This is a genomic window from Tolypothrix tenuis PCC 7101, assembly GCF_963874875.1.
Lineage (GTDB): Bacteria > Cyanobacteriota > Cyanobacteriia > Cyanobacteriales > Nostocaceae > Aulosira > Aulosira tenue.
In genome coordinates, this window is record NZ_CAWNJS010000001.1 from 7753682 (window position 1) to 7811352 (window position 57671).

Annotated in this window: 49 protein-coding genes and 1 tRNA gene (2 of these 50 running past the window's edge); 20 read left to right on the top strand and 30 right to left on the bottom strand. The window is 38.8% G+C overall.

The window, feature by feature from the left end:
• The 5 genes from AACU25_RS30525 to AACU25_RS30545 form a co-directional block, all read right to left on the bottom strand.
• On the bottom strand, positions 1-1304 hold the 5' portion of the coding sequence (locus tag AACU25_RS30525) for an isopeptide-forming domain-containing fimbrial protein (protein WP_190445644.1). 235 nt of this gene lie to the left of the window's left edge; the window shows 1304 of its 1539 coding nt (coding positions 1-1304); its start codon is at positions 1302-1304; its stop codon lies off the left edge, out of view.
• Positions 1305-1439: 135 nt separating this feature from the next.
• Positions 1440-2009: a DUF11 domain-containing protein gene (locus AACU25_RS30530; protein WP_096582090.1), complete on the bottom strand. Its 570-nt coding sequence runs from the start codon at positions 2007-2009 to the stop codon at positions 1440-1442.
• Between the two features lie 164 nt (positions 2010-2173).
• The gene (locus AACU25_RS30535) at positions 2174-4795 is read right to left on the bottom strand and encodes a beta strand repeat-containing protein (RefSeq protein ID WP_096582092.1); all 2622 of its coding nucleotides are present in this window, start codon (positions 4793-4795) and stop codon (positions 2174-2176) included.
• A 1436-nt stretch (positions 4796-6231) separates the two neighbouring features.
• Positions 6232-6927 carry a potassium channel family protein gene (locus tag AACU25_RS30540; protein ID WP_045868075.1) on the bottom strand — a complete coding sequence of 232 codons (696 nt, stop codon included), beginning with the start codon at positions 6925-6927 and terminating at the stop codon, positions 6232-6234.
• A 247-nt stretch (positions 6928-7174) separates the two neighbouring features.
• Positions 7175-8509, bottom strand: coding sequence for a TrkH family potassium uptake protein (locus tag AACU25_RS30545; RefSeq protein ID WP_096582094.1), 1335 nt, complete (start codon positions 8507-8509; stop codon positions 7175-7177).
• Between the two features lie 243 nt (positions 8510-8752).
• Between AACU25_RS30545 and AACU25_RS30550 the strand changes: the two genes are divergently transcribed.
• The 7 genes from AACU25_RS30550 to AACU25_RS30580 all read left to right on the top strand — a co-directional run bounded on the left by AACU25_RS30550 (position 8753) and on the right by AACU25_RS30580 (position 16207).
• Positions 8753-9595 (top strand): methyltransferase domain-containing protein, encoded by an 843-nt coding sequence (locus AACU25_RS30550; RefSeq protein WP_096582096.1) that lies wholly within the window; start codon positions 8753-8755, stop codon positions 9593-9595.
• A gap of 155 nt (positions 9596-9750) precedes the next feature.
• Positions 9751-10683 (top strand): homogentisate phytyltransferase, encoded by a 933-nt coding sequence (locus tag AACU25_RS30555; RefSeq protein WP_096582098.1) that lies wholly within the window; start codon positions 9751-9753, stop codon positions 10681-10683.
• A 4-nt stretch (positions 10684-10687) separates the two neighbouring features.
• Positions 10688-11155 (top strand): tetratricopeptide repeat protein, encoded by a 468-nt coding sequence (locus tag AACU25_RS30560; protein ID WP_096582100.1) that lies wholly within the window; start codon positions 10688-10690, stop codon positions 11153-11155.
• 650 nt (positions 11156-11805) lie between these two features.
• Positions 11806-12831 carry a tetratricopeptide repeat protein gene (locus AACU25_RS30565; protein ID WP_096582102.1) on the top strand — a complete coding sequence of 342 codons (1026 nt, stop codon included), beginning with the start codon at positions 11806-11808 and terminating at the stop codon, positions 12829-12831.
• Positions 12832-12933: 102 nt separating this feature from the next.
• Positions 12934-14514 carry a uroporphyrinogen-III C-methyltransferase gene (gene cobA / locus AACU25_RS30570; protein ID WP_096582104.1) on the top strand — a complete coding sequence of 527 codons (1581 nt, stop codon included), beginning with the start codon at positions 12934-12936 and terminating at the stop codon, positions 14512-14514.
• A 121-nt stretch (positions 14515-14635) separates the two neighbouring features.
• A complete protein-coding gene (gene coaE, locus AACU25_RS30575) occupies positions 14636-15232 on the top strand; it encodes a dephospho-CoA kinase (RefSeq protein WP_096582106.1) in 597 nt (198 codons plus the stop codon).
• Positions 15233-15880: 648 nt separating this feature from the next.
• Positions 15881-16207, top strand: a complete 327-nt coding sequence (locus tag AACU25_RS30580) for a hypothetical protein (protein WP_096582108.1) — start codon at positions 15881-15883, stop codon at positions 16205-16207.
• Between the two features lie 87 nt (positions 16208-16294).
• Here AACU25_RS30580 and AACU25_RS30585 read toward each other — a convergent pair whose 3' ends face one another.
• The 8 genes from AACU25_RS30585 to AACU25_RS30620 form a co-directional block, all read right to left on the bottom strand.
• Positions 16295-17698 carry a hypothetical protein gene (locus AACU25_RS30585; RefSeq protein WP_096582110.1) on the bottom strand — a complete coding sequence of 468 codons (1404 nt, stop codon included), beginning with the start codon at positions 17696-17698 and terminating at the stop codon, positions 16295-16297.
• A gap of 348 nt (positions 17699-18046) precedes the next feature.
• The gene (locus AACU25_RS30590) at positions 18047-19441 is read right to left on the bottom strand and encodes a TldD/PmbA family protein (protein WP_096582112.1); all 1395 of its coding nucleotides are present in this window, start codon (positions 19439-19441) and stop codon (positions 18047-18049) included.
• Between the two features lie 169 nt (positions 19442-19610).
• A complete protein-coding gene (locus AACU25_RS30595) occupies positions 19611-19856 on the bottom strand; it encodes a DUF1902 domain-containing protein (RefSeq protein WP_096582114.1) in 246 nt (81 codons plus the stop codon).
• A gap of 62 nt (positions 19857-19918) precedes the next feature.
• Positions 19919-20341, bottom strand: a complete 423-nt coding sequence (locus AACU25_RS30600; protein ID WP_096582116.1) for a hypothetical protein — start codon at positions 20339-20341, stop codon at positions 19919-19921.
• An 84-nt stretch (positions 20342-20425) separates the two neighbouring features.
• Positions 20426-20686, bottom strand: a complete 261-nt coding sequence (locus AACU25_RS30605; RefSeq protein WP_096582118.1) for a MoaD/ThiS family protein — start codon at positions 20684-20686, stop codon at positions 20426-20428.
• A gap of 440 nt (positions 20687-21126) precedes the next feature.
• Positions 21127-21765, bottom strand: a complete 639-nt coding sequence (locus AACU25_RS30610) for a J domain-containing protein (RefSeq protein ID WP_096582120.1) — start codon at positions 21763-21765, stop codon at positions 21127-21129.
• Between the two features lie 214 nt (positions 21766-21979).
• Positions 21980-22573, bottom strand: a complete 594-nt coding sequence (locus AACU25_RS30615) for an ATP-dependent Clp protease proteolytic subunit (RefSeq protein ID WP_045868061.1) — start codon at positions 22571-22573, stop codon at positions 21980-21982.
• A 99-nt stretch (positions 22574-22672) separates the two neighbouring features.
• Positions 22673-23335: an ATP-dependent Clp protease proteolytic subunit gene (locus AACU25_RS30620; RefSeq protein WP_045868060.1), complete on the bottom strand. Its 663-nt coding sequence runs from the start codon at positions 23333-23335 to the stop codon at positions 22673-22675.
• Between the two features lie 340 nt (positions 23336-23675).
• On the opposite strand from AACU25_RS30620, the gene AACU25_RS30625 reads away from it, so the two are divergent.
• The 4 genes from AACU25_RS30625 to AACU25_RS30640 all read left to right on the top strand — a co-directional run bounded on the left by AACU25_RS30625 (position 23676) and on the right by AACU25_RS30640 (position 28865).
• Positions 23676-24932 carry a vWA domain-containing protein gene (locus tag AACU25_RS30625; protein WP_096582122.1) on the top strand — a complete coding sequence of 419 codons (1257 nt, stop codon included), beginning with the start codon at positions 23676-23678 and terminating at the stop codon, positions 24930-24932.
• Positions 24929-26209, top strand: coding sequence for a vWA domain-containing protein (locus AACU25_RS30630; protein WP_096582124.1), 1281 nt, complete (start codon positions 24929-24931; stop codon positions 26207-26209). Before AACU25_RS30625 ends, AACU25_RS30630 begins: the two co-directional genes overlap by 4 nt.
• A gap of 42 nt (positions 26210-26251) precedes the next feature.
• A complete protein-coding gene (gene gloA2 / locus AACU25_RS30635; RefSeq protein WP_096582126.1) occupies positions 26252-26638 on the top strand; it encodes an SMU1112c/YaeR family gloxylase I-like metalloprotein in 387 nt (128 codons plus the stop codon).
• Between the two features lie 403 nt (positions 26639-27041).
• A complete protein-coding gene (locus tag AACU25_RS30640; protein ID WP_096582128.1) occupies positions 27042-28865 on the top strand; it encodes an ATP-binding protein in 1824 nt (607 codons plus the stop codon).
• 254 nt (positions 28866-29119) lie between these two features.
• Here AACU25_RS30640 and AACU25_RS30645 read toward each other — a convergent pair whose 3' ends face one another.
• Positions 29120-30196 carry a PIN/TRAM domain-containing protein gene (locus AACU25_RS30645; protein ID WP_045868056.1) on the bottom strand — a complete coding sequence of 359 codons (1077 nt, stop codon included), beginning with the start codon at positions 30194-30196 and terminating at the stop codon, positions 29120-29122.
• A gap of 250 nt (positions 30197-30446) precedes the next feature.
• On the opposite strand from AACU25_RS30645, the gene hemW reads away from it, so the two are divergent.
• The 5 genes from hemW to AACU25_RS30670 all read left to right on the top strand — a co-directional run bounded on the left by hemW (position 30447) and on the right by AACU25_RS30670 (position 34270).
• A complete protein-coding gene (gene hemW, locus AACU25_RS30650) occupies positions 30447-31631 on the top strand; it encodes a radical SAM family heme chaperone HemW (RefSeq protein ID WP_096582130.1) in 1185 nt (394 codons plus the stop codon).
• Between the two features lie 100 nt (positions 31632-31731).
• Positions 31732-31998 (top strand): ribbon-helix-helix domain-containing protein, encoded by a 267-nt coding sequence (locus AACU25_RS30655; protein WP_096582132.1) that lies wholly within the window; start codon positions 31732-31734, stop codon positions 31996-31998.
• Positions 31995-32300, top strand: a complete 306-nt coding sequence (locus tag AACU25_RS30660; protein WP_096582134.1) for a type II toxin-antitoxin system RelE/ParE family toxin — start codon at positions 31995-31997, stop codon at positions 32298-32300. The genes AACU25_RS30655 and AACU25_RS30660 overlap by 4 nt, the downstream gene beginning before the upstream one ends.
• 88 nt (positions 32301-32388) lie before the next feature.
• Positions 32389-33423, top strand: coding sequence for a threonine aldolase family protein (locus AACU25_RS30665; RefSeq protein ID WP_096582136.1), 1035 nt, complete (start codon positions 32389-32391; stop codon positions 33421-33423).
• Between the two features lie 241 nt (positions 33424-33664).
• Positions 33665-34270, top strand: a complete 606-nt coding sequence (locus AACU25_RS30670; protein ID WP_096582138.1) for a DUF2996 domain-containing protein — start codon at positions 33665-33667, stop codon at positions 34268-34270.
• A gap of 156 nt (positions 34271-34426) precedes the next feature.
• Here the strand turns inward: AACU25_RS30670 and AACU25_RS30675 are convergent, their stop codons facing one another.
• The gene (locus tag AACU25_RS30675; RefSeq protein WP_096582140.1) at positions 34427-34921 is read right to left on the bottom strand and encodes a TM2 domain-containing protein; all 495 of its coding nucleotides are present in this window, start codon (positions 34919-34921) and stop codon (positions 34427-34429) included.
• A gap of 635 nt (positions 34922-35556) precedes the next feature.
• Between AACU25_RS30675 and acsF the strand changes: the two genes are divergently transcribed.
• From acsF to AACU25_RS30690, 3 genes are all read left to right on the top strand, one after another.
• A complete protein-coding gene (acsF, locus tag AACU25_RS30680; protein ID WP_096582142.1) occupies positions 35557-36633 on the top strand; it encodes a magnesium-protoporphyrin IX monomethyl ester (oxidative) cyclase in 1077 nt (358 codons plus the stop codon).
• A gap of 138 nt (positions 36634-36771) precedes the next feature.
• Complete coding sequence (locus tag AACU25_RS30685; RefSeq protein ID WP_096582144.1) at positions 36772-37149, top strand: sensory rhodopsin transducer; 378 nt, start codon at positions 36772-36774, stop codon at positions 37147-37149.
• Positions 37150-37736: 587 nt separating this feature from the next.
• Positions 37737-39077, top strand: a complete 1341-nt coding sequence (locus AACU25_RS30690; RefSeq protein WP_096582146.1) for an esterase/lipase family protein — start codon at positions 37737-37739, stop codon at positions 39075-39077.
• Between the two features lie 260 nt (positions 39078-39337).
• Here the strand turns inward: AACU25_RS30690 and AACU25_RS30695 are convergent, their stop codons facing one another.
• Entirely contained in the window at positions 39338-40636 is a 1299-nt protein-coding gene (locus AACU25_RS30695) for a hypothetical protein (protein ID WP_096582148.1), read from the bottom strand.
• A 206-nt stretch (positions 40637-40842) separates the two neighbouring features.
• On the opposite strand from AACU25_RS30695, the gene AACU25_RS30700 reads away from it, so the two are divergent.
• A complete protein-coding gene (locus AACU25_RS30700; RefSeq protein ID WP_096584303.1) occupies positions 40843-41322 on the top strand; it encodes a hypothetical protein in 480 nt (159 codons plus the stop codon).
• Positions 41323-41407: 85 nt separating this feature from the next.
• Here the strand turns inward: AACU25_RS30700 and AACU25_RS30705 are convergent, their stop codons facing one another.
• The 14 genes from AACU25_RS30705 to AACU25_RS30770 all read right to left on the bottom strand — a co-directional run.
• Positions 41408-43621 carry a GumC family protein gene (locus tag AACU25_RS30705; protein WP_096582150.1) on the bottom strand — a complete coding sequence of 738 codons (2214 nt, stop codon included), beginning with the start codon at positions 43619-43621 and terminating at the stop codon, positions 41408-41410.
• Positions 43622-44334: 713 nt separating this feature from the next.
• Positions 44335-44406 (bottom strand) — tRNA-Gln (locus AACU25_RS30710).
• 143 nt (positions 44407-44549) lie between these two features.
• A complete protein-coding gene (locus AACU25_RS30715; protein ID WP_096582152.1) occupies positions 44550-45956 on the bottom strand; it encodes a hypothetical protein in 1407 nt (468 codons plus the stop codon).
• Positions 45957-46060: 104 nt separating this feature from the next.
• Positions 46061-47176: a glycosyltransferase family 4 protein gene (locus tag AACU25_RS30720; protein WP_096582154.1), complete on the bottom strand. Its 1116-nt coding sequence runs from the start codon at positions 47174-47176 to the stop codon at positions 46061-46063.
• Between the two features lie 60 nt (positions 47177-47236).
• A complete protein-coding gene (locus AACU25_RS30725) occupies positions 47237-48343 on the bottom strand; it encodes an acyltransferase family protein (protein ID WP_096582156.1) in 1107 nt (368 codons plus the stop codon).
• A gap of 142 nt (positions 48344-48485) precedes the next feature.
• Positions 48486-49733, bottom strand: coding sequence for a glycosyltransferase family 4 protein (locus AACU25_RS30730; protein ID WP_096582158.1), 1248 nt, complete (start codon positions 49731-49733; stop codon positions 48486-48488).
• Positions 49734-49816: 83 nt separating this feature from the next.
• Positions 49817-50932, bottom strand: coding sequence for a glycosyltransferase family 4 protein (locus AACU25_RS30735; RefSeq protein ID WP_096582160.1), 1116 nt, complete (start codon positions 50930-50932; stop codon positions 49817-49819).
• Positions 50933-50974: 42 nt separating this feature from the next.
• Entirely contained in the window at positions 50975-52156 is a 1182-nt protein-coding gene (locus AACU25_RS30740; protein ID WP_096582162.1) for a glycosyltransferase, read from the bottom strand.
• A 44-nt stretch (positions 52157-52200) separates the two neighbouring features.
• Positions 52201-52941: a class I SAM-dependent methyltransferase gene (locus AACU25_RS30745; protein ID WP_096582164.1), complete on the bottom strand. Its 741-nt coding sequence runs from the start codon at positions 52939-52941 to the stop codon at positions 52201-52203.
• Between the two features lie 256 nt (positions 52942-53197).
• Positions 53198-54307, bottom strand: a complete 1110-nt coding sequence (locus tag AACU25_RS30750) for a glycosyltransferase family 2 protein (protein ID WP_096582166.1) — start codon at positions 54305-54307, stop codon at positions 53198-53200.
• Positions 54308-54353: 46 nt separating this feature from the next.
• Positions 54354-55481, bottom strand: coding sequence for a UDP-galactopyranose mutase (glf, locus tag AACU25_RS30755; RefSeq protein ID WP_096582168.1), 1128 nt, complete (start codon positions 55479-55481; stop codon positions 54354-54356).
• 84 nt (positions 55482-55565) lie between these two features.
• A complete protein-coding gene (locus AACU25_RS30760) occupies positions 55566-56531 on the bottom strand; it encodes a glycosyltransferase family 2 protein (protein WP_096582170.1) in 966 nt (321 codons plus the stop codon).
• Positions 56532-56652: 121 nt separating this feature from the next.
• Positions 56653-57447: a glycosyltransferase family 2 protein gene (locus AACU25_RS30765; protein ID WP_096582172.1), complete on the bottom strand. Its 795-nt coding sequence runs from the start codon at positions 57445-57447 to the stop codon at positions 56653-56655.
• A 46-nt stretch (positions 57448-57493) separates the two neighbouring features.
• A protein-coding gene (locus tag AACU25_RS30770; RefSeq protein WP_096582174.1) for a glycosyltransferase family 4 protein crosses the window boundary here: on the bottom strand, positions 57494-57671 show its end. It continues 1037 nt past the right edge of the window; only the last 178 of its 1215 coding nucleotides appear in the window; its start codon lies off the right edge, out of view — the gene reads right to left on this strand; the stop codon is at positions 57494-57496.

Genomic DNA, 57671 nt, shown 5'->3' on the forward strand with positions numbered 1-57671 from the left:
TCCAAGAAAATCACAGCATTAGGGATTCCTCGCTCACCTGGTTGTTGTTCACCGTCAAAGTTTCTATCAACAAACACGCGACCGATGATTGTCCCACAATCCGAGACAATTCCGGGACGAATTTTTAATTGGTAAGTGGCTGGCCCATCCTTAGTGCTGAAACCGTTATCAGTTCTTTGTGCATTCACAATTGCACTGTTGCGACCCGTCCCGCGCACCGCATCACTGGTAAGTTGCACCGCATAAACAATATTCAGTGTTTTTCCGGTACTAGCAGTAACATCTGCACTTAATGTAATAATGTTGCCATTGGTTTGTGAAGTTATGGCGACTGGTTGAGAGTCTATTTCACCACGGATTGATTGTGGTAAAAATTTGAATCCTAGGGGTAAGTTATCGGTAATTACCAGATTATTTAAACCAGCATCCGATAAATTCTTGATTGTCAGGCGATAAATAACTGTATCCCCAGGTTCAGCAGTAGCGCGATCGCCTGTTTTGATGATCTGTATTTGATTGGGTTGACACATTCCTGTCGTGAATCGAAATGCTAATAAGTCCAGTCCTACGGTTTCTGCGTTGGGGACAAGGGCTACTGTGTCTGTAAAATTAGTACCGCCTGTAGTGGTGATTGGTTGACCATCCAGGGAAGTAGCAACATACTTAATGATGCTGTTATTGTCATCCCCGTTGTTTTCCACAATTTGAATCTTGATGCGTCTTTGTTGGTAAATTGAGTTTGCAGGTGGATTGATGACTAAAATATAGGTGCTACCTGTATTTGTTTGTCCTTGATTTGGATCTAATAAAAAGTTATAAGTACCTCTTGGTTCGCTATTAGTCAGAAAGTAGGGATTACTATTTTCAGTATTTGGTTTTAATCCACCAGGTATTTGATTGTCAGGAATATCAGGAACTTCTGTCCGAGTTAATGGTAATAATTGCCCTAATTCTGTTCCTGTGGGATCGTTGGGATTGGGTTCATAGACAGCAATAGAAAAGCCTGTATAATCAGGTAATAATTGCCCACTACAGCCTAAAATTCTACCTAATGGGTCAACTAATTTATCAGATCCAAGGTTAATCTGAGAAGAAGTTGCTTCATATTTTTCATTAGTAGCTGTATCTGTATAAGTATATTGAGCTTGATTAATAAATGCTGGACGCACAGTTTGGTTTTCAGCTTCTTGTGCTCTTAGTGGTAGAGAACCATGCAAGATATTGCTAACAAGAAGCGTTGCAGTTAATTTCTGCAACCATCTACTATTAGGAGTGAAATGCTTTTGGATTTGGGGAAATAGCACTTAACATTTCTCCTATGAAATACCAAGTCTGTGAATGAGTTTGGGGAATGGGGAATGGGGATGAGGGAGATGAGGAAGACATAATTAATGACTTTTGACTTACTCGGTAGCGGTACTAGTCCCTCATCCCTTTTATTAACGTACTTGCACTTGATAAGATGCTTTGACTATTGACTTTGCACCTACGGATGGTAGTTTTAAACGGATATGAGTGTAAGCATTGGCTGGAGCAGATTGCGTTTCCACTTTGCCATTGGGTAGGGTAATTTTGACAGTGGGATTTTCTACAAAGCTGCGTCCATCATCAATGCTGTAAGTAATTTTGGCTTCTGGATTAGCATCCACACTTGCAGATTTCAGCACATAAACCATTCCTTTGGGAATGGGTTGATTGAGAGTGAGATTCTTCACGGGATGAGCATTTTTATTTTCGCTACTCAACGTGTAGCGCAGTACATCTCCTGGTTGGACTACAGCTTGACCTTTTAAAGCTTGCCATTTTTTGGTTTGCTTACCCTGCTGATCCTTCTCAATTACTTGCTTTTCTGCATCTAGGCGCAACTGCACTTGACCTTGATATTTGGTATTTTGTGCGATCGCACTTCCCGATTGCCAAATATTTGCTACTCCTGGTATTTGGTTTACAAAGGGAATTGTCGCAATTAAAGCGATCGCTCCCACACCTGCAATAGAAATACGCTTCATGTCAATAAACCTCAGAATATTTTCAGATGTTGATAAGTGATTTATTTTTCCCTACTGATGCTAGAAAATTGTTCTAGTGGTCTATTTCATTAATTTTTCTAAGTCCGTAGTCATGACTACGGACTTGTTAACCCCTCTTCCTTAGAAAAGAGGGGTGAAAGGTTCTAGTTAACCCGACGTTGGAAGGTAAATGTTCTTTGCTCTTGCGGTATAACATTACCGTTAGCAGTATCTACATACTTGGTAACATCTGTCGCTTGAGTGCTTCCAGTTTGGTTACCAGATGGGAAGAATTGGATGGTTCCACTCGCAGAATCCACAGCCTGCGGGTTAGTTATATTACTAGTATCAATGATACCGTTACCATCATTGTCTACTGCCCAATTATTGGGAGATGCTGTACCATCTTCAGTAATTACGACGTTGCCAGCATTCAAGACCACATTACCAGCACCAGCTTGGACATTGGAAATATTTGTGTATCGAATCTGATATTCAATAATATTTCCAGGTGCAGGATTTCTGGGTACATCAGCAACGTTAGAATTTGGATCGATATCTACACCGTTGGCATTTGTGTACTTCGGTGTACTTTCAAAGTCATCCTGACCTGCACCTACTGCTGGCCCACTTCCTTGTAAGATTCGTGAAACTTTGACTAATTTGAGGAAGCCAGTATATACCCGGTCAATAGTGACGTTAGTGGATGTATTTGCACCAACAGTAATAGTGGCTTGAATCGGTACAGGGTAACCAAATTCTGCATCATTTGCATAATCTGTCAAAGTATCAGTTGACAGCTTGGTACCGGTTGGTAGATTAACTTCTAAACCATAGCTAGTAGATGCACCCGGTGCAACGTTGGAGATTGTAATTGCCGTACCACTAGTCAGGGTAAAACCAGAACCTTGAGTATAAGTATAAACTGCAGAATTACTACCAAAGGTAACAGTTGCTGTTGTACCAGTCGGTAAGTCTAAAGGATTGGCTGGTGTGATTGGTGTAAGCGTGATGTTACCTGTTCCTGTACCAGTGTTCTGTAATGTGTTGGTGAAACCTACTGGTGAGGGGTCAATTTTACTACCAGGTAATGTGTTGGCAGGAATTAAAGAAGATTTATTGGTAAAGTCAGTTGCAGTTGTACCATCTGGCCCAGTTGCACCAGGTGCATTTAAAGGCCCATTCAGTACAGATGCAGCTGTAGCAGCTTGAATTTGGAAGGTATTAACTTCACCACCAGGGCCAGCACCAGTGTTGTCATTACTTGCATCAACACCTTGTGTAGTCGGGTCAGCAACACCATTAGTAACGGTATTATTCACTGCTGTGGCGCTATCAGGTAGGCCATCATTATTGAGATCTGTACCAGCAGGAGGTGTCATACTACCTACAGGCCCGTCGTAGTTACTGGGATTTTGGTCACCAGATTCATCGTACACAGGTAAACCACCATTAGGTGTTTGACCAAATACTTGCGCGATGTTGTTGATAGATAAAGTTGCTGGTGTACCGACAACACCTAATTTAATTGAGAAACCTGTCAAAGTAGTATTTACAGGAATATTATCAGCAGCTACTAAAGTCTCTTTGACAAAACCCACACGTGTTACAGATGCTAAGGTATCAGCACCTTGTAAAGTACCGCCTGCTTGGAAGGTTTTCCACTGTACTGATGTACCATCATTCGCCTTAGTTGAACCAATAGCTGTAGTGCTGTAAACTGCTTTCCAACCTGCAGGCGCTGTTGGTGCTGCTTTTAAGACTGTACCTGCAGGAATATCATCAGAAATTAAGATGTAATTTTTGGTGGTATTGCCATCTACGCTGATACCTGTAGTACCTGCTAGCGGATTTGGAGTAATACCTAAACCAGTTACATCATTGCCTTCAACCCTGACGCTCAAATTATAGGTAACACTATCATCTGAGAGATTGGCAGGTGTTGGTGTTCCAGGGGCTGCATCATTATCTACGTAAGCGCCACGAGTTTTCAATAATGTTGCTAAGGCTAGATTCTTCTGGACAGCACCAACTTTAATTTCTTGGATGTCGCTAGCTTCACGAGTTCCATTGACTGGTGCGCCAGAGATTTCACCAGGAGTACCATCTGCGTTATCTACGGTGTAAACGTCACCACCGTTAATATTACTGCCTATGCGTTCTACGTTCTGAGCATTACCTGGTGTGTTACCTAGGGTAACTGTAATCAGGTCACCTGTATTGGCACCGGCTTGGACGGTAACTGGTACACGTACTAATACAGTACCGTTAACTGGAACTGAAGGTGTGACGACCTCAGCAGCATTGAAGTTAAGCCAGGTTGTACCACCATCAGTACTATATTGCAGTTCTCCACTAGTGGTACTACCAGGAAGCGTGCCAGAAACAGTACCAGGCCCAGTTGTGGTTGCTAAATTAGGAATCCGGAATCTGGTGGGATCGTTACCTACGTTCTTGACTTCGTATGTGTAAATAATTAAATCACCGACCTTAACAGGATCAGCAGGAGTCTGATCTTCTGGTACGCCCTTAGGTGCTAAGGTAATACCTGCAACTTCTGCCACTGTCACAGTTACAGTGTTAGAGGTTGCATTAATAGTTGTTCCTGGATTGTTGGGATCTTCGTAAGTTGCGGTTGCTGTGTTGCTGATTGATTGACCAGCAGCTGTCCCTTCAGCTAATACAGGTGTAACAAACTGGAAAATGCCGTTAGCCAATAATACTGTTGCTACCAAAGAACGGTAGAACTTTGAAGGCTGTTTGATAAATCTCTTGGTTTTTGGCATGATAGAGGTGTATATATTCAATCGAATTCTTTCCTGCTGAAACACGCAGGATTTTTTTTAGCCATTCATCTGGCAATTGCCAAGTTAAATTAGCCTAAAACTTTACAGTCTTAGGAAGCTTATTTGCTCAGTTCAATTACTCATCGAACTCCAAAATTTTTCCAGTATAGGTTTAAAGACATCTTTTTCATCTTAAGCAGTATTAATTCTTGAACGCCAAGACTTTTATGCATCAGAAAGACTTCTTATTTGTTTGCACTGCTTAACTCATTGGGTAATTAGAAATCTAGCTTGTTTTGTGGAAAAAAAACTTCCGTATAAATAAGGAATTATTACTTTTAATCGACGAAATTATCAATTGTTTTTTGTTTTTATTTCTTCAAATAAAAATACTATATTTAAATACTTTAGTAGCATATATAAAGTTCTGTCAGTGGTAATTTAATGCTGCATACACTGTTAGTCTAAATATTTGTAATATCAATAAATTGCTGGTTATTCAGTAACCGTAACAATAACTTTAAAAAACCATGAATATTGTTAAGTTATCTTATGTTCATGCGAGAAATTAAAATTTCAACTAGAAAAGGTTTGGCTTGTATCATATAGTTGGAGAACTTAAAAAGTAAGTTGTTATAGCATCACAGACTGATTATTAGCTTTAAAAATTAACGATTTTAAGAAATAAATTAGGTAATTTCAAGATTAATTCGGTTAAATATCTATAATCTGCGTTTATTTCTCATTTAATCGCTATTTGCTGTTATAAAAGTCATATTTACTACATATTAGGGTATCCAAATTAAGAAATCAGCAAGTATAAATTTACAGGTTATTTTGTTATTTACTAACTTAAACCTGAAAAATGAGGAAAATCTGAGGCTGATGGAAATAAGCTACAGGAGTTTGCTTTGATTGCTGAAATGACTCTCGTATAAAAGGAACAGGTACAACAGTGAATGGTAAGCAGAAGGTTTCCACGCTACTTACTACAACCGGGGAACATATCCCCATGTGCAACTGCTGTAATTTACAGGAGAACTCGCAGAGTATCCGGGGGGTGATAGAGAAGAAGGTATAAAGATATACCGAGTTTTTCAAAAACTTGTGCAAGTTAAGAAAACTTTCCAGATGGAATTTTACCCTGTGGATTTTGCGTACTGCTACGTATGAAGTTGTCTACAACAATTGCAATTAGGCTTTTTAACTAAAGATAACATGATTGTGGAGCAATAAGCATTTATGAAAATTTTTTACCCACTAAAATATTACTAATTTACTAAATAGCAATTAATTAAATTACTATTTGGCAATGCAGTTTTAATATTCAATAAGTTAAATTCTCATTTGCAGCCAACTTGATATTTGCTTGCTAATACGCTGATATTGTAGAGTAACTATTCAAGTCCAGTCTGCTGAAATATTTGATAGTTTACTCAAATTGGCAAGCGATTGATATCTTTGTTGTGACCAATTACTACCATCGCAGAACCACGTTCTAAACGTTTGGTGGGTTCTGGATTAATGATAAATTTACCATCTTGGCTGACTGCAATTAAATTTAAGCCATAGCGATTACGCAATTGCAACTCTGTGATGGTTTTGGCATGAAATTCGTCAGGTACAATCAATTCGACAATACTGTTGTCTGGATCGAGGTCAAAGCGTTCTAGGATTGATGGTTTAGTAAGTGTACGTGCAAGGGCGCATCCTGCTTCGTATTCTGGAAATACTACATGATCTGCTCCCACTCGTTTTAATAGCTTTTGGTGAACTTCGCTAGAAGCTTTGGCTACTACATGAGGTACGCCCCCTTCTTTGACATTTAAGGTAGTAATAATACTTTCTTGAATATAATTACCGATGGCTACGATTACAGTATCAAATTCAAAAATGCCGGCTTCTTTAAGTGCTGCTGGTTCTGTGGAGTCTAGCTGTAATGCATGACCAACTATACGCTCTGTAAGTGCTTCAGATACTCGCTTTTCATCTATATCTGTTGCCAATACTTCATAACCTAATCTATGCAATGTAGAGGATACAGAGCGACCAAAGCGACCTAAACCAATGACTGCAAATTGGTGGTTGTCTTTACGTAAACTGCGAAAAAAGTTTAAGGCTGAAAGATTCACAATTACTATCCTTTATTAGTACACCCTTTGTTGATGGCGAAAAATTTATACTGGCTTAAGTAAGTCAGTATATTTTGAAGTTGTTTTATGAGGACAGACAAGATGCCCACCTAATAATGTTCTTGTTGCTCAACGATAAATTTAATTGGTCACAGATTCAAGCATCGATTTTTAATTGGTAGTGTAAATTGTAGCAGTTTGTGTAGTAGCTACTAGGATGAAATATTGACCTATCTATTGACTTCAATTATCCCACTAGTAGATTTTCTTCAGGGTAGTGAATTCTGGTAGGGCGAGGGTCTCCCAGGATAGCAGACATGAGGAGCAATACACCAACTCTTCCAATATACATTGTGGCAATTAAGACTAGTTTGGCGGCGGTGGAAACAGTTGCAGTAATACCTGTTGAAAGCCCGACTGTTGCAAATGCAGATACTACTTCAAATAAAATTTGAATGAAATCTAACTTTGGATCTGTGAGGGAAATTAAAACGGTCGATAAAATTACAGTAGCTACAGAGCCAACTAACACACCTACAGCTTTGAGAATTAGAGAGATAGCTATCTTGCGCTCATATAATAAAACTTCTTCTTTGCCTTGGAGAATCGATTGAGTGCAACTGGTGAGAACTCTTAAAGTTGTAGTTTTGATACCGCCACCTGTACCACCAGGGCTAGCACCAATAAACATCAGTGCAATTGTGATAAATAAACCAGCAGTGGTCATTTTGCCAATATCGATGGTATTAAAGCCAGCTGTTCTAGGTGTTACCGATTGGAACCAAGCTAATAAAAATTTGTCACGTAAATTCATGCCTCCAAAGGTTTCTGGATTTCTGAACTCGATAGCTAAAAAGGCAATAGTCCCGATAAATAATAGTATTAAAGTTGTACTAGTGGCAACTTTAAAGTCGAGAGAAAATATTTGGTTTTTTGTTTTCTTTTGGATGCGATCACGTAACCAAAAGTACATTTCTAAAATTACCTGGTAGCCAATCCCACCAAAGATAATTAAGCCTGAAACGGTAAATACTACTAGAGCTGATGTCTGATAGCCAATTAAGTTATCTTTGAAAAGGCTAAAACCTGCATTATTCCAAGAATTTATACTATGGAAAATTGCTAACCATAGTCCTTGATCTAAACCGTAAGTAGGGACAAATGCTGGTAGTAGTAAGAATACACCCGTGAGTTCAAAAATTAAGGTAGTGGCAATAATAGAGCGAATGACTTGGTTACTACCACTCATTCCTGGTCGGTCTAAAGCTTGTTGAATTGCGATTTTGTCTCTTAAGTCAAATTTGCGCCCAATGAGCAAAATTAAAAAGGTGGTGGTTGTCATGTAGCCCAAACCACCAATCTGAACCAATAGCAAAATAAAGAATTGACCCCAAAAGGAAAAATAAGTCCCAGGATCAACTACCGATAAACCAGTTACACAAACTGCGGATGTTGAGGTGAACAGCGCCACAATTGGATCGTTCCAATTACCACTAGCAGTGGAAAAAGGCATCATCAGTAGGAGAGTACCTACTGTAATGACTGCCAAAAATCCTAAGCAAATTGTTCGGGCAACAGTCATAAATAATTTACAATTCCAAATTCCAAATGAAAAAATCCTCAATTACTGAGAATTCTGGTGGCTGACTGTATCAATTCCCATATCTTACAGCCGTTCACGGTGCATTTAATTATTTGTACTCACAGGTATAAATGGGCTTCCCCCTCCTTGGAACCAAAAATACCCTTCTTTAATTAAAAACACACATGGTAGCCTACGAGTAGGTTTATTTCAGTTCTGCTTTTTCATAACACTGCTTTCTTCATGAGCACAACACTGTACCAACAAATTCAGCAATTTTACGATGCTTCCTCTGGTCTTTGGGAAGAGATTTGGGGCGAACATATGCATCATGGCTATTACGGGCCAGACGGTACTGAGAAAAAAGACCGTCGTCAGGCGCAAATTGATTTAATTGAGGAATTACTCCATTGGGCAGAAGTAGAAACAGCAGAGAATATTTTGGATGTAGGCTGTGGTATTGGTGGGAGTTCGCTATACCTGGCAGAAAAGTTTGATGCTAAGGCGACAGGAATCACTCTCAGTCCAGTACAGGCGAATAGGGCTACCGAACGCGCCCAAAAGCTAAATTTGAGTGATAGAAGTCAATTTTTGGTCGCAGATGCTCAAGAAATGCCTTTTGCTGACAATAGCTTTGACTTAGTTTGGTCTTTGGAAAGTGGCGAACATATGCCCAATAAAATCAAGTTTCTACAAGAGTGCTACCGAGTGCTGAAACCTGGTGGAAAGTTGATTATGGTGACTTGGTGTCATCGCCCAATTGATAATGCACCACTGACCGACGATGAACGTAAGCACTTACATGATATTTATCAAGTGTATTGTTTACCCTACGTAATTTCACTGCCAGAATATGCTGCGATCGCTAATCAAATTTCCTTAAAAAATATTCGCACGGCTGATTGGTCACAAGCTGTAGCCCCATTTTGGGATTTTGTGATTGATTCAGCATTTACGCCTAAAGCGATTTGGGGGTTATTAACTGCGGGTTGGACTACGATTGTTGGGGCGCTGTCTCTAGGTTTGATGAGTCGAGGCTATCAGCGTGGTTTGATTCGGTTTGGGTTACTGTGCGGGGATAAGTGAGGGAATGGGGGAATGGGGAAATCAGGGGGAAGCAATGACTTTTGAGTGTAGACGCGATTAATCGCGTCTATACAAGTTTTGATTTCCGCATTGCGGTACTAGTTGTTTGTTCACCCAAGATTCTATATTGAAGATTTGGCATCGAAAAATTATTTATGAATCAGTATTCTGGGCAAAAGCCTTTTGGTGTTTGGGGTCGTTGGCTTGATGCTTTTTGGCAATTTTCTCGTCCACACACAATTATTGGTACGAGTTTGAGTGTGTTGGCTTTGTATTTAATTGCTGTGGCTGTGGGAAATAGCAATTATGCTTTTTCTGCTGTTTTAGCAACTTGGTTTGCTTGTTTGTGCGGCAATGTTTATATTGTGGGGTTGAATCAACTAGAAGATATTGAAATAGATAAGATTAATAAGCCGCATTTACCACTAGCATCAGGGGATTTTTCTAAAAAACAGGGACAGATAATTGTGGCGATTACTGGTATTTTGGCGCTAGTCATTGCTGCACTATCTGGGCCATTTCTGCTTGGCATGGTGGCTATTAGTTTGGCAATTGGTACTGCTTATTCTTTACCACCAATTCGCTTGAAGCGGTTTCCCTTTTGGGCTGCTTTCTGTATTTTTTCGGTGCGGGGAACAATTGTTAATTTAGGGCTATTTTTGCACTTTAGTTGGTTAGCACACAAGAATACCTCAATTCCCGCTACAGTCTGGGTGCTAACAGTATTTATTTTGGTGTTTACATTTGCGATCGCAATTTTTAAAGATGTGCCCGATATGGAAGGTGATCGCTTGTACAATATCAGAACTTTGACTATCCATCTAGGGCCGCAAACCGTATTTAATATAGCGCTTGGGGTACTCACTATCTGTTATGTGGGTATGATTTTAGTGGGTGTGTTGCGTTTAGCCTCGGTTAATATACTATTTTTGGTAATTACCCATCTAGTAGTGCTGTGTGTTCTGTGGGTGCGGAGTTTAGGAGTGGACTTGCAAGAAAAAAGTGCGATCGCTCAATTTTACCAATTTATCTGGAAACTGTTTTTTATCGAATATTTGATTTTCCCGATCGCCTGTCTTTTGGCTTAAAAAAATGCTCAATAATTTTCATACCATTGATATCTTTGCTATTGTTTTAGTAGCTTCTAGCATTGCTCTACTAATTTATTTTGCTGTCAAAACTTTGATTACATCGAATTTATTTCAAAAAGGTGTCAATCTTTATCAGCAGCAAGACTATCAAGGCGCAGAAGCTGCTTTTCGCCAAGTAATTGCTCGTAATACCACTAATGATATGGTGCGCTTACTGTTAGGAGATACCTTAAATCAGCAAGGTAAAATTGTAGAATCAAAAGAATGGTTTGAAGATGTAATTCTTCGCAGTCCGAAAAATCCCCAAGCTTACTTGCGTCTAGCAAATGTGTTGATGCAGCAAGAACAACGAGAAGCAGCTAAGGCTAATTTGCAAATAGCGCAAGATTTATTGCAAAAACAACGTCAACCAGAAAAGGCTGAGAAAGTTGCTCAGGTTTTAGAAAAAATGAATGCTAAATCCAAGTAGTAATTACTAATTCGTAATTCGTAATTCGTAATTCGTAATTCGTAATTCGTAATTCGTAGTTAGTAATTCGTAATGCTTGCGTGGGGTGAGAAGTAAGCTAAGTAATTTTTCGGTTTAATTTACAGCGTATTTCAGGTAAATGAAGTACATCGTTAGGGGCACAAAATTTTGTGCCTCTATTATTATCTATTTATAGGAAAAAGCTAGGTTCAAAACCTCACCCCTGCTGGGCGAAAAAATCCTTATTTCTTAAGGTAAGTAGAAACCCCACCTCCTTGTGGGTGGCTGTATTTAATTTTGAATTTTGAATTGATTCTTAGGGGGTATAACCCATCAGACTAATCTATTTTTCATCCATACAATATATATACGTGCAGCAATTTTTCCTAGGATAGGAAATCGTACCAATTCAACAATATTTGGCATACATTAATTATCTTTAGGGGCGCACATCTGTACGCCCCTAATCATTTATTTGTCAAATTCATTTTTTATATTGGGTAAGATACTAAAAACATCGACTTAAAAGTATAAAAATCTATATTTAGTGAAAGATATACAAAATTAAATTTATATAAAGTTTTTATGGGAAAAATTGTTTGTGAGATACACAGGATAAGCTGAACTAGAATGTAGGTAAAGTAGTAAAAATGTTAAATATCAAAACTTTGCTGCCTGCGGTAATTATAGGCTTATGTTTTACCCAGACAACTGTTGTATTAGCAACGGATTTAGATAGGAGTTTAGCAAAATTGCAGAACTCATATCAAACAAAAGCAATTAAGAATAAAGCCGCGATCGCTAGCTTAGAAAAGGCAATTAATCTCTATATTCAAGGAGATTTACAAGGTGCAGAAACGGCTTTTCGGAAAGTGATTGAACTGGAACCCAACTATGCCAAAGCCTATATTGGATTAGGAAATGTTCTCGACGATCGCGGTAAAACTAAAGAAGCGATCGCTAGTTATCAAACAGCTATTAGTATTGATGCTAACGACGCTGAAGCTTATTTAAATCTGGGTTTGACGTTGACAAAGCTTGATCGTTTAGATGAAGCGATCGCAGAATATCAACAAGCGATTCGGCTTGCGCCTGATGACGCTGAGGCTCATTATCGGCTAGGCAATGCTCTATATAATCAAGGAAAATTGGCAGCAGCATCAGCCCATTATCAAGAAACTATTCGCTTGGAACCGAAAAACCCGGCAGGTTATGCAGCTTTGGGAAATGCTTTGTACGATCAAGGTAAAACGCAAGCAGCGATCGCCCAATATCAACAAGCGCTTAAAATCGATCCGCAATATGCAGCAGCACACTATTATTTAGGTAGTGCTTTCCAAGATCAAGGTAAGCTGGAAGAGGCTGTGGTGGAATATACAGCAGCTATAAACCTCAAGCCGCAAAATTCTTTTGGATACAGCCTTTTAGGAAATGCTCTGTCTGATCAAGGTAAGATTCCAGAAGCGATCGCTCAGTACAAAAAGGCGCTGAGTTTAGATCCGAACTCTGCATTCGCTTATTATAATTTGGGTGTGTCTCTCAGCAGACAAGACCAACGAGATGAAGCGGTTGCTAATCTACAAAAAGCTAGAGAGTTATTTCAATCTCAGCATAATCAAGAAATGGTTGAGCGTATTGAGCAATTGCTGCAAAAGATTAACTCTCAAATTAATTGATTTCAATTTTACACACCAGATTTTTGGTATTGCGGCGTTGATTTAGCTGCAAAATCTGTAAGAGTAATTTAAAGGAAATCATATCAGTAAAAAATCTCAGCCATGATTGATGCAATGGGTAAAGTTTACCTTGTCGGTGCTGGGCCAGGAGATGTGGCATACCTCACGGTAAAAGCTTACAATCTTTTGCAGCAAGCTCAGGTATTGGTATACGATGCCCTAGTAGATGAGCAACTGTTGCAATGTGTACCGCCTGATTGTTTAAAGGTAGATGTCGGTAAACGTGGTGGTAAACCCAGCACCAGCCAAGCTGAGATTAACAAGTTATTAGTTAACTACTGTCAGCAAGGGAAACGAGTTGTCAGACTCAAGTCAGGCGATCCGTTTATTTTTGGACGCTGTACTGCGGAAATTGAAGCTTTGAAAGCTGCTGGTTGTGCATTTGCAGTGGTACCAGGAATTTCTTCGGCTTTAGCTGCGCCTTTACTTGCAGCTATTCCCTTGACAGATCCAGTTTTAAGCCGTTGTTTTGCGGTGTTAACAGCCCATGAACCAGAGGCTTTAGATTGGGAAGCACTGTCACGGCTGGAAACTTTAGTTATATTGATGGGTGGACAGCATCTTGCAGAGATTGTACATCGGCTAATCAAGCAAGGGCGATCGCGTCTGACACCAATTGCGATTATTCGCTGGGCTGGTACTCCCAATCAAGAAATTTGGGTAGCCCAACTGGGTAATATTCTCGAACAGACGGCTGGCTTATCTCTTTCGCCTGTGGTGATAGTAATTGGTGAGGTGGTGGGGCTACGCAATTACTTACAACCTGAGACAATATCTTCAGAGAATTTAACTTTAGCCCAAACTTTCAGCCCTTCTCCTATGTCAGGCAACTCTCAGCTTCCTCTTTGTGGTAAAACAATTTTAGTCACCCGTGCAGTTGGACAGTCAAGCCAATTTTGCGATCGCCTCACCGCCGTAGGTGCTACTGTAATTGAAATGCCTACTTTAGAAATTGGCCCCCCTTCGAGTTGGGAAGCTTTAGATCATGCGATCGCTAATTTACCTCAATTCGACTGGTTAATTCTCACATCTACCAATGGTGTAGACTACTTTTTTGATAGATTAACCGCACAAGGCAAAGATGCACGTACTTTAGCCAATACCAAAATAGCTGTCGTTGGCGAAAAAACTGCCCAAAGTCTCAAACAACGCGGTTTGCAACCCGATTTTATTCCCCCTAATTTTGTTGCAGATTCTTTAGTAGAAAACTTCCCGGAGAATCTAGCGGGGAAAAAGGTGTTATTTCCTAGAGTGGAAAGCGGCGGTAGAGAAGTTTTAGTGAAGGAATTAACTGCTAAAAATGCAGAAGTCATAGAAGTTGCAGCATATCAGTCTTGCTGTCCTAGTACTATTCCCCAAGCAGCCGAATTAGCTCTGCAAAATCACTCAGTAGATATAATTACTTTTGCCAGTTCTAAAACTGTACAGTTTTTCTGCCAACTAATTAATAGTAGATTCACCAATCACTCAGATATCTTAGCAGGTGTTTGTATTGCTTCCATTGGCCCTCAAACCTCAAAAACTTGTCATGCTTTAATCGGACGAGTAGATGTAGAAGCAGAAGAATATACTTTAGATGGCTTAACTCAAGCTTTAATTAATTGGGCAAAAAATAGGGATTAGGGATTGGGGACTAGGTAATCGGTAATTGGTAATTGGTAATGGGAAGATATAGAATACCAATCCTAAACACCAAATACCAAACCACACGATAAAACGACAAAACAACATGAATAAATGACAAATGAACAAACGGATTATTGGCTTAACTGGAGGTATTGCTACAGGTAAAAGTACTGTCGCTAATTACTTAGCTAGTGCTTACAATCTACCAATATTAGATGCAGATATTTATGCTAGAGATGCGGTGTCTGTCGGTTCACCGATTTTGAGTGCGATCGCTCAACGTTATGGCTCAGAGATTTTACTACCAGATGGTAACTTGAACCGCCAAAAGCTAGGCGAAATTATTTTTCATCGTCCAGAGGAACGTCATTGGGTAGAGAGTTTGATTCATCCGTATGTAGGCGATCGCTTCCTCCAAGAAATTGCGGAATCCTCTGCACCAACAATAGTATTAGTCATACCTCTGCTGTTTGAAGCGAACATGACTAATTTAGTTACAGAAATTTGGGTAGTGTATTGTTCAGAGTCACAGCAAATGCAAAGATTAATACAAAGAAATCATTTAAGTGAGGAACAGGCACAAGCCAGAATACTTAGTCAAATGTCAATTCAAGAAAAAAGGACTTTCGCGGATTACGTATTAGATAATTCATATTCTGTAGAATTATTACTTAAGCACGTAGATGAGGCACTGAAAGCAAATAGCTCCAAATAGAAGATTTTTGTTGTTTAAAATACATGCGATCGCTAGTGCAAAAATATTAGATACTGGCCGATTAATTAATCGGCCAATATCCTACATAAGAAACTTAAATATCAATCAAATCCACACAATATTTTCGTAATTTTACAGTAGACGGCGAGATTACTATTAATGTAGACTATTTATTAAGAGCGCATTCTATATTAAGGGTAGATAATTAACTAGTTACAGATTGGCTACTTCTGGTTTCCATAATTTATGGAGCATTAGTATCACAATAGTGTATATTGTGACACGTTAAAATATATGCCCTGATTTACTTTTGAGAAAAATAATTCTAAATAATAATATAGAATTATTTTTTGCCTTGTTAAAAAATGCTAATTGTTTTTTAGTTTACATTTTTATAGGGTGCAGATAAAACTTGGGTTAGATATTCCTTGGCTTAATTAGAGGTTAAGGTTTATCCAAAAAAATAAACAAGACTAACTAAACTATATGGGGTAATTTCTGCCACTTATAGGATATTGTTTTGTTTGTAATTCGAGAAATTTCAAGGTTATTCCCTAATTAGATTTCACACACAATCTTCTCTCGGCTTAGTGTTCTAAAACCTTGTTACGACCCTCGTTATCAAAGTAACCTTGCGGAGAACTCACTATGTCTCTTATTAAAACAGGTCTTAATTTCAGCTTCAGTTTAGTAAGTGGGTTCTTACCAATGCTTGTTATATTAAATGAATCAAAACAAAAGCATAAAATACACGATTATAGTAAATTAGTCCGTGGTAGAGACTATGTCTTTGATCAATTACACGGAGGCTTAGGGGGCTACATGACTGGTACAGGAAAAGGTATTAAACCCAGTGATTACATTCTGTTGCAATCTGGCTCTAACCCTTATCAATATCAAGTTGAAGAAATTGATTATTACTCAAATCCATCTGATATGTGGATAGCTTTAGTGAAGCAAGTTAAATTGGACTGAAATTTGAGTTAATTAAGAATTTTTTATAAAATTCAGTAGATAGCCGAATTATTTCATAATTCGGCTATCTTATTAGTTATGCATCATTTATTCCAGATTTACGAGAAAGTGTGCAATTAAGGTATTCCTTTCATAGGAAAGTAAATAAAGATGCAAAAGATTGGGGTTATCTTTATCTAGATGCATAATTGAACCATCAACCCCTAATTGATGATGATTAATCCATCTATTTTGAGCATCAACCAAAAAGCTAAAAAAGGGACTTTCATCTGGATGATTCTTTTGTAAATCTTCGTAGCTTTGGAAAAATGGAGGTAAGCTAATACCCAATGGCATAGATAAGCCTTTGGTATAATCCGATATTGCCAACTTCGGCAAATCTTTGAGATTTATACCGCCAATAAACAATCTGTTTTTTTCACCTGTCTTGGTATCCCTAAACAGTAACTCGATTTCTTGTACAGTTGACTGACTATTAGTCGGCTTAATATTCCGCAAGGTTGCTTTTTCAAATTTACCGATTCTCCAGTACTGGGTATTCCAAGGTTGTTCGGGATGATAAAATCCTGGGCTACGGAAAGTAGCAAATTGAATTTCTTGCTGATTGCTATAAAAATCTCTCCAAGTTGTGAGGTTTTTTGTGAGTGTGGTGCGTACTTTTCTACTCTGTTCTCCCGATGATATGATCTTTTCATCAAGCGGGAAATTAGTTAAGACTACCTTTTCATCAATTACATTTCTAAGTAGATTATTCTTAATAATTGCACCGCTTGGTTCTTGCCAATGTTCTAATCTCCACCAATAATCCCAATAAGAAATTTTATTGGCATTTTCAAATATATTTTTATAATGCCCTATGGGAAAATCAAACCAACCTTGATAGTAAAGGGTTTTATTGCTATCTTCTTTAGTGAAAAGGGCAATCTCCCAAAAACCAGCATTTAAGCAATTGTTGGTTAAGGCGATTTCAGTAAGATTTTGTTGTTCAAAACCATCACCACCACTGATTTCGATATTTTCTGAGTTAGCAGGAAAAGTTACCTGTTGTCGGTTCCATTCACGCTCAATCAAAGTAATTAATGCTAAATCTTTATCTTTTTTGAGCCATTCTGGTGTCTTGGGTACTAAGAGTTTTAGGTCAATATTTTTAATGACTATCTTCGCTGTGGTTTCGTTTTTTGGTTCTAGTACAAAATCAAAGTGAGTATCATCTCTCTTGATAATAGTTAACTGGCGGTTAGAATATCTTTGATAGTTTTTGCTCAATAATGCTGGATTTGCTGGATACTCAGCATTAGATAATTCTTGGAGTTTGGCTACCATTTTATTGGCAACTTTATATCTGTTGTAAAACCAGAAACTACCTAAACTTATAGAAACCAAAAACAAAATTAAGCTAGTAAATACAATTCTTTTTTTTGTAACTCTTAAACTTAATCTGCTCAGTAGGGTAATACTGGCGTTGCTTTGCGTCTTGGAAGCGTTATCCACGATGAAATACCTCTCAAGCTAAATCCTGTTTAACAGCAGAGTAAAACCGTTTTAATTGCCAAATTCCCCTCTGCTAGCTAATGCCAATCAAAACTCAACAGGATTTACGCAAAGCATGACCAATGTCAATAAATTTTCATGAACACAATGTCATGAAAATCATGCTCACTGTTCTTAATGGTACGAACAGCTAAAAATGAGATGTGTTTACCCTATGCTTAAAAGCATAGCTTACAGCTTGCTAATTGGTGCAAGCAAAAATGCTTGTAATGGGTAATTAGTAATTCCTAATTCGTAATTAAAAAGGTACATTTTGAACTGAATTATTAATTACAAATTATGAATTTTTTAAGCTTCACCGCCAACTACTACATCCCGAATTCGCAAACTTGGGCCACCACAACCTACAGGTAAGCCATTTTGTCCACCTTTACCACAACCTCCAGATTCATCCCAGTAAAAATCATCACCAATAGCTTCAATATCAGCTAAAGTTTGGAAAACGTTACCTGAAAGTGTGACATCACGCACAGGTTCAGCAATTTTGCCGTTTCTAATCATCCATGCTTCGCCGGCGCTAAAGGTAAACATTTCGCCATTTGTCATGCCACCTAGCCAATTACGAGCATATACTCCTTCTTTAATGTGGCTAAATAAGTCTGCAACTGGTGTTTTACCCCGTTCAATCCAGGTGTTTGTCATCCGCACAATAGGCATGAAGTGATAATTAAGACAACGTGCATTGCCTGTAGGTGGTTCCTCTAATTTGCCTGCGGTTTCACGAGAATGTAATCTTCCTACCAATACTCCATCTTTAATGAGTTGAGTGGTGGTGGCTGGTGTCCCTTCATCATCGTAAAAATAACTACCACGGTGTCCTGGAGGTGCAGCACCATCAAAAATTTGCAGTTCTTCTGGGCCAAATCGCCGTCCGATGGTCATGACTTCTAACAAATCGGGGTTTTCGTAAGCCATGTCTGCTTCTGAAAGATGCCCAAAAGCTTCATGAACAAACAACCCTGTTAGGATGGGGTCAATGACTACAGTATAAGTATTGCCTTTAACTGAAGGTAGAGATAACGCTGCGATCGCTCTTTGCGCTGCATTCTTAACTTGTGCGTCTAAATGAGTTAAGTCTTCATAGCCTTTGCGAGAACCTGTAGTTTCTCTTCCTGTTTGTACAGTTTCGCCGTTTCTCGCAGTAGCGGCGAAGCGCATTTCCATATCTACCCAAGATTGCTCAATAAATGTTCCTTCTGAGGTAGCCAGGATGATTTTTTGAGAACTATCACCGTAGCGTACCGAAGTAGTACTAATTCGAGGATCAACGCTTTTGAGTAACTCAGAATAGCGATCGCACAATTCCTTTTTCTGAATCAGAGAAATTTTTCGCGGGTCTGTTCCTGTTAGGGGTAGGCTGCATATGGCTTGTATCGGTTCAATGGGGGCTAGTATGGTTTCTTCATCTCCCACCATGCGTGCAGCTGCGATCGCTTCTTCAATCCGTGCTGTAATTGTCGAAAGCTGATTAAAGCAGCTTAGACCCCACCCACCTTTATAACAAGCGCGAATATGTCCACCAATGGAGATACCCTCGCTTAGTGTTTCTACTTTATCACCACGCAATAAGATGTCTGTACCTTCTGCTTCTTCTAGGCGGATCATCAAATAATCTACTTGAGATGAGTAGCGGGCGATTAGGTCAGAAAGCAAATTTTGTGCATCAGCAAGTTTAGTCGGCATTTCCAGGTAGTAAGCATGACGAACTGCATTTATTTTCTAATTATTCGCGCAATTTCTGCTAGTGAGTTCCAAAATTAGTAGTTGTACAAAATTACAGTCTTGGACGCACAGATAAGTACTAACGCAAAATTAAATATACATTTGTCACAGGAGTAAATGACACACTCATCTATGAAGCTACCTCTATCAACTCTTGGCGATGACTGGTTAATTCAAAGGTGATAGAACCTACATAGTCTTGAGGAACAATTTTGTTGAGAATGATCAGTTCTGGAATTATTTCTCGTAACTTTTGCGTCAGAACTTCAATCGTAGAAGCTTCTGTGACTAATCCAGACACATCATCACTAGTTGCAACCCAGACTTGTGCATCTGAGTCCCAAAATGCTTCTACCTTAAATGTGATTTGTGTCATCATTGATTGTTTACAACTTAGTTTCAGTTTAGAACACAGCTAGTTGTCTTAGCTCGCTAGTCTCAAACATACTTCTGGGCTACTTTCCAGTAGCGTGAGAAGCGCTTCAGGTCAATATAGCCGTCGTAATCAAAAAATGGTTCTATCTCTAGCACTTCTATCGCTAAAGAAGATTTCACTGCGTTGCAGATATTAGCAAAGCGGGGACTGGGACTAGTGACTGTCACAACTAAATTGGCATTATGCTCTTGGGCGAAGGTTAAAATTTCTTGAGCAACATTACCACGACGAATTTCTAGAGGTAACTCTAGCAAGCATTCGTAGATAAAGGTGAGGCGTTTGAGGCTGAGTTGCCATTCTTCTATTAAAGCGTCGTCCCAAACCCAAATAGCTGGCACATCAGGGTATTTTTGCAGTGCAGGATTGTAGGGGCTCAGACAGTCTCCATGCACCCAAACAATTGGTTTGTTTTGGTTATTTGTCATTTGTCATTTGTCATTTGTCATTTGGTAATGGGTAATTGGTAATGGGAATTTCTGCCCTTGTCCCCAGTCCCCAATCCCAATCATTTAACCGCCGCTAACTGGAGGAATTAAGACTACTTCATCACCATTTTGCAGAGGGGTATCTGGTTCCACAAATATAAGATTAATCCCATAGCGGGTGATATCTCGAAATTGTTTTAGTTCTGGACGATCGCTAATTAAGCGATCGCATACTGCTTTCACTGGTGTACCGTTGGGAAATTCTAATACTAGTTCTGATGTCCCATACGCTTCTTGATAAGCAGCAAATAGCTTGACGGTTATACTGATTGAAGGATTTGACATAAATAAAATTTATTATTCCCTGGCTATTACATTCAGGGATTATTTACCCAAAGCAACTTTTACCTATTAGGGTGATTGTGTTGGAGGTTACTGTAATTTAAAAACAAAAAATTTGCCTAAAAATATAATACTACAGACTTATGTAAAAATTTCAAATAATCAATGAATAACTGCCAATAAACGCTGATAAACGCCGATAGTATGCAGATAATCCAGGTGAGTATCTAAATAGAACTACCATAATAGGGAAAATCATATATTGCATTAATTAAGTGTGTTAATACAATTTATATAATATCTGAAAAAATCTGATTTTATGACTATAAATCTCATTTTAATAATTACAAAAAGTATGATGCGTTAAGCATTTAGCCTAACGCATCACTAATAATATAAAGATAGTAGATAATTGATTTTTTTGTATTGCTTACCCTAATATCTTAAAAAATCTGATCTAAGCGTTGGAAATCGCGTTGCACCTCATTCCATAAAGCTTTATTATTGGGGTCAGTCTTCAAAGCTTTTTTCAGATAAATTTTGGCTTTTAACACTTGATGTTGATCGATGAGTACTCGTCCCCAAAGTTGATAAGCTATAGCTTGCCACTGGCGAACTTCTGCATCATCTGGTAAACGATCTGCTAAAGCTTCTGCGAGTGCGATCGCTTGGGGAAATCTTTTTTCTTTTAAAAAGCGCTGCAACTGCTCATAAGTCTTCCATTTGAGTCGCTGTTCTATGGCAGTCACGCTGGGTGGCTTTGGCGCAGGTGGTGGCTTTGGCGTTTTTACTGAAGTGGCTGTGGCTTTCTCTTCCTGCTGAGAAGCCGTCTTTGCTGCTGCCTCAGCCTTAGATACTGGCTGTTGACTCGACTTTTGGCCAAAAGTGTCTTCTGGTATTACTACCGTCAACAGGAATTTGTAAGCCTCGGTTAAGGCAATAAACTTTTCTTTAGCTTGGTTGTCATCTGGATTGATATCAGGATGATATTGCTGCGCCAATCGTCTGTAAGACGTTTTGATGTCGGCAAAAGAGGCTCCTGTTCTTAAACCCAATAAACGGTAGCAATCTCCAAGATCCATCTTGAGCTATGAGCTAGCGAATATTCAGCTTAAAGCAAAAAGCTTTAAGTTGAGTTTTTAATAATAAAAAGTAATTTTCTAAGTGTAAGTTCAGTTTTAACAATTTGTCTTGGGTATGGGGCATGGGGCATTGGGCATTGGGGACTGGGTAATGGGTAATTTCCCCTCATCTCCCTCATCTCCCTGCTCCCTGCCCCCTTGCCCCCTGCCTCTATTACGGGCGTTCTTCAATCACGCGGTCAATTAAACCGTATTCTTTCGCTTCGGCGGCAGACATGAAAAAGTCACGATCCATGTCTTTTTCAATTTTGGCTAGAGTCTGACCTGTGTTGTTGGCATAAATCTGATTGAGCTGGTTACGAATCCGCAGAATCTCTCTAGCTTCAATTTCGATATCAGTTGCTTGTCCACGGGTGCCACCAGAAGGTTGGTGAATCATAATCCGTGAATGAGGTAATGCCATGCGTTTGCCCTTGGTTCCAGCTGCCAATAGGAAAGAACCCATAGAAGCAGCTAAACCGACGCAAATTGTTACCACATCAGATTTGATGTGTTGCATGGTATCATATATCGCCAAGCCTGAGGTGACCATACCACCAGGGGAATTGATGTACAAATAAATATCCTTACCTGGATCTTCGGAATCCAGGTATAGCATAACGGCAATAATTTGGTTGGCTATTTCGTCATCAATGTCACGCCCTAAGAAAATAATTCTTTCCCGATACAGGCGATCGTAAATACTGATCCAATCAGTAAACTGACCACCGGGCATCCGGTAAGGAACTTTAGGAACACCTATAGGCATTTTCGCTACTCCGTTTGTAATTAAGTATTTAGTCCAAAGTCCAAAGTCCAAAGTCAAATAATAATGTCTTTTGACCATTGACTCTTGACTCTTGACCCATTAAAGAATGCTTGCAGGTAGAGGTGGATTTGCCAGTTCTTCTTTTTCAAAGACTCGGTCAATCAAACCATATTCCTTGGCTTGATAGGGAGTCATGTAGAAGAGGCGATCCATATCTTTGGTAATTTTTTCTGGGGGTTGTCCGGTGGTGCGATGTATGATGTCAACCATCGAAGCCTTGTTTGCCAAAACTTCCTTCGCCCGAATTTGAATATCCGTTGCTTGTCCTTGGGCGTAGCTCTTGGGCTGATGCAGGATAATGGTGGCGTTGGGTAAACTAGCGCGGCAACCTTTTGTACCGGCACCGAGTAGCATCGCTGCCATACCCATTGCGGAACCGATGCAAATAGTATGGATGGGTGGCTTGATGTATTTCATAGTGTCATAGATAGCGAAGGCTTCGGTTTCAAAGCCAATAGGATCGCCACTATAACCGGATGTACCAGTGGAGTTGATATAAATTTTAATCGGCTTGTCTGGGTCGTCTGATTGTAAATAAAGGAGTTGAGCGACGATCAATTCCGTGACAGCTGGCACCAGTGGCATCCCCAGATAGACAATTCGCTCCTTTAATAAGAGAGAGGGTAAATCTGGCGGCGGTGTCCGGTAAGAGTTATCGCCGTAATAGGGGGCTTGAACAGCCTTGATGGGGGAAATGTCCATAGCAACTGAGCGCCTGAAATTATGCCGTTAACTGTAATACATACTAGCGCGATGCTAGTTATCTTCAAGGTGTGGATTTCTGGCTAATGGCTCATGGGGGTGAGCATCTGCCAATCCTTAGCTTCTAAGATATTCTGAATATAAGCTACTGCGATTTTAAGTTGCATATTTTTTCGTTAAGGTTGTCAAAAATCAAAGCTCAAATTTTTTGAGACCTGTCTCTGTGACTTTTGACATTTCAAAACGTTACAGCTTATAAATCTATTTATTTTCCGTAGCGCTAATGTTACGCTTTGAAGTTATTTATAAATATCTGTATCCTAACTAGGAACTTTGAGTTATGAAAGTTAACTTACAACCGACCCTAAATGATAGTAATTTAGATGCAAATCAAACGAATAGTCAGCGTCAGTTAGCGATTTCCATTTCGGCGATCGCAGAAGTTGTGGATCGCAATGTGCCACTAAATTTATGTTTAATTCTCGATCATAGTGGGTCGATGAATGGGCGACCTTTAGAAACTGTCAAGCAAGCAGCAACTCGTTTGGTTGATAGACTCAAACCAGGCGATCGCCTAACGGTTGTAGTTTTCGATCACCGGGCTAAAGTCCTGATCCCCAATCAAGTTATTGAAGATCCAGAATATATTAAAAGACAAATTAACCGCTTAACTGCTGATGGTGGCACAGCAATTGATGAAGGTTTGCGTTTGGGCATTGAGGAGTTGGCAAAGGGTAAAAAAGATACTGTTTCTCAAGTCTTTTTGTTAACAGATGGTGAAAATGAACATGGCAATAATGATCGCTGTTTGAAATTTGCCCAATTAGCTGCTAATTATAGTTTGACTTTGAACACCTTGGGTTTTGGTGACAACTGGAATCAGGATGTTTTAGAAAAAATTGCCGACGCTGGTTTAGGTACACTTTCTTACATTCAAAAACCCGATCAGGTAGTGGATGAATTCAGCCGCTTGTTCAGCCGCATTCAAACAATTGGCTTGACGAATGCTTATTTACTATTCTCCCTGATGCCAAATGTGCGGCTAGCGGAACTCAAACCCATTGCCCAAGTTTCCCCCGATACAATTGAATTACCCTTGCAACAAGAAGCCGATGGCAGATTTGCTGTGCGCCTGGGAGACTTGATGAAGGATGCAGAACGAGTAATTTTAGCTAATATTTATCTGGGACAATTACCCGAAGGTAAACAAGCGATCGCTAATTTACAAGTCCGCTATGACGATCCAGCTAGTAACCAAGTAGGTTTATTGACACCGAACATCCCAGTGTATGCCAATGTCACCAGAGTTTACCAACCTGCTGCTAATCCCGAAGTGCAACAGTCTATCTTGGCATTAGCGAAGTATCGTCAAACTCAATTAGCAGAAGCCAAATTACAACAAGGCGATCGCGCTGGTGCTGCTACTATGCTACAAACTGCGGCGAAAACTGCTTTGCAGATGGGAGATACAGGTGCAGCCACAGTCTTACAAACTTCCGCCACCAGATTGCAAGCTGGCCAAGAATTATCCGAAAGCGATCGCAAGAAAACTAGAATTGTCTCCAAAACAGTGTTGCAAGATACACCACGCCCATGAAAGTAAAATTACTGTCGGCGCTAAGTGATACTAATATCGATCTGGCTCAATCAAGTAGCCAGCGTCAACTAGGAATTGCGATTTCTGCGATCACGGGGGAATATGATCGCTATCTTCCCCTGAATTTATGCTTGATTCTCGATAAAAGTGGTTCCATGCATGGAAAACCCATCAATACTGTAATTCAAGCAGTCGAGGGATTAGTCGATCAACTCAAAGTTGGCGATCGCATTTCGGTAGTCGCCTTTGCTGGTGCGGCTGAAGTGATTGTACCTAACCAAGAAGTCCAAGACCTAGACAGCATCAAAAAACTGATTAAAAGCAAACTTAACGCTAGCGGTGGGACGGTAATTGCTGATGGTTTAAGCTTGGGAATTACAGAACTGATGAAAGGAACCAAAGGAACTGTTTCCCAGGCGTTTTTACTCACAGATGGACAGGGTGAAAGCAGCTTGAAAATTTGGAAGTGGGAGTTAGGCCCCGATGACAATAAACGCTGTCTGGAACTGGCGCATAAGGCGGCTAAGTTGAACCTGACTCTGAATACTTTGGGATTTGGGACTAATTGGAACCAGGATTTACTCGAAAAAATTGCCGATGCTGGTGGTGGAACTTTAGCTTATATTGAGCATCCAGAACAAGCCGTTGATGAATTTAGCCGTTTATTTAGGCGGATTCAATCTGTAGGCTTAACTAACGCCTATTTGCTATTGTCCTTAATGCCAAATGTGCGGCTAGCAGAACTCAAACCCATCGCCCAAGTTTCCCCAGATACCATTGAGTTACCAGTGCAACAAGAAGCCGATGGACGCTTTGCCGTGCGCTTGGGAGACTTAATGCAAGATGTGGAACGGGTAGTGTTAGCTAATATTTATCTTGGTCAATTACCAGAAGGTAGACAAGAAATCGGGCAAATTCAAATTCGTTACGACGATCCAGCCGGAGATCAACAAGGCTTACTTTCTGCGATCGCACCTGTGTATGCAGATGTGGTGCGAGTTTACCAACCAACAGTTAATCCCCAGGTACAGCAGTCAATTTTGGCATTAGCCAAATATCGCCAAACTCAATTAGCAGAAGCCAAATTGCAACAAGGCGATCGCGTTGGTGCAGCCACAATGTTGCAAACCGCCGCCAAAACCGCCCTGCAAATAGGAGATACAGGTGCAGCCACAGTATTACAAACTTCCGCCACTCGCCTACAAGCTGGGGAAGAACTTTCGGAAGCAGACCGGAAGAAAACTAGAATTGTCTCAAAGACAGTTTTACAAGAATAATTGCTAGGGTGAGTATAATTTTTAATTCGTAATTCGTAATTTATGAAAATCAATGGCATTCATCATATCGCCATCATTTGTTCTGACTACGAACGTTCAAAAAAGTTTTATGTAGAGGTATTAGGGTTTCCGATTATTGAAGAGACTTTTCGCGCACACCGCAATTCTTATAAACTGGATTTACGAGTCGGCGAGAATAGTCAAATTGAATTATTTTCTTTTCCTCATCCGCCGCAAAGACCTAGCACGCCTGAAGCTTGTGGGTTAAGACATTTAGCATTTGCAGTTGATGATATTGAGCAAACTGTAATTGATTTACAATCCCAAGGTATAGAAGTTGAGAATATTAGAATTGATGAAATTACAGGCAAGAAATTTACTTTTTTTAAAGACCCTGATAACTTGCCATTAGAAATTTATGAGAGCTAGCGGTTAATTCCTAAATTTAATAAAACCTACACTACTTGGTAAAATTGCAATTTCTTGGCTGCATCAAAACCCCTCTTCGCTCACCTTCGCTGCAATTTTTATACTTTGTCTATCGATGCCTCCGAGGTGAAATCAAGAGCTAGGTTCGTTGCGTAACAAAGGCTAAAAATCTGTTTATTATACCAATTCAAATAATGTTGGCGACAGATAAATTCTTTGTAAGGGCACGGCATCCTCAATCTTTTGGCATATCAAATATCTTACTGGTGCCGTGCCCCTACTCATCTGTCGCGTTATTTTTTCAAAATGGTATTACATTTGCATCGGCGGAAGTTAGACTAAATCTCTGCTGCAGATTTGGGAATACTAAATCTAGAAAATATCAATATTCGAGTAGTAGGATATGACTCTAGTAAGTATTCCACAAGATGAAATGAGTGCAGAACTATATCAGTTATCGAGGGAAATAGAATTAGAGAAACTATTAACAACTTTTTTGCAAATAGCGATCGCATCAATGGGAGCGCAAATCGGTTGTTTAATTCTTTACCAAGATACACAATGGTTAGTAGTAGCGCAGGGAGATATTAAACAGATCCAAAGTTTAGAAATACCCCTTGAGCAATACCAAGAAATTCCCGAAATTTTAATTGATACAGTAGTGCGGACACAACAGATGGTTGTGTTAGATAAATTCAGTCAAACAGTGAAATTTGCAGGCGATCGCTACTTTACCACCCACCAACCCCAATCGGTATTATGTACTCCTATTACGCAGCAAGAACAATTAATTGGCATTCTGTACTTAGAAAATAAGTCCCTCCAGAACGCATTTACTAGCGATCGCCTACAATTAATTCCACTTCTGAATGCCCAAATAGCAATTTCCCTGAAAAATGCTCAATTGTATTGCCAATTAACAGCATATTCACGCAATTTAGCACAGAAAGTTGTAGCCCGAACTGAGGAATCTGAACAAAAAAGCAAGCAACTATTAGCATTATTCAATGCCATTGAAGATGTGATTATTGTCACAGATGTAGATGGCAGATACTTGCAAGTTGCTCCTAGTAGCGCACCCTTACTATACAAACCTCCTACCACAATTATCGGCAAAACTACCCATGAAATTTTTCCGCCTGAGATGGCTGATTATTTCGTGAAGAACATTCAACAAGCGATCGCCACTAAAAAAGCGCAGAAAATTGAGTATAGTTTACTAATTAGTGATCGGGAAATTTGGTTTGATGCCAGTGTCGCTTGCATGGGAGAAGACAAGGTAGTGATCGTAGCTAGAGATATTAGCGATCGCAAACAGATGGAAAACCAACTGCGTGAACAGAAGGGAAATCTGGAAACAACTCTGCAAAAGCTACAACGCACTCAAACCCAATTAATTCAATCGGAAAAAATGTCAGCGTTGGGACAATTGGTAGCAGGAGTTGCCCATGAAATTAATAACCCGATTAATTTTATTCATGGCAATTTAAATTATATTCATCAACATACACAAGATTTACTGCACATATTAAGTGCCTATCAATCCCACTACCCTCATCCCCCCGCATCGCTACAATTAGAACTAGAAGAATTAGAATTTAGCTTCTTAAGTGAAGATTTACATAACATTTTGAAATCGATGAAAATTGGTTCGGAACGGATTCGCCAAATCGTGCTATCCTTACGTAATTTTTCGCGCTTGGATGAATCAGAATACAAAGCTGTGAATCTCCACGAAGGCATTGATAATACCTTAATGATGTTGCAAGTTAGACTGAAAGCACAGGCTGAACGTCCAGAAATTGCAGTGTTCAAGGAATATGGTGATCTACCATTAGTAGAATGCTACGCTAAAGAAATTAACCAAGTATTTCTCAATATGATTGTAAATGCGATCGATGCTGTGGAAGAGAGCAATCAGGGTCGCAGTTTCGCGGAGATCATTAATAACCCCAGTCGAATTTGGATTCGCACAGCCAAGACAGAAGAAAACCAGGTGCAGATTATTATCGGCGATAACGGCATTGGCATTCCAGAGCAATTGCGATCGCGTTTATTTGATCCTTTCTTTACTACCAAACCTGTGGGTAAAGGCACAGGTTTAGGGCTATCAATTAGCTATCAAGTAATCACAGATAAACATGGAGGTTCAATTCACGTTCACTCGACTCCCTGTCAATCTACAGAATTTATTATCACCTTACCCATCTCAAGAACTTCCAAATAAAAAAATAATCAATCGCTTTACCTGACTTTCTTGAGTAGGTGAGAAAAAACATAAAGTTGCCAATGGTGGTGAACAACTGTGCCCTTAAGGTTAGACAATACTTTTATGCAAACTACCATAATTATTCTTGCAATAAAATAATTCTTACACCCCTACATAGGCAGTTACCAATGTGCCCTCATGAACCCAATAAATAATCGGTGCAGTTAACCTGCACCGATCACAAATTCAGATGGATTAAACATTCTATTGTCTTATGCCAATGCTGAAGCCTGTGGTTTAGCAAAAATCATGCGTCCTGCTGTAGTTTGCAAAGCACTAGTGACTACTACTCGCAGTTCACCGCCTACATAACCACTACCTTCCTCAACAACAACCATTGTGCCATCATCTAGGTAGCCGATTCCTTGGCTGGGTTCTTTACCTTCTTTGAGAATTTTCAAATCGAGGTTATCGCCAGGTAAATAGGTGGGACGGACGGCGTTAACTAGGTCATTGACATTTAAAACTGGTACTTTCTGAACGCTAGCAACTTTTGATAAGTTGTAGTCGTTAGTTAGCAATGTGCCGTTGATATCTTGAGCGAATCTGACTAACTTCGCATCAACTGTGGGAATATCCTCGTAATCAGAAGGATTAATCAGGATGCGTTCTGGATAAGCTTCTTTAATGCGGTTGAGAATTTCTAATCCTCTTCTTCCCCTGACCCGTTTTTGGTCTTTACTCGCATCAGCTACTTGTTGCAATTCTTGCAAGACAAATTGCGGTACGATAATTTGCCCTTCTAAAAACCCGGTTTCTAAAAGTGCTTCAATCCGACCATCAATAATACAGCTTGTATCTAAAACTTTAGTATTAGCAGGTTTAAGAGTACCTTCTGCTACCATCGTTTCTACGGTGTTGGGATTAATAAACCGCAATAAGCCGCGTCCGTGGGTATCTGCCAAATTCATACCAGTAACCGACAATATAATACTGCCAACCACTGCTACTAAAGGCTTAATAAAACTAAAATCTGGGGGAATGGGTAATAAAAATAACGGTGCAAGCATGAGGTTGGCTAACAATAACCCAATCACCAAACCAATAGCACGCGTTAAAATTACTTCTAGAGGCATTTCTCGGACTTGTGCTTCTAGGCGGCGATATGTAGTTTGGAAACTAAGTCCAATTGCACCACCGATGATGGCGGCAAAGACCGCGACAACTAAGCGCAAGGCTTCTAAATTTGTTACCCGGTCTAGCGAGCCATTGGGTAGTAGTTCTATGCTGTAGAACCCAATTCCCGATGCTGCTAGGATGAATGAGAGAATAATAATTGCATCAAGCATGGTTTTGTGGTTTTCCTGCAACTGTATTAACCGAAAAAGTTTAAGTATTTTTTATTTCATAGGCAAATAGCTTTAGAAATGTTTACTTAACTCTAGGGGTTTAAGCAGGTAATATCTGCAAATATTATAACCAAATAGTTTTAGCTTCATATTTTTAATTGTTTTGTTGTAAAACGATAATACTTGTAAATAAACTACTAGTTTTTATCGTTTGTAATTCTCAGTATGATGAATTTTATTGTTTCTTACAATGCCTCAAAAAGTTAATTTTTATAGCACTCCCACTTCTGCTTATGTGCATATTCCGTTTTGCAGACGGCGGTGCTTTTATTGTGATTTTCCGATATCTGTTGTGGGCGATCGCTTGCGCGGTGAAACATCTAATGCGATTTCCCAATATGTAGAAGTGCTAACTCAAGAAATTCCTACCGCACCGAGATTTGGTCAACCTTTAAAGACAATTTTTTTCGGTGGAGGGACACCCTCGCTGCTATCAATAGAGCAGTTACAGCAGATATTAACAGCTTTAGAGCAGCATTTTGGCATTTTACCTGGGGCAGAAATTTCTATGGAAATAGACCCAGGGACGTTTGATTTAGCACATATAGCAGGGTACCGCAGTTTGGGGGTGAATCGGGTCAGTTTAGGTATACAAGCATTTCAAGAAGAGTTGTTAAAACTCGCTGGGCGATCGCACTCAATTGCAGATATTTTTGCAGCTGTGGAATTAGTCCGCAAAGTCGAGATTCCCGAATTGAGTTTAGACTTAATTTCTGGTTTACCGCATCAGTCTTTAGAGCATTGGCAAGATTCCCTAGAGAAAGCAGTGGCGATCGCACCAACTCACATCTCGATTTATGACCTTACCATAGAGCCAGGTACAGCCTTTGGTCGATACTACGAACCTGGTGCTAATCCTTTACCCACAGATGAAACCACAGTCAAAATGTACCAAATGGCACAGCAAACTTTGACTGATGCAGGTTATGAACATTATGAAATTTCCAATTATGCCCAGCCTGGACATCAATGTCAGCATAATCGGGTTTATTGGGAAAATCGTCCTTATTATGGTTTTGGTATGGGTGCAGCTAGTTATATTGAAGGGAAGCGTTTCACTCGTCCACGTAAAACTAAAGAGTATTACGCATGGGTAAAAGCTGGTTGTGTAGTTGATTGTGAAATCACACCGCCAAATGAAGTGTTATTAGAAACCTTAATGTTAGGCTTGCGCCTCGCTGAAGGTGTGCGTTTAGCAGCTTTAGCGGCGGATTTTGGCGAAGATAAACTAGAAGAACTTCGGAAATTTCTCAAGCCGTATTTTGCAAAAGGCTGGGTAGAGGTTATTAATGGAAGATTCTGCCTAACCGATCCCCAAGGATTTTTATTCTCTAATGTAGTTTTAGCAGATTTATTTTCTAAATTTAGTGAATAAGCATTTAAGCTACATGATGATTAAAAAATTCATTGATTGAATTACATTGGATAGAACAAACTGAAATAATCCAGTTATCTTGAGCTAAGGTATTAAATTTATGACTATTAATCTTAAACCTGAACATGAGCAATTAATTAAAGCGCAAATTGCTAGTGGTAGATTTACAAATGCAGATGAGGTAATTGGTACAGCATTGAAATTACTAGAAAAATTGAATGCTGAGTACAGCCAATGGGTAGAAGAAACTCGCCAAAAAGTAGAAGTTGCTATTGCTGAAATGGAAAGAGGAGAAGGATTAGACGGTGAGACAGTTACAATGCAAATACTTGAAAGATTTCAAAAAGCACGTGAGGCGGCAGAATGAGCCGTTACATCATCTCACCTTCTGCAAGCAGAGATTTAAATGAGATTGCAGATTATTTTTTGACAATAAATCTGGAAGCAGGAGAAATGCTTTTTAGAGAATTCAATAAAAAATGTCAAAACTTAGCTAAATTTCCCAATATAGGACGTAGTTATTCTCACATTAAGCTGCAGTTGCGTGGTCTTCCGCTTGACGGTTACGTCATTTTATATCGAGTAGTGAATGACGGTGTGGAAATTTTACGTGTAGTGATTGCGCGTAGAGATTTAGAAAAATTATTTTCAGATATAGACGATTATTGAAAAGTAATTACAATGAACATATTGATATTTTATTTCTCTTATAAGAGGCATAAAATATCAGTAATTATTATAATGATAACTAAAAATTATGCATAATCAATTAGAACAGTTTGCGAGTGATAATTACTCGGGAATTTGCCCCCAAGCGCTAGAGTATATGCTAAAAGCTAATGAGGGTAGCGCTCCAGCTTATGGTAATGATGAATGGACGCAAAAAGCCACAGATTATTTTCGTGAGTTATTTGAAATTGATTGCGAAGTATTTTTTGCTTTTAATGGGACAGCAGCCAATTCTTTATCTTTAGCTGCACTTTGTCAGTCATATCACAGCGTTATTTGTCATGAAACATCACATATTGAAACAGATGAATGTGGCGCACCAGAGTTTGCTTCTAATGGTTCCAAATTACTATTAGCTAAAGGCGAAAATGGTAAGTTAACAGCACAGGCTATAGAATCACTAGTAACTAAGCGCACTGATATTCATTATCCGAAGCCAAAAGTTATTAGTATTACCCAAGCCACAGAAGTAGGGACTTTATATTCTCTGGATGAACTGGCAGCAATTAAAGAAACTGCGCGCAAACATAACCTAAAAATTCATATGGATGGCGCTCGTTTTGCCAATGCAGTCGCCGCTATGAATAAAACCCCGGCGGAAATTTCTTGGAAAAGTGGTGTAGATGTGTTATGTTTTTGCGGCACAAAAAATGGTATGGCTTTAGGAGAAGCAATTATTTTCTTCAATAAAGCTTTAGCAGAAGATTTTGACTATCGCTGTAAACAAGCAGGTCAATTAGCTTCAAAAATGCGATTTATTTCTGCTCCCTGGTTAGGTTTACTCGAAACTGGCGCGTGGTTGAAAAATGCGCGACACGCAAATCAATGTGCTGAATATTTGGAGAATAAATTAATCAGTATTGATGGCGTTGAGATGATGTTTCCTAGAGAAGCCAATGCTGTGTTTGCCAAACTACCAGAACACACAATTAAAATTTTAAAAGAAAAAGGCTGGCAATTCTACACCTTTATTGGTGTGGGTGGAGTTCGTTTTGTGAGTTCTTGGAATACTACACAATCTAGAATTGATGAATTGGTAAATGATATTAAGGATTCAATTTGAGGAGAATAAATTGCTTACTAGCATAAGATGCTTATAGTGAGTATCGAAAAATTTTATGGTAAAAATTTGCGACCTGAATAAAATTGCAGATGCATCCAAAAGAATTGCTGAGATTTATTTTTGCTAGCTATAGCTATACGCTCCTATGCCAAAATGAAAATAACTAATACCATAAGGTGAGCGATACCTACGGCACACTTCGTGAACGCTCTGAAAGCTAGATAAAGGATTGACCTGAGCAATGGCAGACGAAACCAATCAAAATCAAGCGGGAGAGGTAGCTCCCACCACTGACCAACCAGTAGCGACGGACCTCCCTACTGCCAATAAGCCAGATTCCAAAGCAACTGCTGTACCTCCCAAGCGCGAAAAACCTCCAGCTAAAGCCGCCGCAGGAGAAAAACCCGCCGCTACAGCAGATGGAGAAGAAAAACCCGCGGCTAAAGCCGCCGCAGCCAAAAAAGAAAAAGCTCCTGCTGTTGAAGATAAGCCATTTGTAGAGTTTATCCAGCAACACTACTTACCAGCTGTGCAAACAGCAATTACTCAGCAAGGCGTAGCTGATTTACAGTTGTCTTTTGCTAAACAGAAGCTTCCTATCTCTGGCTTTGAATCAGCCGAGGACTGCTACCAACTTGTGGGAAGTTGGCAAAACGGTTTACGCCAGTTTAATCTTTATTTCCCCGATGAAGATATTCAAGGGAAAAAAGGATTCTCTTGTAATGAAGGTAAAAAACCTAGCACACTAGAATCCTTCTTAATAGATGAACGTAAAATCACTCTGGACTTACTAGTATTTGGTTTAGTGCAGCGCTTAAACGGACAAAAGTGGCTAGGTAGAAATTAGTCATTTGTCATTTGGCATTTGTCATTAGGTAGGGGTAATTGGTAATGGGTAATTGGTAATGGGGTTTGGTGTTTGTTATTTTGCCTTATCCCCCTCATCTTCCTTATCCCCAATCCCTAATCCCCAATCCCCAGTCCCTAATCCCTAGCCCCTATTCTAAAGTTCATGGAAATGATAGGTAACGGCTCCAGTCATGGGGTCGTTATCTATTTTGACGTAACCTGATTTAAATATCTCCTTGAGTGCGGCTTCTACTTCTGCAAAGTTAGCTCCTGTACCTTTCACACCTTGAGTCACAGTCAGACAGCCGCCATTTTTTTCTGCTACTTCAATCAGTTTAACTATTAGTTGGTTACCAGTAGGGCGGTAAACTTCAGAGGCAATGACAGGCTGATTTAGTTGTACACCCATAGGGGATAAACCTAATTTACCTCTAAGTTTGAGATCATATTCGTCAACCATATTAGGGATAAGGAATAAATCCACGAACTGCCCAATATACAAGAAACCAAAAGTACACAGCCACAACAAGCCCGTCCCTATTTTGCCGTTATATATCCGGTGCAGGCCTCCCAAGCCGGCAAACCCGAGTGCACACAAGATGTAGGAACCAAGAAGACGGTCTTGATTGGTATGATTATCAACCTTCATGCTGTTTTCATCCCCTGGGATTCGCGCTTGTTCTTGAAGACGGTTTTGCGAGGCTGTTTTGTTTCAGTCCCTAGCCTCTAGCCCTTTGTTTCTACAAAGGTGTGAGGGGATTCCGCAGAATATATAACTATTGTTGCAACTCTTAACGTTTTATCTAAAAATTTTGAGCCTGTACCTTGATAGACTGAACTTTATCAGCCTTAGTGATAAGTACTGTATCCCTTGCTTAAAAGCTAGAGGATTTAGCAATAATATAATTTGTAATTGATAGTTCGTAATTCGTAATGAAAAGCTCATTTAAGAATTACGAATTATAGAGTGTACTTTAGGGCATATAGAAAACTGGGTTAGAGAGCAATCTCACCAGGTAAACCCTAAATGCTTGGAGAGCTACCCATAAACAGGACTCTAGGTAAATACGTAATATCCTAGTTGGTTCGGGTAGGACAAGATATGTAAGACCTAGCCAATTCTAGTAGCATCACTACTAAATGTAACTAGGCAATGTCTGCTCAAGAATCTCCCAAATTTTTGCAGATGGGAGAGCGTCAATGTCGTCTAGTTACGCCTTGAGAGCGTCTGACGTTGGCTTTCTGGTGTACTGAAGATAATAAAGACAGAAGAGAAATCAAAACATGGTAGATTCCCTAAAAAAACCAGGCTTTGAAGAATTGCGTCCAGGGATTAAAGTCCCGGCAAAAGAAACACTATTAACACCCCGGTTTTACACCACCGACTTTGATGAAATGGCGCGGATGGATATCTCCGTCAATGAAGACGAGTTACAAGCCATTCTCGAAGAGTTTCGTGCTGATTACAACCGCCATCATTTTGTTCGGGATGCCGAGTTTGAACAATCCTGGGATCATATTGATGGGGAAACTCGCCGTTTATTCGTTGAATTTTTAGAACGTTCCTGTACAGCCGAGTTTTCCGGGTTTTTGCTGTACAAAGAACTCGGCCGCCGCTTAAAAGATAAAAGCCCAGTTTTAGCCGAGTGCTTTAACTTGATGTCACGGGATGAAGCCCGTCATGCTGGCTTTTTGAATAAAGCGATGTCAGACTTTAATCTTTCTCTAGATTTAGGGTTTTTGACAAAGAGCCGCGATTACACCTTCTTTAAACCGAAATTTATCTTCTACGCCACATATCTTTCCGAAAAAATCGGTTATTGGCGTTATATCACCATTTATCGTCACTTGGAAGCACATCCAGAAGACCGGATTTATCCAATTTTCCGATTCTTTGAAAACTGGTGTCAGGATGAAAACCGTCATGGTGATTTCTTTGATGCAGTCATGCAATCTCAACCACAAATGTTGAATGATTGGAAGGCGAAGCTATGGAGTCGCTTCTTCCTGTTGTCAGTGTTTGTGACGATGTATCTCAATGACCTGCAACGCAAAGACTTTTATGCTTCTTTGGGATTGGATGCACGGGAATACGACATCCATGTGATCAAAAAGACCAATGAAACCGCAGGAAGAGTTTTCCCGTTGATGCTGGATGTTGATAATCCAGAGTTTTATCAACGCTTGGATATTTGTGTTGAGAAGATGGCAAAATTAAATGCGATCGCCAACTCCAACACTCCTAAATTCCTGCAATTCTTCCAGAAGTTGCCAACTCTCGCCTCCATTGGTTGGCATATGGTTAAGCTGTACCTCATGAAACCCATTGATGCGGTTTCTGCTCAAGGTATGGCCCGCTAGTTAATCAGGATTTGACGAAAATTTAGAGTGGTTCTATTTCACTAGAACCACTTTTTTTATGTCACTTTTTGCTCATATTAATCTTGTACTTTAAATAGATAACCGCAAGATTATGCTCTTTAACACCAGGAGGAGTAAATGAGTCAGGCAATCGGACGTACTTGCTGGGCGATCGCAGAAGGTTATATTCCTGCTTATAGTAATGGCCCAGAACCCCAGTTTATTAGTCACGAAACAGTGTGTATTTTAAATGCTGGGGATCAAGATGCTCATGTAGAAATCACGATTTACTATAGCGATAGGGAACCTGTAGGTGCTTACAAAATCACTGTTCCCGCACGACGGACAAAACATATTCGCTTTAATGACCTCAAAGATCCAGAACCAATTCCTCACGATACTGATTTTGCTAGCGTAATTCAGTCAGATACACCGATTGTCGTGCAGCATACCCGGTTAGATTCACGACAAGCAGAAAACGCTCTTCTCAGCACCATCGCTTACGCTCATAATTAAATTTATTATTCTTTGGCGACACTGCTTGATAGCAATAGCTATTTTCAAATAATGTATTTATACCAGCGTAAATATATGAGTAAGAGCGGGCAGATGTGCGCTCTTATTCATCATTGATATGTTGCAATGTCTTTAAAGTTGGGATTACAAGTATTTTTAAATAAATCTTCTGTATAGCGTAGCAATAGTAATAAATATTTTGCTACGAAAAATGCAAACAGATAAATACTGCCGTCAGAACAGTCTAAACAATCAATTATTTAATTCCTACAACCCAGGCCAAAGTAAGGGTACAAAAATTTCATACCCTGAATAATACTCAATGGCTTTAACGACATTTTTAGCAGTTTTACATAGAAAATCACGTATTTTGAAGGTTTTTCCTCGTCTATCAAAGTAAATGTGACATTAGGCAAATTTTTTCAAAGTTTCAGGCTAATTACCAATTAAACCTGAGATAATGTGGCTTTAAGTTCTATAGCATTCTTCAATAAGTCTTGAGCATTTCTAAAAAGTAAGATTTTGGACTACTTGCATAAGTTCAGAATCTTGATTTTGTGCGTTTAAGTAATATCTAACAAAAGTATATGGGCAGTAATCCAATTGTCTTAATCCACGGCTACTCTGCTTCCGGTGAATCTTTCAAAGTGTGGGAAAAAAAGCTAGAAACCCGTGGCTATGATGTCTCAACTATCCATGTTTGTAGCTATGTAACCTTGACTAACGAAGTCACAATTAAAGATATTGCCGAAGGTTTTGATCGGGCATTATCTATAGAGGGAGGGTTAGACCCAGATCAGGAATTTGATGCGATCGTTCACTCAACTGGGATGCTGGTGATTCGCGCTTGGTTAACTGCGTACTCGCAAAAGCGACGAAATCGACTTAAACACGTGATTGGATTAGCACCAGCCACCTTCGGTTCTCCCTTAGCCCATAAGGGACGGAGTTGGTTAGGTGCAATGTTTAAAGGAAACAAGGAGTTTGGCCCCGACTTTCTAGAAGCTGGGGATTTAGTTCTGGATGGCTTGGAACTAGGAAGCAAATTCACTTGGGATTTGGCACATAAAGATTTATTTGGCAGTGAAATATTTTATGGGAACAAAAATGATACCCCTTATGTATTTACATTCTGTGGTACAAATCCCTATAGCGGTTTAGCCAAATTAGTCAGCGATCCCGGAACTGATGGTACTGTTCGCTGGGCGGGTTGTGGTTTAAATAGCCGCAAGATTTTACTTGACTTAACCAAGCAGCAGGAGGAGGAACAGCGTATCGATTTTGACGGTTCTAAAAATGACGGTATCGCATCCACAGTATTAGTTGAGGGGTTGAATCACCAGACAATTATGAGCAATCCCCGCGATGAACTAGTAGATGCAGTTTGTGAAGCACTGCAATTCACCCCCGAACAAAAAATTCAGGATTGGCAGATAAAAACTACGGAGAAACTCTCTCCAAAGACTATTGATTTATGGCAGCAGTTTGTTGTTCGTGCCGTAGATGAACGTGATGATCCAATTCCTGACTACCACATTCAGGTATTCACCCAAGGTAATGATAACTTCCAAGCCATAGATAATTTTGCTGCCAACGTACATACATATAGTGGGGATAAAAGCCTTCGCTGTTTCTATGTCAACTTAAATCGGATTCTCAATCCCCAAAATTTGCAGCAACCAACGAATTTACCAAATTTGATGATGCGCGTTATTGCATCATCAGGTTCACAGCTAATTGACTATTTGGGAGTGAATAATAAAGGAGAATGGGATGCACAGATGGATATCTCATACCTACTACGGGAATCCAAAGTGAGACTTTTCTGGCCGTTTACAACTACTCTGATTGAATTAAAGCTAAATCGCGAACCTCGCAAGGATGTTGCCAAGTTTTTACAGCGGCTACAGCAACTAAGTTCAAATTAGCGATCGCATAGTTTTTTTCACTATACAGTCAAATAGTTATCAGCAGAGTTATACTGCTGATAACTCCAGAATAAAATCCAATACAGTTCAGTTAAGAAAATAAATTGACAACAAAACAAATAATTTTGGAGGGGGTTTGGGGGATGCAACCGTCACCCAATCGGGGGTTTGGGGGAGAATCCCCCAATTTGGCTAGCTGTTTCCACAACTGACAAATCAATCACTAATGATCTGAACTGTATTGGAATAAAATCAGTAATTTAACTTGATTTGGTATCATCTAACCTGCGTTGCCATTCAGCATCAATTTGTGCAGAACGCTCAAATTCCTGTTCTAGTAAATCAGTCTCGCTTGAGTACACCAAATCTTCTTTGCCAATCACTTTATCTGCTGCAAACTGACGAGCATAGTCAATTTTCTGTTGTAAACTAGCATCCACATCTGTTAATAGTCTCGCACGGGAAAGGCGATCGCGGTTACGTGCGCTAATTTGGCGATTGCGCCACTGAATCCAGAAATAACGCAGTAAAGGTAGAGCTAAAAAACCTGTTCCATAAGCTAACAGTAGCCAGTAAATGCTTTGTACAAAAGCTACTAAACCACCTAATTGCGCTGCAACTGTCCCATCTCTTAACAAACTTCCCAATACTAAGGCTCCCACAAAATTGAGTATGCCTAACCCAGCACTGAGCATAATTTGTCCGGAACTTGCGGCACTAAAACGCCACAATGATTCCTCTAAATACACAGGTATTGATTGACGATAATTTTTGCTAGCCCTCACTTGTAATTCTGGGAAGTAATAAACAATTTGCCCTTCTGGACTTACTTCTGGTTGCCCATTAAATCTTATGAGTACAGGTAACATATAGTCTTCGTACTCTTGTTGATATGTCTCACCCAGATTATCCAAATAAGGAGCAATTTGTTCTGCTACCACTGCGCCATGATGATTGCGAATTACAGCCGCAATTTCTTGCCAACGACGTTCTTCTAAGTTGGCGTTAGGATTACCATCACCAAACAAAAAGGAAAATACCGCCTCAAAGAAATTTAGATTACTACTCTGGTTTCTTCCACGTCGTCGTTGCTGATATTCAGTATGATAATTCGGGCTTAAATACCAAAATAAATCTGGAAAAAAGAAGAAGCCTCCACCGCCAGAATAACTACTTCTATTGTTGCTATCACGATCTGAGTTAAGAGAACTTTGAATTAAGAAAATGCTAATAATAATGAGGACGATAGAAACTATTAAGAAAATCCCAAAAGAAATCCTCACTAAGTAAAATAGCGCGCCCCAAATCTTTTGCCACCATTCTTGAAGGCGTAACTGCAAATATTTGTTGCGTAAAACTGCGCGAAAATTTTTGGGAAATAGATAAACAATGTCACCTGATTCTGCTACTTGCAAATGTCCGCCAGCATCAGATGCTAAAGCTAATAACCCTTGTCCAGCCTGTGCAATATTTAATCCTGCCTGGGTAGCGACATCACCAACTGTGACGCGATAACCCAGTTGTTCCACAGCCTGCATAATGGTGGGATTGGGAGTCATTGCTCTCCCCTCCTGTTAAATATCTTTACTATCTTTCTTCAAGTATAAAGTTTTATTTGGAGTGTCTGGGGAGTGCGATCGCCAATTTAAGATTCACCTGCAAACCAATTCCCTATTTTTACAAATTTGCGGTTTTAGTGGCCATTCTATTCATGTTAGAATTATTTTCCTCGGCTTGGTTAAACAGCAAATTTTCTGCTTGCAATATGGTTCAGTATACTCTCGCTCAAAGTCCAGAAATTATCCTCACTGTTTCTGGCAAAGACTCAGCCAAAGCCCGTGAGAAAGCAATGGATCAACTGATGGAACTGATGGATGCAGGTAAGCTACCCACAGAACTAGAAGAAGGATTTGGCCCGCAACAATTAATTGAAGTTAAAGAAACAGCAGCTGATACCGCTAGTGGTGAAGATGCTATTACTCAAGCTGTTCAGATTCTCAGCAACTTAGCTACACTCAAGCTAAAAGTTCAAGAATCACGTAATGAAGCTATAGAAATTCGCAAGGCGGTTGATGTTCTGTTCTCAGATGACTCAGTCACTGAAGAAGAAATTACCCGCCTGAAAGAAGGATTCAAAGTTCTCAAAAATTTTGCCCAAGTTAATCTCCGGTTCCACGAGGCTAGAACTAAAGCCGAACAAGCAAGAGAAGTTCTAGATCAGGCTTTAAAATCACCCGAGCAATAGTAGATAGTACTTAACACTATTGTGGTAATTGTTAATCAGTAGCTAATTTAATTAACCATGAATAACAATTACCTATATTTCTCTTTTAACTGCGGTTAGCCTTATTGATGTTAGAAGAGACATTGGCAGAGTTAGCACTGGTTGAGACTTTCTCCACACTAACTTTCTCACCACTCATGCTTTGTCTGTAATAGTGTTGATAGTACTGATAAGAAACAGGCGCAGCATCTTTAGACTTATTAGCGATCATCCCTAATAGCGGAGTGCCAGAAATTTGAATCTGTTCTAATGCTTGCTGTAGTGCAGTACGTTTGAGCTTACCTAAACCTGCAACTAGTACAAGCCCATCAGTATTGGCTGCTAATAAGTAAGCATCTCCAAATCCTAAAAGTGGAGGTGTGTCATAAATGACTAAGTCAAAACTAACTTGCAATTCCTCCATCAAATTCTGCATTTTTTGAGACGCAAGCAACCTCATCGAGTCTGGAGGAATCGGCCCTGCTGGCATCACAAACAGATTATCTTCGATAGGGGAAGGCTCAATCACATTGTGCCAGTCTAAATCTTGGGAAATGACATCAGTCAACCCCTGAATATTCATGAGCCCAACTCGATTGTGTAGACTAGGCGCACGTAAATTAGCATCCACAAGTAATACTCGTTGTCCCATTGCGGCTGCTGCTTGTGCTAGCTGCGTTGCAATTGTAGACTTACCATCTCCTTGTCCGGCTGAACTAATTACGAGTGAGCGAATTGGTGTATCCGAACCCAACAGCAAAATATTAGTGTATAGAGAGCGGAAAACTTCAAAGAAAGAAGAACCTTCTGTATTTTGCACACCTCTGGAGACACTGTCTTTTGTCCCTGCTTCTAGTTCTTTTCTTAAAGGAACTATTCCTAGTAATGGCAGCCTGGTAGCATCTTTGAGTTCTTGAGAAGAGTAGAAAATATTACTGAGTTTATCTACAACTAAAGCTGTTCCTACACCCAAGATTAAACCCAACAAACCACCCAAGGCTAAATTTCTCTTCGCACTGTCTGAGATTGCCAAAGGTTCATTAACTTTGGAGAGTTGCGGATCTAGCAGCACCCAAGGTTGTTGCTTTTGCGCTTTCTCAATTTGCAAAGCTTGCTGTTTGCCTGTAAATTGGGTCAGAGCTTCGTTAGCAATTTGTAATTCTCTTTGGATATTGTCGTAATTGCGGCTAATCGTTGCTAACTTTCTAACTTCGCTGTAGATATTGTTAATTTTTTCATCTAGGGAGCGATCGCGCGCTGAAAGTTCCTGAATACGGCTTTGAAAGTCCTTTTGTACCCGCGCCTCTTCTTGCGCCAGTAATGGCATTAAATACTCTTTCTTTTGCCTTAAAGTCACCATTGCCGGGTTTTCATCTGTAAACACGGCTGACTGTTGCTTAATCGCAATATCTGCTGCTTGGATCTGATCGAGAATCTTTTGGTAACGAGCATTATCACTTAACAACGAATTACCAGCCCTTTCGCCAGGTTCTTGGGCTAATTCTCGTTGTAAGTCTTCATACTTAGCTATCATTTGTTCTAGCTGGACTCGATTCTCTATTCGCTGTTGCCGGAAAACTGTCAATTGCCCAGATAATTCTTGAGCTTTCTGGGTAGGTTCAATCAAATTATTGTCCAGCCGCAAATTTCGCAATTGCTCTTGCCAGTATTTTAAACTCTTCTCTAATGGCTGTTTTTGTCTATCCACAAACTGAATAGCCACTTCCACATCTGATTGCCGTTCCTGCAAACTATATTGCAGATAAGCATCAGCAAGTAGCTTTAACACATCAGTCACTAGTTGTTGATCTGAGTTCTGATATTCGATGCTGATGATATTTGGCTTTTTAGATGAGATAGTCAAGTAATAGACCAGCAAGTCATATGTGATTCCTGGGTATTGCTCCTGCAGCTTTTCCACAATCGGATTCAATACCTTAGGACTCTGTAAAACTGCGATCGTTGTCTGAACTTCCTTTGTTGACTCAGGAGGTGCTACTTTATCTTGACTACTTATAGATTGAGGAACATTAGCCGTTACCTTATCCTCACCAGTGACTGGTTTGGTAAGAATATCAAAAGTGCCTTGATAAATTGGGGGATCTGTTTCTGCCTTCAGTACTGCTGCTGTTGCGACTAAGGCTGTTGTACCACCAATTAACAATAGTCTACGACGCAGAACTGCTCCCACTTGACCCAGGTTTAATCCACCTTCTTCATCGTTTAACTGGGTAAAGTTTGCTTGTGATAAGGGGTGAGAATATTTTTCCGACTTCAGCATAGCATTTGTCAACTAAACTACTTATATTCCTTTAATCAGGTGAATTCTTCGATTCAATCTTGGATAGGTAGTTAGATTGCTCCGAAGTAAGCTTTTTTGTTTCTGCACCCACGTAAATCAATTGAATTGATTGACTACTTAGATAATACCATTAATAAATGTAGTAATATTTAATACGCAAAAATTACGTATTAGGAAATATTTAGCTTTGACGAATTGATATAAAGCTCAAATAAACTTGAATACATATACTTTAACTACAGTAGCATTACGCAAGAAGAATTGGTGAAATTCTTTAAAAGATTAAGTAGAATTTTCTTAACATAGGTCGGTTTTTCAAGTATAAATACGGTAAAATCACTCTTGAAATATACCTTAGTGCTTATCTTTTCTGAGTATGTTTACTCGGAAAATGCTCCTTTCTCTACTTTATATATTTAAAGTTATTTTCAATACTATTTTCAAAATCTCCTAAAAAGACTGTGGAGCAGGTAAGTCCAGTTCCCATCAACAGGTATAGTTACAAGCATCTAACAGGATTTACTTTTGACTTAGCTCTGCTCACGATAGCTATAAAGGTTGATTGCAAAGCAGCGATCGCTTGCTTTGCTTCATAAAAATAAATAAAAAAACTCAGTGTACAATGGTATTTTGAGTACACTGTGGAACCTCTACAAAAATTTTTGGTTCTTATTTTTGAACTAACTGTTTAACTGGGGCGCTAGGATTCGAACCTAGGGATGGCGGGACCAAAACCCGCTGCCTTACCACTTGGCTACGCCCCAATGCAAGATTGCACTTTAGATAATATAGCAGCTACTGCTGGGTTAGTGTCAAGTACTTTGAGCAAAAAAAATTTAAGATTATTTGCTTTGCTTTATGGAAACATAGTGAATATACTGTCAATATTCATGACATTAGTATAAAATTAGCGACTGGTTTCATTAGCTTCTAGTTGTGCTAGAGGATCAAGCGATTGCCTGCTCATTTGTCGCTGATGCCATTGCAAACCAATCAAAATAGCTACAATCATTGTTTGGCCTGGTTCCTCCATTTGAGTAATGATCAGTCCGTAAATAAACAAAGTCAGCATTAGGAGTTTGCTTAAATCGTCACGACACATACGGCTCCAAACGATATATCCCAAATACAGATAGGTAAGTAAACCCACAAAGCCTAAATCGCCCCAAATACCAGCCCAGCTGAAAAGAGGGATAAACAGGGAAGATTCCAGAACCAACCAATTAGAGTTGACATAAGCCCAAACTTCTTCTGTTACAGGATGAGTGGTAACACCTAACGGAGCAAGCAGCGTTGCATAATCCCGGAATACCCATCCTCCTAGTCTGCTCACAGTATGACCAGGGCCTAAACCGATCAACCAATTCAAAGGAGAGCGAAAATAACCAGATATCATACGAATACCTGCAATTTTAGCCTGATAACCTTCTCCATCAGGAGGAATGTAAAGTGATGTTCTATTTGCCCAATGTTTAAATGCAGCTAAAGCTTCTATATCGAGATTTTCTATTGCCCAAAAGAAACCTCCAATAACAATAACTACTCCTACAAAATATAAGAGCAGTTTACGAAAATCATTAAATTTAGTTAGGACTAATATTATCCAAGCCAGGAAAAAGACTACTAATATTTGTTTAGAGTCAGAAACTACTAGGTGATAAAATGAAGCAAATATACAAAAAACTCGCCACCACAGAGGGGCGGTTTTAGTATTTATAAAATAGTATAAAGCAACGCTTACTGAAACTGAAACAGATACATAATTCCCGGCTCCCGATAAGTAGAATACACCTTGTACGTTATCTAATAATGAATATCTAGAATATTTCATTATCCCTGTAATTAGCAGGAAGTATTGCGCGATCGCCAAAACTATATTAATAACTGCGGATGCTAAAGTAAAAGACCTTAATTTTTTCCAACTGGCTATTGATAGCGGCAGACATGATATCGCTAGCAATAGCATAAAAGGTTCAGTCAGTAATATAAAATCTAAGGCTACATTAATAAAACCTGCACCATTTAATAGCGCACTGGCTACCATTACGCCTAATAAGACCAATAATCCAGCCAGAATTTCCCGCGCAAATTTTATCTGTACTCGATTTCTTGTAGAAGTACTAGTTATAACAATTAGTAATACAACAGGAACTATTAGAAAATGAACAAAATTTATAATTGATGGGGCACCAGCTGCATTAATAATCCGAGGATAAAAAGCACTGGCAAAGGCTAATAATATTAAAAATATGTTTTTAACATATCCAGGTTTCTTTTTTTGATAAATTAGTGATTCATGAACCAAGCTATCCATAGATTTTCCACAAATTTCAGTTGATTAATTGATAGATTATCAATTAATTTTTCCACAACAAGGCTTAATCAGCCTTGGTTGTTAAAAATATTTAAAAAAATATTTTAAATCATATCATAAAATTTGAGATATTGATTTGCAGTGTTTATTTTGCTAAAACGTTGATCTGGAACAATTGCATCAGAATCCTGATTAGATAGGGATTTAGTAATTGCGTTAGCAAGATTTTGGGTTACATCTCCCTCTAATCCAAAATAATTGCAATTATCATTCCCAATTTCTCTAAATATAGGAATATTAGAGCAGACTACTTTACAAGCAAGAGATAATGCTTCAGCTAAAGGCAAACAAAAGCCTTCTGTTGAAGACGGTACAACCAAAAGCTGACAATTCTCATACAACCAACGTAGTTCCTCATCTTTTATTGATGTCATCAGTAGAATACGGTCTTGTAGAGAAAGTGCTGGGATTTGATTATGAATATTTTCTGTTTCTGGGCCAGTACTACCTACAATAATTAACTGAGTAGCATCGTTTATTTGGTTATTATTTAATAATAGATGATATGATTTGATGAGAATATCTAAATTTTTATTTTTGCGATGCTGGGCAACAGCTAATAAAAAAGGTGATTTAATATTAGTAGATTTGATAGCTTGAGAAGTAACATGGCTAAAATCTACATAATTATAAATTACAGCAGTTTGTTTGCGCTTTTCAATTTTAGGAAAATATTCTTGTAATTTATCTAAAGTAGATTGAGAAACACAAGATAATCCATCACTATTACTAATACATTGCTTTAAAAACAGTTGGTTAAATATTACATTAGGGTAGCCGAAATTTTCAGGATACTCATAAGGATATAAATCATGAATAGTAGTTACCACAGGACATGGAAACAGTTGCCGAATAAACGGTAGCGGAAATGAAAGATGAATTAAATCTGCATAATGTTGTCTGGCAAGTTGTGGTAAACCCCATAAATACCAAACATTTCTTTGGAGGGCGGTATTATTAAGATCTACAATTACCAATTTAATTTTTTCTGATTCTATAGAAAAAGATTCTTCAAAATATGCTTTTTGCCATGAACCGATAATCAAACTAACTTTGCTAACTTTGTCTGTGTCAGCTAGGCATTTTGCAAGATTTGCAGCATGTCTACAAACTCCAGTAGGTTTTGTTGGTCTGTGTAAAGCAGCAATTAAAAGATGCATGATTTGATTAAATGACTGATTATTGATTCAGATAAAATGTTGTATTTTTTTAGTAATGAACTAAGCACTAAATAAATATTTAGCAATAGTTCTATTTTTCATTAGCAAATGTACAGCTAGCCAGCTAATAAAAAAACTAGGTAAAGAAAATATCATTTGAGAGAAAATGGTTACTTGTTCTAGAATATGAGGTTGTATTTTTTTAATTAAAATTTCCATAAAATTAATTGCTAAAGGGTGAAATAAGTAAATTCCAAAAGAGCATAAACCCAGATTTCTTATAAACCTGTTGTTACTTAAATGCTGAGACAAAGCAATGCCAAATGCTAGTAGAGAGTATCCTAATAAAACTTCTCTAAAGCCACTAGGTAAAAATAAATCCCTAAATAAGTCGATAATACAAAATATCAAGAATGCTAAAATAGTAGCAGTAAATTTTGATACTGGTAATGTAAAATTGGTTTTAAACAGAATAAATTTCCATGTTATAGCAATAAAAAAGTAAGGCATACATCTCACTAACCAAGCAGTTATTACAGAAATCAATCTCAGCAATTCATTGACCTGGCTAGAGTTAGGGATTAATTCTAGTTTGCCTAGCAAATTTTGAGAAGCTATGTTAGGCCCTAATAAAAATGCATTGTTACTTTCAATCAGTAAGTGGTACGATATAAGGCTTAATAAAGCTAAAATAAATGGGAATATAATATGAATATTTATTTTATCAAAGTACGAAGCAAATATCATAAGTGAAGTTCCTACTAGCAGTAACGGTAAAAAATATAACTGAATTGCTGCTCCTCCATAAAAAATTATTGAAAATGGATCTTTAAATAATTCCTCTAGCTTGTTATCCTGATCTAATGCTAAAAACATTATTGTTTTAACTAGCAAAAATATTCCTGTCCAGATAATATAGGGAAGGAAAATACGCCGTAATCGAACTTGCCAATAATTCCATGAAAAATCAGGATTAAGCCTACAAATTAGTAAATAAAATGAGGTAGCTAAGAAGAAAGGTACAGGAAAATCAAATAAATATGAAAGCTTTGCAGATAAAGGGTTTACTGTAGCCCAACTTTTATCACCAGAATGCAATAAAACAACACCATATGCTGCAATACCACGACATAAATCTATTCCTGCAAATCTTGCTTTCTTCTCCATTTTACTGTCCTCGAATATTTTATAGTTAAACACTATATCATTTATTACCTATCAATATTTGAACAGTCTTTTTGTTTGGTTTTAAGCAATTTTTTTGCAAGGTGTAGTATTACTAATTGGTTTTTAGGTTCAAAAATTTAGCTCAGTTAAGTACTTTTGGTTTTTGAAAAGATATGACTTCTTCATAGACTTGAGCAAGTCGTTTACCCATAACCTGCCAACTATAAGTATCTCGAACTAACTGTCGTCCCGCTTGTCCCATGCGGACGCGCAGTTCTGGATCTTTAGCTAAGGTAATCAAGGCTTTTGACATATCGTCAACTGCTTGCTCAGGATTAATTGCCGCAATTTTGAAGCCAGTCTCTTTTGTTACCTGCTGCGCTGGGCCTCCCAAATCTAAACAGACAACTGGGCGGCCTGTTGCCATAGCTTCAATACATACCCATCCACCAGAATCATGTAAACTAGGGTGAACTAATACATGACAATTTCCTAAATTTTCAAGAGTCTTTTCGCGGGGTAATCTACCCCAAAATTTCACTTGATGTGCAATACCTAAATGGTTTGCCATGCTTTGCAATCGTTCCCATTCTGGGCCATCCCCAACAATCCAATATTCTGCTTCTGTTAGGTTGGCTTTTGCAAAAGCTCGTAACCCTAAGTGAAAACCTTTCCAATGCAAAAGTCTGCCCATACTAATAAATCTGACAGGTTGTTGATTAGGGATTGGGTATTGGTTAAGTGCAGAGATTTCTTCTGTAAGTAAACCTGATTCCGAAATAATATCTACAGATTTCACGCCCATTTTATACAACTTTTTAGCTGTATCTTCAGTTGTGGCTCTGACTACAGCACTTTTTCTTGCAGTTATATGTACAAACGGATCGAGTTCCCCTAAAGAACGAGAGATAATACGTGCTGCTTCGTAAGCTTTGGCGCGAAAGTCAAAATCCTGCCAAAATGCCTTGGGCGCAGTTTCCCCACCACCAACAGGCCCCCATATAAAGGGAATGGGCAATAATGATAAAAAGCTGGGATTGGAATATTTAACAAACGTTACATGATGTGCAACATCGAAACCAATTTCACGATGCAATCTCCGAGCTACAAAGTATGCTTGTATCTGCCAGAGATAGTAATGGATTTGCATTGCCCCATTCGACCCTAAGCGCCACAGCCCACCTAATATAGGTAAGGTAAAATAGATGAAGTGCAAGTTAGGATTTGGATGAGAAGCCAGCTCTGCTTCAATAGCTTCTTTACTTTCATCAGGTCGCGTTAATACCCAGACTTCATTGTATTTGGCAGCTTCCCAAACCACATTCCAGCCGACACCACGCTCAGAGCCTTTTCCAGGTTCACACGAATAAGCAGAAATTAATATTTTCATAAGCAGATAAAGATACAGTCTGGTAAACAAGGTTATTTAGATATTTGCATCAAACAGATGCTAAATAAAAAGATTTTGCGGCCTTAATTTTTATTAGCTAATAATTTTTCATAAACCTCAGCTAGTTTTTCTGCTGTTTTTTCCCAGGTAAATAATTTAGCTCTTGACAGTCCTTTATCGACTAATTCTTGATAATATATTGCGTCATTCTGCAATCGCACTACTGCTTCTGAGATTGCTTGTGGTTCTTGGGGATTAACTAGAATAGCTGCATCTCCTGCTACTTCCGGCATAGCTGAAGTGTTGGAAGTAATAACTGGAGTGCCACAAGCCATAGCTTCTAAAATTGTGATGCCGAATCCTTCATGCAGTGAAGGCGCTATCAGAATATCGGCAGCATTATATATTTCGACTAGAGTTTTTTTATCTGGCTTACCAAAGTAAGTAATATAATTTTTTAACTGATGCTCTTGAATATATTGTTTTTGCTCATCTGTAAAGTCAGCTCCCACTTTCCAAAACTTAAAGGATATTTCTTTTTGTTTTAAAATATTTAAAGATTCAAGTATAGTAAAAATATTTTTACGAGGGTGATTTGCTCCTACATTTAGGAGATAAGTTGTTTGAGCATTGCAACTATGATTTTGGTAAAAAGATTCAATTTCAGATGGAGATAACTGCCGAAATATAGGATCGACAGCATTTGGAGTTACAGTAATTTTGGCAGGTTCTATATTTAATAATTTAGTAGTATCTTTAGCAGTTACACAAGAAACAGAAAATATGTGATTGGCATATTTCATGCCTTTGACAGCAAATAGCCAGACATTTTTACTCACAAATGGCAATTGCACCGAACCTTGAAGATTGCCTGAGTAATAAAAGTTGATTAAATCATGGCAAGTAACAACAACAGTTTTAGCAGTTTTTTGTAACCAATAAACAATATGAGCTTCTGCAGGTTCAATAATATGGAAAACATCTGCTGATTGTTGCCTTACCAACCTAGGAAAGCGCCAAAAGCGCTCATAGTATTTTATAACTCTTAGCAAAAGAGAAGAACTTGTTCTATCGTAATTACACGGTGCTAAATCCACAATTTCCCAGTCAGGTCTGACAGTTTTTAAACCTGAAATAATCCCATTGGCATAGACATCCATGCTGAACTCTTGCATGGTACGCACAATAATTACACGCATGATTAATTCCCCTTAGCATCACACTCCAACTTTCAATTAACCTCAACTTTTGTTCATAGCATAGGCATGAATGCTAGTTTGTCGGATGAGAGGTTGCCAAAGGTTGATTAAACGTTCAGCGATTCTTTCATGGCTATAATGCTGATTAACTCTAGCCATACCATGTTGCTTTAACTCTTGTCGCCAATTCGGATTGCGAATCATTCGCTCTAAAATTGTTGCTAATCCTGCTGATTCGCCCTCTGGAAATACCAAATCGGAACGAGCAATGACGTTGGCAATTTCACCACTACTAGAGCCTACTACAGGAACACCCATTGCCATCGCTTCAATTAAGACATGACCAAATTGCTCTTTCCATGTAGCAGCAGTTAACGAAGGCAGAACTAAAACATCAAATTTACTAATTGCTTCGGGTGCTTGCTCATGACGAACTGATCCACGCCAAACTACTAAATCAGCTATTTGCTGTTTTTGCGCTTCTTGTTTGAGCACTTCTTCATAGGAACCAGAACCACAGATAATAATCCGGGTGTTGAGTCCTTTTTCTTTCAGTAGTCGTGCAGCGCCAAATATAGTATCCACACCCTTTTCAGGCACTAATCTACCGAGAAATCCAATGTGGAATTCCTCATTTTTATTTTCAGATTTATTTTCAGGCGATCGCGGACTAAATAATTGAGTATCCACTCCCATCTGTGGCATAACTTCCATCAGTCCGGTATAGCCCCATTGCCGTAATAAATTAGCTCCATCTTGATTACCTGGAAGCATCAACTTGGCTGTATTCATGACAAATTGACGTACCCAGCGACGCGCAATAGGTAAGCTGCGATCCATATTTTCCCAGCCAAATACAACCATTGGCTTGCCTGTGATTCTGCTCCAAATTGCTAACTCAAAAGTACAAAGTGAGAATACTTCTTCTTCCACTTGCACTATATCAGGTTGAAAATCCTGCAGAACTTGCCACAGATGCCAAGGTGTATAGACATGAGCACCTCCACGACCAGAAAACATTACAGGTGCTGTATAAACTTGAATGTTGGGATAGGGTTTTTCTACTTCAAACTGGCGATTCCACTCCAACGCTTTCCAGTTGCTAGGAGTCAGTAAGCCGATTTCAACTTGACCCGTTTGGGCGATCGCATTCAGCTTACCTTGGTTTACACCAACTACATAAGCGTGACTAACAAAAAGTACACGCAGCTTAGAGTTCGTCATTGTGGGCAATTTTCACTATATTTGAACATAATTTTGCATGACTGCTAAGAGCGATATGCTCGAGCCATGAGGTTTTTTGTGGGTATTCTAGGACGACCTGCTCCTTCGGCAATAAAAATGAGTTGGTGTAGTAAACACAAGTAAGTTTCTTTGAAGCGTCCCAAGACTGTTGATGCAGACCACTGTGGCTTGATCTCAACTTTATTAGCATCAAATCCACCTAGTAATAAAAGATGGAGAAGAGAGTGTTCTGTTACTCCAAATTCGTGAGTCAGGTCATTATATCTGCACAAACAACTAAATATACTACCCATATTAGGTGTTTGAATCACAAGGCAGCCATTGGGTTTCAATTTTTCTCTAATTTGCTTGATAAATTTATTGGCTGATTGCTTTGGTAAATGTTCCAAAATATCTAGGGCAAAAATGACATCATACTTTTCTACATCTCTGAATTTATTGAGTTGTTCTGCATTAAATTTTTGCACAAATGTTAATCCTAATTCATGGCAAATAGCTACATTTTGCTCAGAAATATCGAACCCCGAAAGATTCTTATATCCTTTTTCTTTTAAGAAAGTTAATAAAGCTCCCTCGCCACAAGCCACGTCTAAGATTTTGAGCGACCTATCTATAGGTAACCAATGCTTTAAAGAACGTTGGAAGGATTTACAAATTTTTTCTTTAGCTTTATGATCTTTAACTGTTGGTCTACAAGAGATTTCATTATATCGCTCATAAATCTCTCCTGTGGTATTACGTGTAGACGTAATTTTTAAAGACATAAAATTTGGCCTCCAAACCATAAATTCTGTTTAGAATTGGCAAGTTCTTAGGAAATTGCAATAGCGATCGCATTCAGTAAGCTGGGCTAGCAATAGTAAAGTTAGGGATGGATTAATATCTATTTCTGCTTGTTTATTACTTGTAAAAAAAGCTATTAATAGCTTCCTCCCTACTCTCTCTACTCCATCATACTTGCTGAAATGAGTGCCTTGAACCACGCCTCTTTTTAACTTTTTAAGGTAATGGCAAATGAAGCTATGCACTTAGATAAGTTAGAGCAAACTTTCTGTCAATTAGCCCTTTGATCAAACGCTTGAGACGACTCTGTCCATAGATCAGATCAAACCACTTTTGAAAAATATTATCTGGTAAATACTCACCCCAGCGAAATAGCCACTGTTGAGCTACAGACCAATTGTTAAAATTGGGATGAGTCACAAGCTGTTGGTGTATTTTCCTGCGCTCTAACTTAGATAAATGCTTAAAGCGAGCTAGTAAATAAAGATCATGACAGACTGCAACACTAAAATGCAAATCTGTTAGGCTATCTGCAATTGCTGTACCATAATTTTTTTGGAGAAACAGTTTTTGTTCTTGATGTATACGGGCTAAAGTGACTTGCTCTTTCTCTAAAAAATCTGCTGTCACAGTTGTTTGGCTAGTAGTATTTGCTCCATGTAAGCGAAACTTACTCAGCACTTCCGGTGCTGAACCGATTACTGTGATAAATGGAGCAAAACGGAATATTAAACTGTCTGCATTCCGTACAAATGCTTCGTTTAGGGGAAAGATATAGTTAGCTACTTCGCGTCTGATACTTAAAGCAGATGCTGGAGGAATATTGTCAACAAATCCACCATTTTGTAAAGCAGACTGACCCATCCACCCTGAAGCCAAACGCCTAAACATAGGAGTTGATTTTAAGAAATTACCTTGTCCATCAATTTGAATTACATTATGAATGGCAAAGCCACATTTAGGGTTAAGTCTGAATACCTCCAGAATTTTCTGTAACTTATTATTCATCCAGATGTCATCGGCATCTAACAGGCAAATGATTTCACCCTGACTGTGGCTATAAGCTGTATTTAATGCTGTGGCAACACCTCCATTTTGTTTGCGGATCAACTTGATTCGGGAATCTTTTTGAAGATAACCTTCGATAACTTCACAAGAGTTATCTTTGGAGCCATCATCACAAACTATGATTTCAAAATTGGTGTAAGTTTGTTGAAGAGCGCTGTCTAAAGTTTCGCCAATATATTTTGCATAGTTGTAGTTGGGAACTAAAACTGATATTAAAGGCCTATCTGGCAGTTGAGGTAGTTCTATTGGTTGTAAATTGTGAGTTTGCAATTGTTGCATTTGCTGAATCCTAAGATTTTAATTGATGAAATCTGTGTATTGATTGCTAAATCGAATTTGCTATTTCTTTCTCAAATAAACCCAGAGCCCGCACTACGGCTTGATCCATGTCATAGTACTTATAGTCTCCCAGCCTGCCTGCAAATATTACTGTACCGTTGAGTTTTTCTACTTCTTTTAAATACAAATTCAAGCGATCGCGGTTTTCTTCGTTGAGGATAGGATAATAAGGATCGTTTTTGCCCGGTACATAAGCTTGAGGATATTCCCTTACCAAGGTAGTTTTAGGAGATGTTTGTCCCGACAAATATTTTTGCTCGGTGATGCGTGTAATATCGTAATCATTGGGGTAGTTGACTGTACCAACTTCTTGATACCATTCTTGATCTAGAGTCTCAAATTGAAAGCGCAGACTACGATAGGGCAGTTCGCCATACATATAATCAAAAAAGGTATCTATTGGCCCTGTACAAAGTATTCGGTTAAACTTTACATCATTGATAATCTCGCGGTAATCTGTATTTAGGAGTACCTTAATGTTAGGATGAGCTAGAATTTTACGGAACATTTCGGTATAACCCAGCTTAGGCATAGCTTGGTAAGGGTCTTGAAAATAACGGTTATCCCGACTTATGTAAACTGGAACACGTCCTGTTACTCCCCTATCTAGTTCTTCTGGTTTTACACCCCACTGCTTCATGGTGTAATGGAGAAAGATATTTTGATAAATGTAATCGGCTAAAAAGCTTAAATCTCCGCTAGCACTTTCACGCAGCTTCAGAATAGGTATCTTGACTCCAAAACCGAAGTGCTCTAGCAACAAATTTTCTAGCTTTTCTGCATATTTTGGAGGGAATAGCGCATAAAGAGAGTTCAAATTAAAAGGGATAGGAACCTTTTTACCTTCTACTACTCCCAGAACATGATGATAGTAATTTCTCCATTCTGTAAATTGTGAAAGATAATCCCAAACTTTTTTAGATTTGGTGTGAAAAATATGAGGGCCGTACTTATGAACTAAAATGCCATGTTCGTTGTAGTAATCGTAAGCATTACCGCCGATATGGTCTCTCTGTTCCACTATCAGTACCCTTTGTGCAAGTTGAGTAGCAATTCGTTCAGCTAGCACGCAGGCTGAGTACCCAGCACCTATAATCAGCCAATCAGTTTTCATAATAGAGTCTCCTTTATTAATAGGATGGCTGAGTTATGTTTTGGTCTATTCAATTTTTTGCGTATATTTAATTGATTCATAGTTTCAATGCTGAGTCTTTTGATTTGTGAAAATTTGAGTTAAAAGCGATAGGCGACGAGAAAGATGGTAATTTAAAATTATTGGTATCCTGACGCATAATGCCCAAAAGAAAATTGGATTTTGCATGGCTACAATCCATGCATTTAAAAAATCCCTTTTTTTTATGTATGGTTTGACTTTATAAAATGCTCTCAGTAGCTTCATTTCTGATAAACGCCGATATAAAGAAGCTGCTATTTTTGGATTTTTCTTGGTAAATTCTTGCTGTAAAAGATATAGATTTGTATTGTAGGCTTGCTCATAAAATTGTGTCTGTTCAGTCATAAGTGACCCTGTACGACTACGGTAAAAATAATAAGATTCCGGCACAATTGTGAAGCAAGCTCCATTAACTAAACACAATAAGAAAAGAAAAAGGTCTTCTCCATACTTCAATTCTTCATTAAATTCCAGATTATGATCAATTAAAAATTCACGTTTTATTAAAGGCTTTGTGATGCCGAGGCTTAAATCTATAAAATATGTAGCATCTATCTTGAGCGGAGTTTTAAAGTTTATTTTTTTTCCAGAAAAATATGTATTATGAGAGTAATCTGTATCATCTTCGATTAAATGCATATCATCTGCAATCAAGTCTGCATTTTCTCGATCAGCTACTTGCAACAGCTTTTCTAATCTGTTTGGTGCATACCAGTCATCTGAATCTAGTAGAGCAACCCATTCGCCTTTTGCCTCTTTTAGAGCACGGTTACGTGAGTAACTTGGCCCTTTATTATTTTCATTAACTAATAGTTTAAGGCGCTGATCTCTAAAAGTTCTCACCACTTCTACAGTATTGTCTGTAGAAGCATCATCAACTACGATGACTTCAATGCTTGGCTCAGTCTGACCTAATGCAGATTCTATTGCTTTTTTGATGTAGCTATCGGTGTTATAAGCAGGGATAATAATAGAGACTCTAGGATTCACAAGCTTTCTCTCTTGACTTCTAAAATTGATTTAGCTATGCAAAGAAAATTTGTTTCTAATTAATATTTGTAATAAGTGAGGACATACCATCAAGAGATTGCTCCAAACTTAATACAAATAGTTATGTTTGCAAATAGCTTTTTATCCTACGTTCAATACCTTTTTTCTTTGTCAACAACTTACCTTTAAACGCTAATTTTAATTGCTGAGATAAGGGAAGTTTCTGGCGATAAGTATTTAGAATTCGCTCTATACGCTCTAGCGTCTGACCACTTTGATTACTATTGTAGGTCTTTGTGCCTTTGATTACTTGGAAATTTCCCCAAGTTTCATCTACATATTTAACTGTAGCAATTTGCACTACTTGTAAGAGGAAATGTAAATCCATAGCATCATGATCATCAACATCGTATAAACCGATTATTTGATGTATTGAACTATGATAAAAATATGCGGATGGGTTTGCCGGGAAAGGGTTTATATGCCATCCCAACAATAAATCATTAAACTGCATTCTCCGTGGCTTATTAATTTGAAAAAGCTCACCTCTATCGTTCCATAAGTTACAGTTACCCACGAGGAAGCTAGGATCGGGTAAGGTCTTAAAAATTTCTATGACTCTATTTAAAACATCCGATTCATAATAGTCATCTACATTCAGAAATCCGATAATCTCTCCCTCCGCTAGGGTAATACCTTTATTCATGGCATCCGACTGTCCCTTATCTTTTTCAGATATCCATCTAATATGTGGATATTGTTCTGCATAATTTTTAATAATTTCTACAGTTCTATCTGTGGAGCCCCCATCGACAATAATATGTTCAACATTAGTACAGTTTTGATCAATAACATTTTTGATGCAGTCTTCAATGAAGCGATCGCCGTTATAAACTGGGGTGATAATGCTAATCATGCTTTACCTCTAAGGATTAAAAACAATATTTGCCAAGAGCGAGATACTAAATATGTATTAATTGTTTTGAACTATTATGCTGTGTAACCACTGATAGTAAAATTTCATAAATTTTCTGAGAATAAGTTTCTATACTGTACTCTTCAAAAACTCTCTTCCATGCGTTCATTCCTAGCTGCTTTGCCCAGTCAGGATTTTCAATAAGTTGCTTCATACATGCTGCA

Excerpts from the sequence above, each read along its gene's own strand:
- AACU25_RS30530 (WP_096582090.1), bottom strand. The coding sequence starts at position 2,009 with ATGAAGCGTATTTCTATTGCAGGTGTGGGAGCGATCGCTTTAATTGCG.
- AACU25_RS30535 (WP_096582092.1), bottom strand. The coding sequence starts at position 4,795 with ATGCCAAAAACCAAGAGATTTATCAAACAGCCTTCAAAGTTCTACCGT.
- AACU25_RS30545 (WP_096582094.1), bottom strand. The coding sequence starts at position 8,509 with ATGACTGTTGCCCGAACAATTTGCTTAGGATTTTTGGCAGTCATTACA.
- AACU25_RS30550 (WP_096582096.1), top strand. The coding sequence starts at position 8,753 with ATGAGCACAACACTGTACCAACAAATTCAGCAATTTTACGATGCTTCC.
- AACU25_RS30555 (WP_096582098.1), top strand. The coding sequence starts at position 9,751 with ATGAATCAGTATTCTGGGCAAAAGCCTTTTGGTGTTTGGGGTCGTTGG.
- AACU25_RS30560 (WP_096582100.1), top strand. The coding sequence starts at position 10,688 with ATGCTCAATAATTTTCATACCATTGATATCTTTGCTATTGTTTTAGTA.
- AACU25_RS30565 (WP_096582102.1), top strand. The coding sequence starts at position 11,806 with ATGTTAAATATCAAAACTTTGCTGCCTGCGGTAATTATAGGCTTATGT.
- cobA (WP_096582104.1), top strand. The coding sequence starts at position 12,934 with ATGATTGATGCAATGGGTAAAGTTTACCTTGTCGGTGCTGGGCCAGGA.
- coaE (WP_096582106.1), top strand. The coding sequence starts at position 14,636 with ATGAACAAACGGATTATTGGCTTAACTGGAGGTATTGCTACAGGTAAA.
- AACU25_RS30580 (WP_096582108.1), top strand. The coding sequence starts at position 15,881 with ATGTCTCTTATTAAAACAGGTCTTAATTTCAGCTTCAGTTTAGTAAGT.
- AACU25_RS30590 (WP_096582112.1), bottom strand. The coding sequence starts at position 19,441 with ATGCCGACTAAACTTGCTGATGCACAAAATTTGCTTTCTGACCTAATC.
- AACU25_RS30595 (WP_096582114.1), bottom strand. The coding sequence starts at position 19,856 with ATGACACAAATCACATTTAAGGTAGAAGCATTTTGGGACTCAGATGCA.
- AACU25_RS30600 (WP_096582116.1), bottom strand. The coding sequence starts at position 20,341 with ATGACAAATAACCAAAACAAACCAATTGTTTGGGTGCATGGAGACTGT.
- AACU25_RS30605 (WP_096582118.1), bottom strand. The coding sequence starts at position 20,686 with ATGTCAAATCCTTCAATCAGTATAACCGTCAAGCTATTTGCTGCTTAT.
- AACU25_RS30610 (WP_096582120.1), bottom strand. The coding sequence starts at position 21,765 with ATGGATCTTGGAGATTGCTACCGTTTATTGGGTTTAAGAACAGGAGCC.
- AACU25_RS30615 (WP_045868061.1), bottom strand. The coding sequence starts at position 22,573 with ATGCCTATAGGTGTTCCTAAAGTTCCTTACCGGATGCCCGGTGGTCAG.
- AACU25_RS30620 (WP_045868060.1), bottom strand. The coding sequence starts at position 23,335 with ATGGACATTTCCCCCATCAAGGCTGTTCAAGCCCCCTATTACGGCGAT.
- AACU25_RS30625 (WP_096582122.1), top strand. The coding sequence starts at position 23,676 with ATGAAAGTTAACTTACAACCGACCCTAAATGATAGTAATTTAGATGCA.
- AACU25_RS30630 (WP_096582124.1), top strand. The coding sequence starts at position 24,929 with ATGAAAGTAAAATTACTGTCGGCGCTAAGTGATACTAATATCGATCTG.
- gloA2 (WP_096582126.1), top strand. The coding sequence starts at position 26,252 with ATGAAAATCAATGGCATTCATCATATCGCCATCATTTGTTCTGACTAC.
- AACU25_RS30640 (WP_096582128.1), top strand. The coding sequence starts at position 27,042 with ATGACTCTAGTAAGTATTCCACAAGATGAAATGAGTGCAGAACTATAT.
- AACU25_RS30645 (WP_045868056.1), bottom strand. The coding sequence starts at position 30,196 with ATGCTTGATGCAATTATTATTCTCTCATTCATCCTAGCAGCATCGGGA.
- hemW (WP_096582130.1), top strand. The coding sequence starts at position 30,447 with ATGCCTCAAAAAGTTAATTTTTATAGCACTCCCACTTCTGCTTATGTG.
- AACU25_RS30655 (WP_096582132.1), top strand. The coding sequence starts at position 31,732 with ATGACTATTAATCTTAAACCTGAACATGAGCAATTAATTAAAGCGCAA.
- AACU25_RS30660 (WP_096582134.1), top strand. The coding sequence starts at position 31,995 with ATGAGCCGTTACATCATCTCACCTTCTGCAAGCAGAGATTTAAATGAG.
- AACU25_RS30665 (WP_096582136.1), top strand. The coding sequence starts at position 32,389 with ATGCATAATCAATTAGAACAGTTTGCGAGTGATAATTACTCGGGAATT.
- AACU25_RS30670 (WP_096582138.1), top strand. The coding sequence starts at position 33,665 with ATGGCAGACGAAACCAATCAAAATCAAGCGGGAGAGGTAGCTCCCACC.
- AACU25_RS30675 (WP_096582140.1), bottom strand. The coding sequence starts at position 34,921 with ATGAAGGTTGATAATCATACCAATCAAGACCGTCTTCTTGGTTCCTAC.
- acsF (WP_096582142.1), top strand. The coding sequence starts at position 35,557 with ATGGTAGATTCCCTAAAAAAACCAGGCTTTGAAGAATTGCGTCCAGGG.
- AACU25_RS30685 (WP_096582144.1), top strand. The coding sequence starts at position 36,772 with ATGAGTCAGGCAATCGGACGTACTTGCTGGGCGATCGCAGAAGGTTAT.
- AACU25_RS30690 (WP_096582146.1), top strand. The coding sequence starts at position 37,737 with ATGGGCAGTAATCCAATTGTCTTAATCCACGGCTACTCTGCTTCCGGT.
- AACU25_RS30695 (WP_096582148.1), bottom strand. The coding sequence starts at position 40,636 with ATGACTCCCAATCCCACCATTATGCAGGCTGTGGAACAACTGGGTTAT.
- AACU25_RS30700 (WP_096584303.1), top strand. The coding sequence starts at position 40,843 with ATGGTTCAGTATACTCTCGCTCAAAGTCCAGAAATTATCCTCACTGTT.
- AACU25_RS30705 (WP_096582150.1), bottom strand. The coding sequence starts at position 43,621 with ATGCTGAAGTCGGAAAAATATTCTCACCCCTTATCACAAGCAAACTTT.
- AACU25_RS30715 (WP_096582152.1), bottom strand. The coding sequence starts at position 45,956 with ATGGATAGCTTGGTTCATGAATCACTAATTTATCAAAAAAAGAAACCT.
- AACU25_RS30720 (WP_096582154.1), bottom strand. The coding sequence starts at position 47,176 with ATGCATCTTTTAATTGCTGCTTTACACAGACCAACAAAACCTACTGGA.
- AACU25_RS30725 (WP_096582156.1), bottom strand. The coding sequence starts at position 48,343 with ATGGAGAAGAAAGCAAGATTTGCAGGAATAGATTTATGTCGTGGTATT.
- AACU25_RS30730 (WP_096582158.1), bottom strand. The coding sequence starts at position 49,733 with ATGAAAATATTAATTTCTGCTTATTCGTGTGAACCTGGAAAAGGCTCT.
- AACU25_RS30735 (WP_096582160.1), bottom strand. The coding sequence starts at position 50,932 with ATGCGTGTAATTATTGTGCGTACCATGCAAGAGTTCAGCATGGATGTC.
- AACU25_RS30740 (WP_096582162.1), bottom strand. The coding sequence starts at position 52,156 with ATGACGAACTCTAAGCTGCGTGTACTTTTTGTTAGTCACGCTTATGTA.
- AACU25_RS30745 (WP_096582164.1), bottom strand. The coding sequence starts at position 52,941 with ATGTCTTTAAAAATTACGTCTACACGTAATACCACAGGAGAGATTTAT.
- AACU25_RS30750 (WP_096582166.1), bottom strand. The coding sequence starts at position 54,307 with ATGCAACAATTGCAAACTCACAATTTACAACCAATAGAACTACCTCAA.
- glf (WP_096582168.1), bottom strand. The coding sequence starts at position 55,481 with ATGAAAACTGATTGGCTGATTATAGGTGCTGGGTACTCAGCCTGCGTG.
- AACU25_RS30765 (WP_096582172.1), bottom strand. The coding sequence starts at position 57,447 with ATGATTAGCATTATCACCCCAGTTTATAACGGCGATCGCTTCATTGAA.